This window comes from Streptomyces sp. NRRL B-3229, assembly GCF_000719505.1.
Taxonomy (GTDB): domain Bacteria; phylum Actinomycetota; class Actinomycetes; order Streptomycetales; family Streptomycetaceae; genus Streptomyces; species Streptomyces griseorubiginosus.
In genome coordinates, this window is sequence record NZ_JOGP01000033.1 from 1 (window position 1) to 57,060 (window position 57,060).

The following is a 57,060-nucleotide window of genomic DNA, read 5'->3' on the forward strand; positions in this document are numbered from 1 at the left end:
CGACCTGGCCATCCTCGACGCCCTCGACATCGCGGCCGGCCCGATCGCCACCGTGAAGATCCCCTTCCGGCTCCGGTACGGCTTCCACGGCACCTGGGTCCCAGCCGAGGAGCTCCAGCGGTGACGTCCCGCCAGCCGGAATCCCGGCTCACCAAGTGGGGCCATGCCTGCGTCCGCTTCGAACGGGCCGGGGTCACCCTCGTCATCGACCCGGGTGAGTACACCGCGCCCCAGGTCCTCGACGGGGCGGACGCAGTGCTCGTCACCCACGAACACGCCGACCACTTCGACGAGGGCCGCCTCCGGGCGGCCGCCGAGACCAACCCGGCCCTGCGGATCTGGACCAACCGGTCCGTGGCCGTCAAGCTCGACGGACTCGGCAACCGGGTCACCGTGGTCGGCGACGGCGACACCTTCGACGTGGGCGGCTTCGAGGTCGAGGCACATGGCGAACTGCACCAACTCGTCCACCCGGACCTGCCGCGCGTACCCAACGTCGGCTTCCTTCTCGCCGGTACGGTCTTCCACCCCGGTGACGCCTTCACCGTCCCGCCGACTCCGGTGGACACGCTGCTGGTTCCCGTCCAGGGCCCCTGGTCGCAGACCGGTGAGGTCATCGACTACATACGGGAGATCAAGCCCCGGCTGGCCGTGGCTGTCCACGACGGCGGCCTCAGCACGATGGGCCACGCCGTGGTGAACGGGATCATCGGCGCCATGGTGGGCAAGGACGCCACCACCAGCTACGTCCGGCTGGAGGCCGGAGTCCCGGCGGACCTCTCCCGGCTGCCGGTCTGACAACACCCCCCTTTCCCGGCTGTGCGGCCGGGCCGGCCTCGGGGCTCGCGGCGTGCGTTCCGGCGCGCCGCCAGCCCCGGGGCTGCCGTACCCGCAGCGCAGCCGCCTCACACCAGCGGAGTCCGCATGACCCTCACCCGTGAACTGCTCATCGCAGGCAAGGAAGTGCCCGCCCGCTCGGGCCGCACCACCGAGGACCTCACCTCGCACACCGGGAGGACGTACGCCACGGTGGCCGCCGCGGGCACGGAGGACGTGACCCTCGCCGTGGACGCCGCCGAGGCCGCGTTCGACGACTGGGCCGCCGTGAGCCCCTACGCCCGCCGCGCGATCCTCCTCAAAGCCGCCGACCTGCTCGAGGAGCGCCGCGAGGCGGTGGCCGACCTGATGGCCGGCGAGGTCGCCGGCACCCGGGGATGGGCGTACTTCAACGTTGCCGTGGCCGCCACCGTGCTCCGCGAGGTCGCCGCCGCGGTCACCGCCCCGCGCGGCGAGGTGCTCGCCGCCCAGGAGGCCGGAGCCCTGGGCCTCGCGGTGCGCGAACCGCTCGGCGTGGTCGCCGCGTTCTCCCCGTGGAACGCCCCGGTCATCCTCGGCGTACGCGCCGTCGCAGCCCCCCTCGCGGCCGGCAACACGGTGGTCCTCAAGCCCAGCGAGGACGCCCCGCTGGCCTGCGGCCTGTTCGTCGCCGACGTACTACGGGACGCCGGGCTGCCCGACGGCGTCCTCAACGTCATCACCAACGACCCCACCGACGCCCCCCGGATCGCCGAAGCGCTCATCGCCGACCCACGGGTACGGGCGGTCAACTTCACCGGGTCCACGAACGTGGGCCGCGTCATCGGCACCACCGCCGCGCGGTTCCTCAAGCCCGCCGTGCTGGAACTCGGCGGAAAGAACGCCGTGATCGTGCTCGACGACGCCGACATCGACTACGCGGTCGACGCCGCCGCGTTCGCCGCGTTCATGAACTCCGGGCAGATCTGCATGTCCGCCGACCGCATCCTCGTACACGCCTCCCTGGCCGAGGAGTTCACCGCCAAGTTCGCCGCGAAAGTGACCGCGCTGCCCGCCGGGGACCCGGCCGAGCCCGACACCGTGATCGGCCCGCTCGTCTCCCCGGCCGCCGCGGTCCGGGTCGCCGCCCTGGTCGAGGACGCCGTCGCCAAGGGCGCCACGGTCCTCACCGGCGGCGGCGCACCGGACGGCGCCCACCACCCGGCCACCGTCCTCACCCACCTGCCCGAGGACGCCGAGCTGTACCATGCCGAAGCCTTCGGCCCCGTCTGCGTGATCGACACCTTCGCGACCGACGACGAGGCCATCGCCAAAGCCAACGACACCGAGAACGGGCTGACGTGCGGGATCATCACCGAGAACGGCACGCACGGGCTGCGGGTCGCCGGCCGGATCCGCACCGGGATCGCGCACGTGAACGACCAGTCCGTCGCCGACGAACCCCAGGCGCCCTTCGGCGGCGTCAAGTCCTCCGGATACGGACGCTTCGGCGGTCGCTGGGGCATCGAGGCCTTCACCGACACCCGCTGGATCACCCTCGCCACCCAGCACGCGCACTACCCCTTCTGAGCCGACCCCTTCAGCCGCTCCGACAGCCACTCAAAGGAGAGTCATGCCTGTCGTCACACCCGCGCCGGACGCGTCGCAAGCAGCCGACACACCCTCGCTCAGCCCCAAGGGGGCACCCGCCGGGTGGCCCCAGATCCTCTTGATCATGCTGGGCAGCGCCCTGCCGGTCCTCGGCACCGTCGTACTGACCCCGGTCGTCCACAGCATCGAGGAGGCGTTCGCCTCCGACCCGGCCGCGAACCTCGCCCCGCTCGTGCTCGCCGCCCCGGCGCTGTTCATCGGACTGCTGGCCCCGTTCGCCGGCCAGATCGTCGACCGGCTCGGACGCAAGCGCCTGCTGCTGGCCGCGATGCTGGCCTACACCCTGTTCGGCACCGCACCGCTCTATCTGAACGACCTGCGCCTGATCCTGCTGTCCCGCGCCCTGATGGGCATCGTCGAGGCAGCCGTCATGACGGTCTGCATCACCCTGATCAGTGATTACTTCACCGGCCCGAAGAGAGTGAAGGTCATCGGCCTCCAGACCGGATCCTCCGCGGTCGCGGCCATCGTGTTCGTCGCGGTGGGCGGCGCGCTGGGGGCGGCCGGGTGGCGGGCCCCCTTCGTCGTCTACGGCATCGCCCTGCTCCTCCTCGTTCCCATGGCGATCCTCCTGTGGGAGCCCGGGCGCGAGCACACGGCGGCCACCGGCAGCCTTCCGCGGGTTCCGTGGCGGGAGCTGCGGGTTCCGCTGGCGATCACCGTGTTCGGCGCCGTCATGTTCTACGTCCTCCAGGTCGGACTCTCCTACCTCGTCTCCCGGGAACAGGCCACGGTCATCGGGACGCTCGGCTCGGTTGCCACCGCGGCGACGTCGCTCAGCTTCAGCAGGCTGGTCGGACGAGGGATACGCTTCCTGCTCCCGCTGGCGTTCGGCCTCGGCGGCGCCGGTCTGCTGATCACCGTGGCAGGCGGCGGCCCGGCCGCCGTCGGTGCGGGATACGTCGTCACCAGCCTGGGCGGCGGGCTGATGCTCCCCACCTTGCTCACCTGGTCCGTCAACTCCCTCTCGTTCGCACAGCGCGGACGCGGGACCGGCTTGTGGACCGGCTGCTTCTTCCTCAGCCAGTTCATCTGCGGTGTGCTGGTCTCGGCCGCCAACGCGAGCCCGGGCGGACTCGACAGCCTCCTGTGGATCATCGCCGTGGTCTGCCTCGTGCTGACGGCGGGTACGTTTGTCGGAACCCGCCGCTTCAGCCGCACCGCGACGGCCGAGACCGCGCCGGTGTCAGGGGCCGCCGTGTCCTAAAGGGTGTTGCACAAGGCTCGAAGCCATGCGCCGGTTGACGGTGCGGGGTGCCGCCCGTCCGCTGTGGCGGGATCACGACTGGTTCCGCGGCGCGCTCGCGGCTCTGGGCGCGCGGGTCGCGGGTCCTTCGGGTTGCTCTTCCGGAACGCCGTGTTCAGCGCCTGAAGCAGGCGTCAGTCACCACCACTCGGCCGCAGGGCCGAACGCCGCGTCCTCGAACCGGACGTCCGGGGCTGCGACTCCCGCCGGTGCCGACATGGCCGGCGGTCAGCGGTATCCGAGTTGCTGGAGCCGCTCATCGAGACCCATCAGCTCCACCAGGCTCTTGCCCTTCAGCAGTTCCGTACGGAACTGCTCCTCCTTCTCCTCACGGGCCTCGGACAGTTCGACGACTCGCGCCGCGTCCTGGGCGGGGACCACCACCACACCGTCAGCGTCACCGACGACGACGTCTCCCGGCCGGATCACGATGCCACCGCACGTGACCGCGGTGTTCACCGAGCCGGGCTGGAACTTTCCGGTGCCCTTGATCGATATGCCTCGGCAGAACACCGGAAAGCCCATGCCCACGATGGCCCGGCTGTCGCGCACGCATCCGTCGATGACAAGTCCCGCGATCCCGGCCTGCTGCGCGTACAGCGTGAGGACGTCGCCCCACGGTCCGGCTTCGAGGAACGCCTTGGCATCCACGACCAGAACGTCCCCGGGCCGGGCGAGGGTGACGGCGTGCTGGATGGCGAGGTTGTCCGCCGGCCGGCAGTCGACCGTCAGCGCGGGACCCGCAACGACCATGGAGGCGTCCAGGGGCTTGATGGCGCTGTCCAGGGCACCGGTTCCGCCCTGGGCCTCGTGCACGGTGGCTGAACCGAACTGCATGAACTTGTCGGCCTGTTCGGGGGTGAGACGGGTCGTCATCACGCGATCCTTTCGGGGGTGGGGGACGAGTCGCGGGTGAGGGGCGTCGGAGCGGCGGAAACGGGTGCGGAGGCCCGGCTGCGAGCGGTGCGGGAGCCGCGTCGCTCCACGTACTCGGCCAGCTTCGACAGCAGCCAGTTGATGATGATGTAGATGGCGCCGGTCACCAGGAACATGGGGATCGGGTTGCGCAGTTGCTGGGCGACGAGGTTCGAAGCCCTCAGCAACTCCTGGTACTGGCCCAGGATCAGCGCGGCCAACGAGGTGTCCTTGAGGATGACCACGAGTTGGCTGATCAGCGCCGGGAGCATGGTCCGGAACGCCTGCGGCAGAAGAATGAGCCGCAGCGTCTGGCCCCGGGTCAGGCCGATGGCCGCGGCTGCCTCGCGCTGGCCCCTGGGCAGGGACTCGACGCCGGCCCGGAGGATCTCGGCGATGATCACCGAGTTGTACGCGGTGAGCCCGACGACGAGGTACCAGAGGAACCGGCCGCCGGGTGCGTCGGCGAAGGTCAGGCCGAGTTCGGGCAGGACGCGGGAGGCGAAGTAGATGCTGATGACGACGGGAACACCGCGGACGACCTCCATCGCCCCGACGAGCGGGATGCGGGTGAGCCGTCCGAGGGACAGCCGCAGGACGCCGATCGCCGTACCGACGATCAAGGAGAAGGCGATGGCGAGTGCGGCGGCGACCAGGGTCCGCTGCAGTCCGGTGCCCATGACGTCCCACACGGCGGCGAAGTTCTCGTCACCGGGATCGATCAGCGGGTGCCATTTCTCCGCGTCGAACTGTCCGGCGTCGGCCAGGCGCACCACGACGACGACGAGCAGCGCCGACAGTACGGCCCAGGCGACGATGCTGCCGCGACGGATGAGACGGCGGGTCCGGGGGCCCGGCTCGTCGTACAGGACGCTCGGGGCGGTCTTCATCGGACGATCGCCACCTTTCGCTCGACGGCATGGAGGAAGAGCCCGGAAGGCAGCGTGATGGCCAGGTATCCGACGGTGACGCCGAGAAGCACCGGCAGATTCGGATAGCCCTGGGCGCTGGTCAGCGTGGCGCTGACGCTGAAGAGGTCGCGGCCCACGCCGAAGGCGCCGACGACCGCGGAGTTCTTGAACATCGAGATGAGCACGGCGCCCAAAGGCGGGACGACACTGCGCAGGGCCTGCGGAAGGATGACCAGGGTGAGGCCCTGACGGAAGGTCAGTCCGAGCGAGCGGGCGGCCTCGGCCTGCCCGGCCGGGACGGCGTTGATACCGGAGCGCACGGCCTCGCAGACGAAAGCGGCGCTGTAGAGCACGAGTCCGCTGACGGCCAGGACGTAGTAGGAGGAGTTGACGCCCAGCTCGGGCAGTCCGAAGGCCATGAAGAACAGCACGATGGTGAGCGGTGTGTTCCGCAGGACCGTCACGTAGTTGCCGGCGAACGTGCGCAGAGGGGGGACGGGCGACACGCGCATGGCCGCCAGTACGAGGCCCAGCGTCAGGGAGCCCGCCAGTCCCCACAGGGCTATGCCGAGGGAGCGCAGGAACCCGGAGCCGAAAAGCCCCAGGTTATCGGTGATGGCGTCCATGCGCGCCGCCTCCTTGGTGGTCGGTCGGAGTGGTGGGCGTACTCAGCTGCAGGTGTCTGCCTTGGCCAGGGTGGGCACCGGAATGCTCTTGTCGAGCTTTCCGGCGGTGTCCTTCCACGCCTTCGTGTACGCGCCCGACTTGGCGGCCTCGGCCAGGGTGTCGTCGATGAACCGGCAGAAGGCGACGTCGCCCTTGGCGATGCCGATGCCGTAGGGCTCCTTGCTGAACTTGGGGCCGACCACCTTGAAGTCGCCGTTCGAGTTGCTCGCCAGGCCCATGAGGACCACGTCGTCGGTGGTGACCGCGTCCACCTGGCCGGTCCGCAGGGCGTCGGCGCACTTGGTGTAGTTGTCGAAGAGCACCAGGCGGTCGCTGCCGGACAGGTACTGCTTGATGTTCTCGGACGGCGTGGAACCGGTGGCGCTGCACACCTTGGCCTTGGTCTTGGCCAGCGACTCGGGTCCGGTGATGGTGGTGTTCCCGGACTTGACCATCAGGCGCTGGCCGGCCTGGTAGTAGGGGCCGGCGAAGGAGATCCGCTTCTTGCGTTCGTCGTTGATGGTGTACGTCGCCGCGACGACGTCGACCTCGCCTCTCTCCAGGATCTCCTCCCTGACGTTCGACGGGGCCTCGGTGTACTTGATGTGGCCGGGGTCGATGCCCAGCTTCGCGGCGATGATCTTGACGATCTCGACGTCGAAGCCCTGCGGCTTGTCCGAGAGGCCGGTCATGCCGAAACCGGGCTGGTCGAACTTGACCCCGGCCTGCAGGGTGCCCGTCTTGGCGATCTTCGCCATGGTGGTCCCGGGGGCGAACGTGGGGGCCTTGGCGACCTCGACCGCCGCGGTGTCGCTGTCGTTGCCACCGCCGCAGGCGGTGAGGGCGAGCGAGAGGACGGCGAGGGCGGCGAGAGCAGGGGTGCGTCGCATGTGCATGGTCTTTCCTTGCTGTGAAGTGGAGGACTGACGGCCGGGATGGGGCAGCGTGCGGCAGGAGGTCAGTGGCTGAGGATCTTGGAGAGGAAGTCCCTCGCCCGGTCCGTGCGGGGGGCGGCGAAGAACTCCTCCGGTGTGCCGGACTCGACGATCTCCCCGTCGGCCATGAAGACGACCCGGTCGGCGGCCCGGCGGGCGAAGCCCATCTCGTGCGTGACGACGATCATGGTCATGCCGTCCCGGGCGAGCTGCTGCATCACCTCCAGCACCTCGTTGACCATCTCCGGATCGAGGGCGGAGGTGGGCTCGTCGAAGAGCATCACCTTCGGGTCCATGGCCAAGGCGCGGGCGATGGCGACCCGTTGTTGCTGCCCGCCGGACAGTTGAGCGGGGTACTTGTCGGCCTGGCCGGCCACTCCGACCCGGTCCAGCAGGACCCGGGCGCGTGCCTCGGCCTCTGCTTTGCCGCGCCTGCGGACCTTGACCGGTCCGAGCATCACGTTCTCCAGCACGGTCTTGTGCGCGAAGAGGTTGAAGGACTGGAAAACCATGCCGACATCGGCACGCAGTCGGGCAAGGTCCCTGCCCTCCTCGGGGAGGGGTCGGGCGTCAAGGACAACCGTGCCGGAGTCGAGGCTCTCCAGCCGGTTGATGGTGCGACACAGCGTCGATTTGCCAGACCCTGACGGACCGATGACCACGACCACCTCGCCCGCCCGCACGGTCAGGTCTATGTCCCTGAGCACATGCAGATCACCGAAGTGCTTGTTGACCCCGTTCATCACGACGAGTTCGGTCGTGGGGCTCATGAGACACCTCCAGACGGACAGCAACTGTGAGTGCTGTCTCAGTTCGCCACTAAGCGTTGGTCGCCGAGGATGGCTTGTCAAGCCCCAGGGAAGGGGAATGCCTCGATGTAGCACGAGGTAACAGGACTGAAACGCGCGGGATGGAGTGACGTGTGGGCCTTGACCAGTTCAGAGGCTTACGCAATAGTCCCGTCATCTAACTAAGACTGAGATCTCTATTTCTCTGTCCCAAGCCTCAAGGAGGCGGCATGGTTGCCTTCCGCCCGTCGCAAGCGATCGCCCGAGTCCAGAGCTCCTCCCTCAGACCGGCCGGTGCCGTTCCCCCTCAAGGCACCGTGTCCCTGGCCATGGGGGAGCCCGACTTCCCCACCCCTGAGCCGATAGTCGAGGCCGCGCAACGCGCACTGCGGGAAGGCTGGACCCACTACGGCGACCTGAACGGCGATCCCGAACTGCGTGAAGCCATCGCGGCCGAGGCCGCGCGCATCTCCGGGCGAGCCCACACCGCGGACTCCGTGCTGGTCAGTCACGGCGGCGCGGCCGCGATCACGGCCGCGATCCTTGCCACCGTGGACCCGGGCGACCGTGTCGTCCTGCCCGAACCCACGTACTCGCTCTATCCCGACGCGGTCCGGCTGGCCGGGGGTGTCCCCGTGCCCGTGGCGACGACGGCACGGCACCACCTCGACCTGGAGGCGCTGGCCGCCGCGGCGCGGGGTGCCCGCATGGTGGTGCTGTGCAATCCGGGCAACCCCACGGGAGCGGTCATCCCGCCCGCCGAACTGGCCCTGCTCGGCGAACTCCTCCACGGCACTGACACCTTGGTCCTGGCGGACGAGGCGTACGCGGACATCGTCTACAGCGGTGTGCGGTTCGTCTCGGCACTTGCCGTCGAGTCCCTCAGCGAGCGTCTGATCTACGTCCAGACCCTGTCCAAGACATACGCCATGACCGGTTGGCGCATCGGGTACGTGGTGGCCCCGGAGGTGATGGCGGGAGCGATCCGCCACGTGCACCGCACCATGAACTCCTCCGTCAACGCGGCAGTCCAGCGTGCGGCGCTGACCGCGCTTCGGATCGGCCCCGAACTGGCGGCCCCGATGCTTCGCGCGTACCAGGAGCGGCGCGACTTCGTGACGAAGCGCATCAACGACATGCCAACGCTCCGCGCCAACGAGCCCGAGGGAGCCTTCTACGCCCTGGCCCGGTACGACGCGGATCTCTCCTCGCAGGAGATGGCTGCCAAGCTGCTCGCCGGCGGTGTCGCGGTTCGGGCCGGCAGTGAGTACGGCGCCAGCGGACAAGGGCACATCCGCCTGAGTTTCGCCGCCGGCCTTGATGTCCTCGCCGAAGGGCTCGACCGGATTGAAGCGGTGCTTGAGGCGGTCGGCGAGTAGGGCTCTTCGCTGTTGCCCGGCACCGGCGGCGAGGAGGCGTACTGGTCGCCGGCTGCCCGGAAGAGCCGACGCTGAACCCATTGACTGAACTGAGACATCATTCTAGGTTGTGACTCCGAAACCGTACTGAGACTTTAGTCTCACTTTGCGATTGGGGTCCATGAGATGGGCAGAACCCGCCTTCATGCTCACGTCGCCATCGTGGGTACGGAGAGCCTCGACCCGGCGGCCGTGCAGGCCTCCCCTCAGCGGGGAGGTCGGGTTGTGGCTCTCGAAAGAGAGAATCAAATCTCAGTACATCGGGCTGGACGCGCTGCTCGGGACGGGGAAGGCGCCCGGTCGCGACCGATCCGTTCCGGCTGTCCGCACTGCATGAACTCCAGCGCTGTGGCCAGGACGCGTTCAAGGGCCGCAAGGTTCCGGCGGGTTGGGGCGCCGGCCCATCCGGCGAAGCGGTGACCATCGCGGCCGAAGCGTGCAGCCTGCTGGTCCACGGCTCGGCGACTCTCAAACTGCTGACCGAAGTCGCGATCCGGGGCGAGCCGGAGGAACGGGCTCGCGCGGAGAGCGCCGCTTCGGGCATTCCCGCGCCGGATCTCCTGGGCCGGCACATCGCGGCCACCACCGAGCGGGCGGCGATCCCGATGCAACCACAGCCTGTCACTGTCGACAGGGCAAAGAAATGAGACCCCCCTCATGAGCGCGATTACCGCACTGGCAGCGTCCATCGCGGCCATCATCGTCTGGAACGTTCTGTTGCGCCGCAACGTAGGGGAAGCGATGATCGTCGGCTTCCTGGTCACCGCCGCGTTCGCGGGCGGCGACGCACCCGAGGTCGCGTGGGACGGCCTCGTCACCGCGCTGAAGGAACCCATCACCTTCGCGGCCCTGGCCTTTGTCTTCGTCAGCACCGTCCTCTCCGAAGCCGGGCTCATGCAACGCCTGGTCGACATCCTGAGCTCACTGCTGGGCCGCTTCCGCGGCGGATCCGCCTATGCGGCCACCGCGTCCGCGGGGCTGTTCAGCACGGTCGCGCACGCGGGCCCGGCGATCGCGGCCACCATCGGCTCCATCACGATCCCGTGGATGCGGCGCTCGAACACCGACGGGGAGACGGCCGCACTCATCACCGCGGGCAATGCGGGGATGGGCACGACCTTCCCGTTCGGAGCCGCCTTCTTCGTGCTGCTCGCCTCACCAACGGTCAGCCCGGTGCTGGACTCCTCCGACGTCGTCCCCACCATGTTCGTGGCAGGCACGTGGATGGTCGTCATGCGGCTTGCCATCACCCTGGTGATCGTCCGCCGCCGCGGTATCACCGCGATGTCTCCGGACGACATCCAGCCGTTGCGGCGGACGCTCGGCCGCGGATGGACATCGATGCTGATCTTCGTGGGTATCGCGGTCCCCGTCCTGGCCACCATGGGTCCAACCGGCCACTTCGTCGAGCACCGGATCGGGGAAGCAGGCGCCGAGGCGATCGACCTGCTCATCTGGATGCCCGTCCTCGTCCTGCTCGCCGGAATCCTGGTCGGGCGGAAGACCTTGCCCCGTGGATCTCGTGCATGGTGGCGGTTGCTCGACACGATCGGCCCGAAGCTCAGCGTCGTCGGCGTCACCATGGTCTGCGCCTTTGCCGCCTCCAACGTGCTCAACGACCTGGGGCTCGCCGACCAGCTCGGTCGCCAGCTCCACCGGCTCGACGGAGCGCCTGCCTTGCTGGTCGCCGTACTGGTCGGCCTGGTCGTCGTCACCGTCGCCGGCCCGTTGAACTCCACCGCGACCACCGCCGCCGTGGGTCCTGTCGGATTCCTCGCGCTGACCACCGCCGGAGTGCCGCCGGTCGCGGCGTTCGCCGCCCTTCTCGTCTTCGCATCCTCGGAGGGGGCCTCCCCGCCGGGCGCGGCCCCCATCTACGTCGCGAGCGGTATCGCCGAGATCAACCCCGTACGGATCTTCGGGCCCATCATCGCGTACTACCTCGTCCCCTCACTGCTGTTCGGGGTGCTCATCGCCACGGGCGTCCTGTGGGTGCCCTGAACCACCGGTCCGCCGCGCCAACGGCAGCCCTGCCCGACAACCGAGAAGCGGAGTCCTCATGAACAGACTGCTGTCCGTTGCCTTTCGAGTCACCTTGCTCATGTTCCTGCTCGGCGGAACGATCTTCACGTTCGCGCAGATCGCCGGAATCCTCATCGCTGACGGTTCCCTTGTCACGCAGACGGCCGGCAAGGTGGGGGAGCCCACATGCGTAGTGGCAGGCGTGGCCGGCCTTCTGGCCTTCGCGCGCATGTACGTCGCGCCCGACGGGAAGTCGAGCGAGTACGTGTCAGCCCAGCGGAAGGAGCCGACCGCTCAGAGGTCGGCTGCCCAGCCGCGCAGAGCGCCGTAGTAAGTGGCGATGAGGCGGTCCAGGGCATCGTCGACGGCGAAGCCCTGGCCTACGAGGTCGAGGACTTCACGGGGGTCGAAGACGATGTTGTACAGGAACAGGGCGTAGTCGAACTGTTCGTCAGGGACGTCCAGTTTGCGCATGATGCTGCGGATGGGTCGCTCCCAGGCGTCGCGGACCGTGCTGATCACCTTGTCGCCGGCCCGCAGGCGTTCCAGGAAGCCCTCCCGGGCGCGCAGTTGGATCATCGCCGTCCCGTACACGGACAGCAACCGTCCCCATTCGTGGACGACGTCCTTGAACAGGGAGCTGCCTGTCTTGGGGCAATCGTGGCTGTAGTCGCGCAGTTCGACGATGACGTCGTGGAGGTAGGTGTTGAGCAGCTCGTCCAGGGAGGGGAAGTACCGGTAGGCGGTGGCGGTCGAGAGCCCGGCGCGCTTGGCGATCACGGGTACGGACACGTTCTCCGGATCGGTGCGGAGCATTTCCCCGGTCGCTTCCAGCAGCCGCTTGCGGTTGCGCTGCGCGTCACTGCGCAACCGCGTGCCGTTCGGACTGTTCGTGTGTCGCGTGCCGCTCAGCGCCCGACTCCTCATCAACTAGTACGTCGAATCCGTCGATTCGTCTGTCGACTCCCGCCGGAATCCCCGGGGCAGCCGCCCTGTCCGCCGAGCGTACCCGGCTGGGCCGCAGGGCGGTCAGCGCGTGAGTCGGAAGTAGTCCTCGATGCGGTCCAGCCCCGTTTCCAGCATGGTCGGGGGCGACGCGACGGAGATCCGCAGGTGGCCCTCACCGGCCGGACCGAACTCGCGTCCCGGACGGACCACGACCCCGTGGTCGGCCAGCGAGGCGACGAGTTCCAGGGACGGGGTCTGCCGGTCGTATCGGGCCAGGACGAAGAACCCTCCCTCGGGCACGGCAGCACTCAGTTCGGGCATGGCGTTGATCCGGGCGACGATGTAGTCGCGGCGCTCCTGGTAGGACTCGCGCATGGGCTTGACGAAGGCGTCGCCGCCCTCCAGCGCGACGATGGCCGCGCGCTGGGCGGCAGCGTTCACCGCCCCCAGGAAGGTCCGGTGCAGAGTCCGAATGCCGTTGATCATGGAAGCGGGAGCGATGAGGTAGCCCACGCGCCAGCCGGTCATCGCGTAGGTCTTCGACAGCGACTGGCAGTAGACGAGCCGGTCCCGCCAGGTGTCGACGGCCAGGGCCGAGGTGAAGACGCGGTCGTCGAAGATGAAGTGGTCGCAGACCTCGTCGGCGATGACGACGGTGCCGTGCCGTTGCGTGAGGTCCGCCAGCGCCTCCAGTTCGGTGCGATGGAACACCGTACCGACCGGATTGGCGGGATTGACGAGGATCAGGGCCTTGGCGCCCGGCAGTGCCTCGGCGATCCGCTCCAGATCGAGATGGCCGGTCGCGTCGAAGGGGACGTAGACCGGCTCACCGCCGGCCATCAGGACGGCGGAAGAGAACAGCGAGTAGCTCGGATCGAGCAGTACGACCCGATCGCCCGGTGAGACGGTGGAGGCCACCGCGGCGGACACCGCGGACGTGGCGCCGTTCGTCACGAGAACCTGTTGCGAACGGTAAGGAGTATCGGCAGACTCGCTGGCCAGCCGTGCCGCCAGGGCGCGCAGTTCGGGATCGCCGTTGAGATCGCCGTAGTGGGTCCACCCTGCCGCGAGCGCTTCGGCGGCGGCACGCACGATCGGCTCCGGTGTCGCGAAGTCGGGCTCGCCCACCCCCAGCAACGCCGGCTCGCCGGTGGGCGGCCCACCGGCTGGGCGCAGACTGCCTGTCAGCAGGCGGGTCACGGCGTCGGAAGGGGACGGGAGGGGCATGACAGAGTCTCCTAAGCGGCGGCAGGGCAACCACGGTGTCACTTCTGAGACTGATCTCTTACTTTAAATAAGTCAACTTGCCTCCGCTATTGACTAAAAGTGGAGATGGGGAGAATGTGGCATCCACAGATATGGGATCGGCATCTCAATTAGTCGAACCTTCGCTCTCGTTCCCGCCCCCGGTCCCCGCGGCCGCCCCCTGGAGCACGGCATGTCCCTCGCGAATCCCTCCCTCGCCTCGCCCCAGCAGTCGGTCTCCGACCTGGAGAGAAGGACCATACGCAAGATCACCTGGCGGCTGATGCCGATCCTGGTCGCCGCGTACTTCACCGCCTACCTCGACCGGACCAACCTCGGCGTCATGAAGGGCAGGCTCTCCGCCGGCCTCGGCCTGACGGACGTCGCCTTCGGTCTGGCCGGCGGCATCTTCTTCCTCGGCTACGTCCTCTGCGAGGTTCCCAGCAATCGGCTCGCTCACCGGCTCGGCCCGCGCCTCTGGATCCCGCGCATCATGATCAGCTGGGGAGTGGTCGCGATGGCGACCTCCCTCGTGCACTCGCCCACCCAGTTGTACGCGGCCCGTGTTCTCCTGGGCATCGCCGAGGCCGGCATGGCCCCCGCAGTCTTTCTGTGCATCGCCCAGTGGTATCCGGCACGCCATCGCGGACGGGCGTTGAGCGCCTTCTACCTCGGCATTCCCTTGGCCATGGTCGTCGGCAACCCGCTCACCGGCTGGCTCCTGGACGCCACCCACCGGCTCGGCGGCATCGACGGCTGGCGCTGGGTGTTCCTGATCGAGGGCGGAGCCGCACTCGTCCTCGCTCCGCCGGCCATACTGCGGCTCACCGGGAGCCCCGCCCAAGCCACCTGGCTCAGTCCACAGGAACGCGACTGGCTGACCACCACCCTGGCCGAGGAGGAGCGGGCCAAGGCTCCCGACGCGCCGCACTCGTTCCGGCACGCCCTCACCGACCGCCGCGTTCTCGTGCTGTCCCTGGCCTTCCTCCTGATCTGCTACGGCAGCAACGCGCTGACCTTCTGGCTGCCGTCTGTCATCGAGAACGCGACACCAGGCATGAGCTCCACCAAGGTCGGCCTCGTCTCCGCGTTGCCCTTCGCCTGCGCGCTGGTCTCGATCTACGTGATCGGTCGGGCCGCTGCCCGCAGTGGGGCCCGGACCTGGAACGTCTTCGGCCCCCTGACCTTGGCCGCGGTCAGCTTCGCCCTCGTCGCCGTCTTCATTGGCAGGCCGGCCCTCACCCTCGTCCTACTGTGCGTGGCCATCTCCGCGAGTCTGTCCACCCAGGCCCAGTTCTGGACGATCCCCACCGGATACCTGATCGGGGCGGCCGCGGCAGGCGGTATCGCGCTGATCAACGCCACCGGCAACATCGCCGGATTCGCTGGCCCCTACTCCTTCGGCTGGCTCAAGAGTGCCGATGCCAGCGGAGCGCTGCCGTTCGTCGTGATGACGGGATGCCTACTGATCACGATTGCCTTGATCGCTCACGTCCGGCGGCAGATCGCCGGACCTGCGGCGGTGTCCGGCAAGACGTCTGCACCCGCTGAACCCGCAAGTGGGCGGCTCGTCAGGTGATGTCCGTTTCCTGTTGAGGCATGGGCAAGGGCGCTGGTGAAGGTTCGGTCGGCCATTTCTCGTCGGCAGCGGTTCGTGGCAGAGGTTCGTGGCAGAGGGCCTCGCAGACGTCGTTGGCCCAGGGGTTCGAGGTGACGCTGTCCGCGGTGCGGGGCTTCAGGATTCGGGGTTGGCCAAGCGGCTGAGCAGGGTCACGGCGTCATCGTGTGCCACCGGCTTGAAGAAGCGTGCGTCGACGGCCTCGACGGCGGCGATCGCGCGCGGTGCGAGTTCGGCGCCGGTGCTGGTGACACGCAGCCGTTTGGCACGTGTGTCTGCGGGGTCGACCTCGCGTTCGATCAAGCCCTTGGCCTCCAGGGCGCGCAGGACCTGCGAGGTCATCTTGACGTCCGTCCCGGCCTGGCGGGCCACGGCCAGCTGGTTGGGGTGCTCGCCGTGTGTGTTCAGCCACCAGGTGCAGGCAAGCAGGACGAACTGGACATGGGTGAGGCCCAGGGGGCCGAGAGCAGTGGCGATGTCGCGCTGCCAGCGCAACGTGGCATGCCAGAGCAGGAAACCGGGGCTGTCGCCGGGGCTGAGGGCCATCAGCCTTGTGCCGGCTCGGCGCGCTCGGACAGCTCGGCAAGTGCGGCCATGGTCTGCGGCCAGTCCGCGGTGATGGCCGGACCGATCTGAGGGCCGAGTTCGTCGGCACCGGAGCCGGTGATCTCCATGTGGTACGTCACGCGAGTGCGGCCCTGCGCGCCCTGGTCGAGCCGGTGCTCGGTACGCAGGACCAGTCCGTCGAACCGGGCCTCGTCCACGAACCGTTCGTTGACGCTGGCCTCGGCGACGAGCAGGTGCACCGGGTCCTGACCGGCCGGGGTCATCACGATCTCGGCGCCCGCCTCGAACGGGCCATTGATCTGAATGCTTTCGATGTCGGCGTTCCAGTCCCTCCAGCTCTCGACGTCGGCCCACCGAGCCCAGATCTCTTCGGCCGTCGCGCTGGTCTCGATGCTGTGCTCGTACGTCCACATGGTGGCCCCCTGGCCGTAGGTGAGTTAGCTTCCCGCGGACTATCTATGTGCAGACTATCTATGCATAGACTATCTATGCATAGACTACCTGTCTACTTCCGGTGTCCGCCCTCAGGGGTCCTGGCTTCACCCGTCGTCCGGCCAGGTCGATCCAGCCGTTCGGATCCACGGTGTGTTCGTCGCGGCGGGCGCCCGGCAGGATCGCCGCTCGCGCGTCGCCGTTCACGAGGACGTGTTCCTGCGTGGTGAGCCCGTTGTCCGCCGGATACAGGGAGCGGGCTTTCGCGGGGCGAGGGCCCTGGTGCCGCGTCGTCACTGGACGCTGCACGGTGCACGGGTGCGGGCCGGCCGTACGCGGGGCCCCGGCCCACCGGCCGCCCAGGGGCTGTTGCCCTCGCGGACACCGGCGATGCGCCTGCGAGGCATCTCCACGTCCGTACCGCGGGCTCCTCGTCGTCCTCGCATCCGAGGCGTGCGCGACTGCGCGTGTGACGTAGATCACTTAAAAGGGAAAACCGGCAGTCCGGGCCCCGCGTCTAGGGGGTGTGAGATCAGTCAGGAAGGCACCGGGCGAGCTGGACGAGGAGTGTCTCGTCCAGCTGGTGGCCGCGGGTGACCGCGCGGCGTTCGAGGAGCTGTACCGGCGCACAGCGCCGTGGATGGCGGTGCGACTGCGGCGGCGCTGTGCCGACGAGCAGATCGTCGCCGAGGTCATGCAGGAGACGTATCTGGCGGTGTGGCGCGCGGCGGGCGCGTTCGCGGGGGCCTCGGTGGGCGGGACGGCCGTCGGATGGCTGTGGACGATCGCGGCTCGCCGCCTCGTCGACGCCTTCCGGCGCAGGGCCCACCATGCCGAGCCGCCGCCGGCCGCCGCCCTCGCCGAGGCGGCGCCCGCCGCTGAGGAGGAGGCGCTCGCGGTGACCGTGGGCGGGGACGTCGGTGACGCCCTGCGGCGCCTGGCACCGGAACTCAGGCAGGTGTTGCAGGCCATGGTGCTCGACGGGCTGTCCGTCCGGGAGACCGCGGTACTGCTGGGGTTGCCCGAGGGCACGGTCAAGACCCGTGCCCGTCGGGCGCGGATCGCGATGCGGAAGGCGCTGGCATGAGCGTGGAGCACGCGTCGATGCGGATCATCGACGGTTACGCGCGCGGCGGCACGGACATCGCCGCCGACGAGGTGTGGGCCCTGGAGGCCCATCTGGAGGAGTGCCGGGTCTGCCGGGAGCGGCTGTCCGCCGCGGTGGAGGCCGAGGCGCCGGACGTGGCGGCGCTGGTCGGCACCGTGTGGTCCGGCCTCGAACCCCAGCTGGCCGTGACCGCCACGATGCCGCGCAGACGGCGCTGGTCGGCGCGGTTGTCGAGGTGGATGACGCCCACGATGGTGCCGTGGCTGGCCATGGTCGTGGCGGCGGCGCTGCTCGCACTGCTGCTCGACCTGGCCAACACCGGCTCCGGCACCGGCCCCGGCGAGGTGTCCCTGGTGCTGCTGTTCGCGCCGGTCCTGCCGGTGCTCGGCGTCGCGGCGTCGTGGTCGCGCGGTCTGGACCCGGCGTACGAGCTGACGGCGTCGGTGCCCAGGGCCGGGCTCTATCTGGTGCTGCGGCGCACCGCGTCCGTGCTCGGCGTGGTCGTCCCCGCGCTGTTCGTGTGCGGGTGGGTGACGGGGGTGATGGTGGCCCAGTGGCTGCTGCCCTGTCTGGCCCTCACCTCGATGACCCTGGCGCTCGGCGGTGTCGTCGGTGTGACGCGCGCCGCCCTCGGGCTGGCGACCGTGTGGGCCGCCGCCGTCGTGGCGCCGACCCTGGCCGCCAGCCGTTTGACCTTCGCCCTGCAAACGGGCGCTCTGCCCGTGTGGGGGCTGATCCTCACGCTCGGTATCGGTGTCGTGATCGCCCGAAGGGGCGCGTACTCCGTGCTGGGAGCTCATCGATGACCCTAGGAAAGGAACACCACATGACGTCCGCATTGAGTGCGGCCGACATCGCACCGACGGCCTACGCCTGGGAGATCCAGGCCACCGGGCTGAAGGTCAGGGTCGGCAGGAACCGGATGGCGGTCGACGGACTCGACCTGTCGCTGGGTATCGGTGTACACGGCCTCCTCGGCCCCAACGGAGCGGGCAAGACCACCCTCATCCGCACGCTGGCCACCGTACTGAACCCCACCGAGGGCACCCTGGAACTGCTCGGCGAGTCCGCGGGCCGCCTGGGCGAGCATCGTGCGCTGCGCCGCCGACTCGGCTACCTGCCGCAGGAGTTCGGCTACTACAAGCACTTCACCGTGCGCGAGTTCGTCGAGTACATGGCATGGCTCAAGGAGGTGCCCAAGAGGGACATCCCCGCCGCGGTGCAGCGCGCCGTGGAGCGGGTGGGTCTCGCGGACCGCGCCGACGAGAAGATGAAGGCACTGTCGGGCGGCATGGTGCGAAGGGCCGGCATCGCTCAGGCCATCGTCAACGATCCGTCGATCCTGCTGCTGGACGAACCGACGGTCGGCCTCGACCCCGCGCAGCGGCTGCGCATCCGCGAGCTGCTGCAGGAACTGGGCCAGGACACCTGCGTGATCGTCTCGACCCATCTGGTGGAGGACGTCGCCGCCGCCTGTACCGACGTGGTTCTCATGGCCAACGGTCGGCTGGTCTTCCAGGGCACTCCCGGCCAGCTGGCCGCCGCGGGCAGCACGGAGCACGAGGGCGACAGTCCGCTGGAACGCGGCTACTCGGCCCTGCTGCAGAGCCCCGAGCAGGGAAGGGGCGCCTGGTGAACCTCCGTGTCCTGAGCATCGAACTGAGGCGCTCCGTCGCCCTGTGGGCCGGCGCCTTGATCCTGACGACGGCGCTGGCGTTCCTGTACCCCGTCGACGCCCCGTGGTGGAAGGGCACCACGGCGTGGACGGCCCAGTGGACGTCCATGGCCCTGTGGTCCCGCAGCCTGCTGTTCTACCTGTGGCCGCTCGCCGTGGGGCTCGGGGCGCTGCAGGGCATGCGCGACCACCGCTCCAAGATGTCCGAGCTGCTGACGAGCACACCGAGACCCGCCCGGCACCGCGCGGCCACCATGGCGGGCACGATGGGGTTCACGGTGGCCTTGGCCTTTGCGCTCCTGATGCTCGTGGGCGCGGTCCGGGTGCTCCCCAACGTCGCGTACACGCACTTCGGATGGCTGCCGATCTCGCTGGTGGGGGCGCTCTTCCTCGTCGCGGGGACCGTACTGGGCATGGGAGCCGGGCGGGCTCTGCCATCCGCGCTCACCCCGCCCGCTGTGGCCATGGGCGCCTTCGTGTTCACGGCCCTCATGTACATGTCGCTGGGGCGGACGGAGACGACCACCCAGGCGGGTTTCGCGAGTTCGGAGCCGAACCGGCTCTCGTTGCTGTCACCGATGGTGGAGGAGGTGCGCGACGTCTTCGTCACGCTCTCCACCTCCGTGCACGTCGGGCAGACGATCTGGCTGCTCGGTATGGTCACGACCGGCTTCGCACTGCTGGTCGCCGCGACCCCGCGCGCCCGGCTGATCGCCCTGGCGCCCCTCCTGGCGGGCGCGGCGGCGGCCCTGCTCGTCTTCCCCTCCGATCCGCGCCTGATGTATGTCGTCGACGAGAACGCCGCGGTGCCGGTGTGCGACGGGCCGGTGTGCGTGACGAACACGGAACAGGGACGACTCGCCGCGCTGGCGGGTCCCGGTAAGAAGGCGCTGCGCCTGCTGAACGGTGCCCTGGGTGACCAGGCTCCGGTCTCGGTCCGGGAGAACACCGCCGTACTGCCGAACGGCTCCATGCCGCGGTGGTCCCGCGAGACCGTGCTCTTCGACTTCGACGACGACGTCATCGCCACCGCGCAGGGCGAGGAGCTGACCCGGGCCGTGATCGCCAAGGCCATGGTGCCGGGGTGCACCCCGGTCGGCTGGGACGGCTCGGGGCAGTGGGGAGACGCATTCGCGCAGACCATCGCGGTGGGCTGGGTGCTCGGGGACCTCAAACCGCTTCCCGGCACCGCTCCGGCCAGTCTGGTCCGCTCGCCCAGGGGCGAGACCCCCCAGGTGTTCTGGAAGAAATTCAAGGCGCTCCCGCGGGCCGAGCAGCTCTCGCGGATGCAGGCGCTGCGCGCCGCCGCGATCTCCTGCAAGGACGATTGGGCCGATGCGCTGGAAGGCGGTGCGTCCCGGTGAGGTGGCTGATGCTGTATGCGCGCTCGCGTCAGATACCCGCGTCGCTCGCCGCGGTGGTGACCAGCGCTGTGGCGGTGTGGGCACTCGTCGGGGACAAGGGCGAGGGGCCAGGTGATCCGCGGCTGCCCGTGCTCATCCTCATCATGGGGGCTATGGCAGCCTCGGTCGGGCTCAGCGGGCAGGACCTCGCGCTGGACCGGACGGCCTCGATCCGCTGGCTTCCCCGGAGAGCGGCACACGTGCTGCTCGCCGGCGCGGTCGTCGGTGCGGTGCTGATCGCAGTGCAGACAACGGGCGACGACAGGGCCGCCACCATGTTCGTCCTTCGGGACAGCGCGGGCCTGATGGGACTGGTCGCCCTGGGCGCGGCGCTCCTGGGCAGCCGGTACGCGTGGACGCTGCCGTTCGCCTGGCTCTCGTTCGCGTTCCTCACCCCGTCCGCCACGAGTGCGCCGATGCGGGTGGCGACCTGGATGCTGCCGCCCGGCACGGCGGCGGGCACCTGGACGGCCCTGGTCCTCACGGTCGCCGGCACCGCGGCCTACGCCTTCGCGGGACCGAGGCGGTAGCCGTTCCGGCCACCGGATCACATACGGCCGTGATCGTGTGCGGATCCGCCCTCCGTGAGCGCCGCGGAGCTCACGGGGCGACGGACGGCCACGACGGTCCCCCGGCCGAGCGAGCCGAGGTGGGCTGCGTGGGCAGTCGCGCTGCCTACCTGCTCACCTCGCCGTCACGAGGGAGGCGAGGGGGAGCGGGCGTGTCGGCGTCGAGGGCCGCCGTGCGCAGGGCGGCTGCCACGCGGATGCTCTGGTCGGTGGGCGGGTGGGGGAGGCGGGCGAGGAGCAGGCGCCGTTGTTCCTGGGGGCCGCCCCGGACGGGCAGGACGCGGACGCCCGGTGGCGCGGCGGAGGCGAGTACGGCGGGCACGGTCGTCAACCCGCAGCCGGCGGCGACCAGGTGGAGCTTGGCGAGCCAGTCGCGGGCGGTGTGGGCGATCTCGGGCCGCTCGTCCAGGCCCGGCCACACGCCCATCAGCTTGTCCTCTCCCGAGGAGGAACCGGCGATCCATCGCTGCCCGCGCAGGTCGGCCACGTCGATGTAGTCGCCGCGGGCCAGGGGATGGGTGGTGGGCACCGCCAGGCAGAGGACGCGTTCGGTGAGCGTCTGCAGCGCCAGCGGGGGCGACTCGGCGTCCGGCGGCCGGAACGGCGGGGCCGAGGCGAGCAGCGCGAGGTCGATGCTGCCTGCACGCAGGGCACGCACCAGCGCAGGGGTGCTGCCCTCCCGGCCTACGACGTGCAGGTCCGGGTCCGTGCGGCGGAGGGCGGCCAGGGCGCGGGGCACCAGCACGGCGCCGGCGCTGGGGAACCAGCCCAGGCGGACCGTGCCCGCCTGTCCGGGCAGCCCGGACAGCTCCCGCGCGGTCGCGTCGATCTCGTCGAGCACGGTCGTCGCGCGGCGCATGACGACCCGGCCCGCCTGGGTGAGCCGTACGCCGTCGCGTCGGCGCTCCAGCAGCTCGGCGCCCGCGGCCCGCTCGATCGAGGCGATCTGCCGGGAGACCGCGGACTGGGTATAGCCCAGCGACACGGCGGCCGCGGTGAAGGTTCCCTGTTCGGCGACGGCGAGGAAGACGCGCAGCGCGGTGAGTGACACATCCGAGAAGTCCATGATGTTTTCGCATGCTACCCGTGCCGAACATTTGTTGGACTCATGCAGGTGGGGTTCCTAGCGTGGCATGCATGAACGCATCCCGAATCGCCCTCGTCACGGGCGCCAACCAAGGACTCGGCCGCGCCCTCGTCGAAGGGCTGGCTGCCCGTATGACTCCGGACGACCTGGTCCTGCTCACCGGCCGCAGTGAACGGCGCGTGACCGACGCAACCGACGAGGTCAACCGGCTCCCCGGTACCCGCGCCCGCGTCGAGGGCCGGGTGCTGGACGTCACCGACACCGACGCCATCACGCGCCTCGCCGAGGACCTCCGCGCCGGGCACGGCGGAGTCGACGTCGTCATCTCCAACGCGGTCGCGCGCGTACTGCCCGAAGAGTCGCAGGCCGAGCGGGCGGACGAGTTCATCGACGTCTCCAACACCGCCACGCACGCGATCCTGCGCTCCTTCGGTCCTGTCCTTCGCCCGGGCGGGCGACTGCTCGTCGTGGCCAGCAGCCTGGGCACGCTCGGCCATCTCGACCCGCGGCTGCACCACCTGTTCGACGCCGCGAGCCTCGACCAGGTCGAGTACGCCGTCGAGTCATGGCGCCGCGCCATCCACAACAGGACCGCGCAGGAGGCGGGTTGGCCGGTCTGGCTGAACGTGCCCTCGAAGGCGGCCCAGGTCGCCGCCGTCCGTGCCCTCGCCGCGGAGCGCCGCGCACGCGACCTCGCCACCGGGACGCTGATCGCGTCGGTGTGCCCCGGCATGGTCGACACCGCCACTTCGCGCCCCTGGTTCAGCGACTACAGCCAGGCGCAGTCACCGTCCCAGGCCGCCGCGGACCTGCTCGACCTGGTCTTCGCCGAGGGCGCCGATCCCGCCCTGTACGGCGAGCTGGTCCGCTTCGGCAAGGCCCTGGACTGGCACGGCGGCACACCTCCGGTGGAACAGGACCGGATCCTCAGGCCCTGAACAGCAAGGAGTGCACCCATGAGTGCCACCACGACCCCGTTCGGTTTCACCAGCACCGCCGCCGAGGTCGTGTCCGGAGTCGATCTCGCCGGTCGCCGCGCGGTGGTCACCGGTGCTTCCTCCGGACTCGGGGCGGAGACGGCCCGCGCCCTGGCGGCCACCGGTGCGGCCGTCACGCTCGCCGTACTGGACGTGGCGGCGGGCGAACGTGTCGCCAAGGACATCACCGCCTCCGCCGTCGAACAGGGCGCCGCCGCATCGGCGCTCCTCGTCACCTCGCCGCTGCTCGGAGGCGTCGGCGGCCGCAACTTCGTCGACTGCAACGAGACCGGGCTCGTCGACCGCCGCTCCGGCACCCGGCACGGCGTCGCCCGCTACGCCGTCGACCCGGACAACGGCCGACGCCTGTGGGACCTGTCGGAGCAGCTGATCGCCAGGCAGGCTGAACCGTTCCACCAGCGGTGTTCTTTCAGACCAGAGGAACAGTGCGCTTCCACCAGGTCGCAGCGCGGGGTGAGGGAGCGGGCCGGTCGCGGTGGTGGCAGCGGAGTTGCATGGCCGGAGGACCTTGTGCCGTACGGCACCGTGGGCAGCGCTTCTCCCTCCGGAAACCCGGTCGCCGCCGGTCAGGGGCGTACGACGGCGTCCAGCGGGCAGCCGAACTCATCGACGCCCAGTTTGTCCGAGGTGTGGAACAGGCCCGGGAGGTTCGTCTGGCCGAGGGCCTCTGGCCGGTCAGAACTCTCGACCAGCTTCGCCGGTTCCTCGCACGTTCGCCCGCCTCAGCCTCGCCTGCCCGCTGCCGCTCTCACCGCCGCAGAGGCCGGCTCATGCCTGCCAGGCCCCCTCGTCGTCCCTCGGCCGGCGCAGGAGAGGCAGGAGCAGGATCGCCGCCGCGCCCGAGGCAAGGCCGACAGCGCCGAAGGCGGTGTGGAGGCTCCCGGTCCTGGACTCCAGGGAGTTCATGACGATCGGGCAGAGGAACTGCCCGAGGAAGAACGACCCGGCCCACAGCCCGGAGCCACCGCCGCGGTTGCGGCGATCGAGCCCGGACATCGCCCAGGTCAGCATCGTGGGCAGCAGCAGACCGGTGCCCAGGGAGTTGAGGAAGGTCCCGAGCAGCAGGAAGCCGAAGTCGTGGGCCAGGTCAATGGCCAGACTCCCGGCCCCGCACAGCAGGAAGATCATGGGCAGCCTGCGCTCCGGCCGTCCGATCATCGAGGCGAAGATGGCGCATCCGGTGACGGAGGCGGCGCTGGCGATCGCGCTGACGAGGCCGATGAGGCCGGTGGACTGCACGCCGAGGTCGTTCACCAGGTAGGCCGTCTGTGAGGGGACGGCGTTGAAGACGAGGCCAACGAACACCGTCAGTAGACAGATGGCCGACAGCCCGCCCGTCGAGGACGTCCGCTGCCCGGCGGCAGCCTCCTCTGCGGCGGCTGTGCCCGGTCTGAGCGCGGGCAGCAAGAAGACCATCGCGGGAGCGACGAGCAGCCCGACCGCGTAGAGCTGGAACGGGGAACGCCAGCCCGAGTCGCCCAGCGCACCGCCGAGGATGAGGAAGGTGGTGGCGGAGACGCTGGCGCTCACCGTCTGCAGGGCCAGGTACCGGTGGCGGTCCTGCCCCGTGTAGTAGTCGCCGATCAGGGTGGTGCAGTAGGTGATGATGACGGCCGCGGCGACGCCGAGAAGAGCGCGGCTGGCCACGATGGCGCGCAGCGACTCCAGCCACAGCGGCGCGGTGCCGAACACCGCGTACAGGACGGTCGCGACGACCGGCAGGGTCCTGCGTCCCACCCGGTCGATCGCGATACCTGCGAGCGGCGCCGCCAAGGCGATCGCGAGCGCGGGAACCGCCACGATCAGCGGGACCAAGACGGCCGCCCCGGGCTCCGCGCCGAACTTGTCCTGCAGTTCCGGCAGTTCCGGGGCGAGCAGCACCGTGCCGAGAATCGGCAAGCAGCTGCCGGCCATCAGGACCGCCATGCGCAGGCCGCCCCTCGCTGTGGGCGTGGGCTCGGAGTGCCGGATGGCGAAACCGTCGGCGGACAGAGGCGGTTGAGTGAATCCGGGCACGTTCGGCCTCCGTACGGGCATGGACTGGGCACACGGCGAGCAGCCGCCGTGGCCGTGCCATCTCGCGGAGCACCGGTGCACCTCAAGGGACGCCCGCAATTGAGGGGGCGTCAGGGCAGGCATCACTCTGGGGGCAGATGGCGCCTGTGCACACCCCTTGCACGATCGATCTTACGAATCGCAGGTATCCGGATCGTGGATGGGTTTGCACGCGCGAGGACCTCCGTGACCAGAGTCTGCCGACTCTGCCGGACGAGAGGCCACCGGGGGTGTGGGCGGCGACGTAGCAGAGCTGGTGACTGGCTCCGAGGGCAGGGGGGCCAGCTGCCCGCGTTCGCGCGTGGAACGCTCGAAACCGAGCGAGCTGCACAACTAGGTTTCCCGCGCGCCGGGTTCCTGCTCACCCGGCGCGCGGTGGTGACGGGCGACGGGCGGGCCGCAGCGGATCTGCGACGCCGGGGACGACGACGCCGAGGCCGAACCGGGCCAACCGCTCAGCGCAGCGACCGCCGGCCATCGGGATTGACGCCGCCGCGCCCGCCGTCACTGCGGGCTCGTCCTCGCGGGCTGGGGCGGCAGGTCTTCCGGGAGCAGCATGCGCAGGTCGTCCAGGCCGGGCGCGGCCAGCTTGCCGATGCGGCCCGCCTGGCGGGTCATCATGGTCTCCAGCAGGCGGCGGGCCGTACGCGCGTTACCGAAGGAGCGGTCGCGGGGCAGGGCGTCGATGTAGGTGCCGAGCGCGGCAAGGGCCTCCGGGGAGCAGTCGCAGCCATAGCCCGCGGCGGCGCGGGTGAGGATGTCGAGCAGTTCGTCGGTGGTGTAGTTCTCGAACTCCACGGTCCGCGAGAACCGCGAGGCCAGGCCCGGGTTGGAGGCCAGGAAGCGGTCCATCTCCCGCGTGTAGCCGGCGGCGATGACGACGACCTCGTCGCGGTGGTCCTCCATGAGCTTCAGCAGGGTGTCGACCGCCTCGCGGCCAAAGTCGGAGGTGACGCCCTCGGGAGTGAGCGTGTACGCCTCGTCGACGAACAGCACGCCTCCCAAGGCCCGTTCGAAGGCTTCCTTGGTGAGCTGCGCGGTGTGGCCGACGTAGCGGCCGACCAGGTCGGCGCGTGCGACCTCCACGAGCTGGCCCTTGGGCAGGACGCCGAGGGAGCGCAGCAGATCCGCGTAGAGGCGGGCGACCGTGGTCTTGCCGGTGCCGGGCGGGCCCGAGAAGACCAGATGGTGACTGATCTTCGGGACGGGCAGTCCGGCGGCCCGGCGTTGCTCGGTGGCGGTCAGGAGGTTGACCAGGGAGGTCACCTCGTTCTTGACAGCCGTCAGACCGACCATCGTGTGCAGTTCCGCGGAGCCCGGTCCGGTCTCGGCGGCGTCGGCGTCCGATGCCACGTCCTCGGGGAGCAGCAGGCTCAGGTCGCTCTCCGCCGGGTTGGTCATGGCGCCGAGCCGGTGGGCCTGCCGGTCCACCATCTCCTCGAAGACCTTGCGGGCGGCACGTCCGTTGCCGAAGGTGGCGTCGCGCGGCATCCGTTCGTAATGCCGCCCCAGGGCCTCCAGGGTCGCCGGGGTGAGCTCGTAGCGGTGCGCCGCGCACATGTTCTCGGTGATGGTCACCAGCTCGTCCACCGAGTAGTTCTCGAACGCGATGGTCCGGGTGAACCGCGAGGCCAGACCGGCGTTGGAGGAGAGGAAGGCGTCCATGTCGGAGGTGTATCCGGCGGCGATGACGACCACGTCGTCGCGATGGTCCTCCATCAGCTTGAGCAGAGTGTCCACGGCCTCGCGGCCGAAGTCGGCGCCTGATCCCCTGCTGTCGGAGAGCAGGGTGTAGGCCTCGTCGATGAACAGCACCCCGCCGAGGGCGTCGTTGAAGGCCTCCGTGGTCTTGATCGCTGTGCCGCCGATGACCTGGGCGACGAGATCGGCGCGGGAGACCTCCACCAGATGTCCGGAACGCAGCACGCCCAGATCCGCCAGGATGCCGCCGTAGAGGCGGGCGACCGTGGTCTTGCCGGTGCCGGGCGGACCGGAGAAGACCAGGTGCCGGCTCATCGACGGGACGGGCATGCCGAGCTGCACGCGTCGCTGGGCGAGCTGGCTGAGGTTCACGAGGGTGTGCACCTGGTGTTTGACATCGGCCAGTCCGACGAGCGACTCCAGCTGCTCCAGGGGCCCTTGGGCTGCCTTGGCCTGCTCGGCACCGCCCGTTCCGGCCGACGCGACGTTCGCGGGCAGGGTGTCGCCCCAGGCGTCCTGAGCGCCGTTGCCGGTGCTGTTCAGGTCGTGCACGCCGAGTCGGTCGCTGACCCGGGTCTGCCGCAGGCCCGCGCCGCGGTTGTCCCGCACGGTGCAGTCGGTGGCGGTCACCGGCTCGGAGCTGTCGACGCGGACGCCGTCGCCGACGTTGACGCTGACCTGGCAGCCGGTCAGGGAGGCCCGGCCGCCGTTGGACACGAGGGCGCCGTGTGCGGCGCAGTCCGTGACATGGGTGCGCAGCGCGGAGAGTTCGCCGCCGTTGTCCACCACGAGACCGGAGGCCCTGCCGGACTCGACCCGGCAGTCCCGCAGCGCCCCGATGCCCGCCGGGCCGACGGACACCCCGGCCTCGGCCGCGTCGCGCACGACCGTGTCACGGACCTCGGGCCGGCCGCCCGAGGCGATCCGCAGGCCCGCGCCCCCGGCCCGGTCGACCTCGCAGTGCTCGAGCCGCCCGCGCCCGTCCTCGACGACCTCCACGCCGTGTCCGCCCGGCGAGGTGATCCGGGCGCGGCGCAGCAGCGGATTGGCCGCCGTGCGGATCCGGATGCCGGCGCCCGCCGGATCCGCTATCAGCAGTGAGTCGAACTCCGCCGCCGACTCGTCCTCCAGCAGCACCGCGCAGTCCTTGTCGGCGCAGTCCCGCACCGTGGTTCCGGTCAGGGACGGCGAGCTGGAGCCGACGACCCGGATGGCGGGCGCGGTGGCGCTGTCGAACGCGCAGTCCCGGAACGTGCCCCGGGACCGTTCGGTGACGGCGAGTCCGCTGCCCTTGGTGCGTGCGGTACGGCAGTTCAGCAATTCCGGGTCCGCCGCGGAGCCGAGGAGGATGCCGGGGCCCGAGGTGTCGCTGACCGAGACCTCCTCCAGGACCGGTCGGGAGCCGCTGGTGACGTAGATGCCGATGGCGGTGTCGTGGACGTCGCTGCGCACCACACGGGTGGCGCAGCGGCCTTCGAGGGCGATCGCGGGCTTGTCGGTCGAGGAGATGTCGCAGCGGTCCACCAGGCCCTGCGCCGTGCCGTTGGCGAGGATGCCGTTGCGCGGGCGTCACGGATACGGCAGTCGCGCACCGTCGTGTCGGCCTCCTCGCTGATGACGACGCCCGAGGTGCCGAGGTTCTCGATGAGGCAGTCGGCGACGATGCCGCCGCGCTCGCCGGAGGCGCCGTGGCCTTCGGGCTGCCTCAGGCCCTGTGGGCCACACCCGCCCAGGCCTACACCGTCCCGTCCAAGATGGACTGGTGGTACCAGGCTCGGTTAAGCATGTTCATCCACTTCGGCTCCTACTCCTATGTCGGCCACGGTGAATGGGCCTTCTCCACGGAGAACTGGTCCAAGTCCGCCTACCAGACCCAGGTGTCGCAACGGTTCAACCCCACGGCCTTCAACGCGGCGGCCATCGCCCAGCTGGCGGCAGACGCCGGTATGAAGTACCTGGTGATCACTGCCAAGCATCACGAGGGCTTCGCCATGTGGGACTCGGCCGTCCCCAGCTTCACCGACACCACCGGCACCAAGCTGTACAACGTGCACGACTACGCCGGCGTCCAGGGAGATCTCCTGGCGGCACTCAAGACCGAGTGCGAGGCGAGAGGCGTCAAGTTCGGGCTCTACTACTCGATCCTGGACTGGAACCATCCCTCCCAGACCATTCGCAGCGGTGGTGTCACCACCATGGCTTCCAGGCCGCCCGCACGAGTTACATCGCCGACATGAAGGCCCAGTTGCAGGAACTGCTGGACCGCTACGACCCGGCGTTCCTGTGGTTCGACGGCGACTGGTTCGGTGAGCCCTCCAGCCCCACGCTCCAGGACTGGTGGCTCAAGTCGGACGGCGTGGACCTCTACAACTGGCTGATCGCCCGCAAGCCGCAACTCGTCGTCAACGAACGGGTCAAGCGGGACCTGGGGCTCGGCGACTACGCGGTCGCGGAGTTCGGTGTCCCGGCCGCGCCGTTGGAGCGTCAGTGGGAGCGGTGCGACACCATGAACGGCGCCTGGGGCTACAACGCGGGCCAGGAGAACTCCTACCGACCCGTGAAGGATTTCGTCCGGGAACTCGTCACCTGCGTCTCGCGGGACGGCAACTTCCTGCTGAACATCGGTCCCAAGGGCGACGGCTCGGTCACCGCCGGATCCGTGACCGTACTTCAGGCCTGGCCACCTGGATGGCGACGTACGGCGACAGCGTGCACGGAGCCACGGCGAGCCCCTTCGGCACCGACCCCACCTGGGGCACGGCCACCAAGAAGGACGGCAAGCTGTACGCCCATGTCTTCGCCTGGCCTTCGGGCGGTGTGCTGCAGATCCCGGCGCTCACGAACACGATCAGCCGCGTCTACCTGATGAACAACCCGTCGGTCTCCCTCAGTTACACCGTCAGCGGTGGCCAGATCAACGTCACCGTGCCGTCCGGTGCGCCGGACGCCAATGACTCCGTGGTGTGCGTGGAGGTCAGCGGCGTCCCGACGTCCGCAGGCGCGGGCCGGGTGACGGCGTTCAAGGACGTGAACTACTCCGCGGCGAGCGCGGTGCTGACGCTGGGCAGCTACACCTCCTCCCAGCTGACGGCTGCGGGGGTGGGACCGTCGTCCATCTCCTCGCTGCGGGTGCCCCAGGGCTACCGGGTGACGGGCTATTCCGGCGACAACTTCGCCGGCACGAGCTGGAGTTTCACCGCCGACAACCCCGACCTGCGCACAACCGGCAACAACGACGCCATCGTCTCGCTCAAGGTGACTTTCAATCCGGCCACCTACTTCCGGCTCGTCAACGTCACGGACGGTCTTGCCCTGGACAGTGGCGGCAACGTCGCCAGCGGCTCGAACCTCAAGCAGTGGACTCCGGTGGACAGCACCAATCTCCAGTGGCAGGTCGTCGACCTCGGCACCGGTTACTACCGGCTGGTCAACCGGACCAATGGCATGGTCGCCGACGGCTGGGGGGCGACCGACAACGGTGCCCCCGCCCGGCAGGCGGCCTGGAACAGCGGCCCCAACCAGCAGTGGCAGATCACCGACCGCGGCAACGGCCAGTACTCGATCGCCAACCGCAGTACGGGACTTGTCCTCGACGGCGGCGGCCAGGTGACCTCCGGATCCGTGACGAAGCAATGGACATGGACCACCAGCACCAACCTGCTGTGGGCGCTTCAGCCCGTCTCCTGATCACCCGCGTCGGCGCCTTCCCACCTTGCCGGAGGCGCAGTCGTGGCGGGCATTCACGGTGGTGCGACGCCGCACCACCGCGAATGCCCGCGACCGGAGTACGGTCGTCCGTCCGCGACTTGTTCCTTTTCTGTGAGGGGTCGGACGGGGCCTGGCGCCGCACTCCGGGGCGATGCGGTAGCGGGCGAGCACGTGGCAGTGGTCGCGGTGATGATGCAGGCTGTGTTACGGCTGGCGTTTTTGCGGCACGCGCAAGCCGCGCCGGGGTGAGGAGCGCACGGGGAAGGGTTGTTCTTGCACCGGCTGAGGCGCATGCTCACGAAGGTGGAGGCGGCCCAACCGGTGCGGATCCCCATCGCGATCAGCTTGGCTTCGAGCCACTCCCGCGGGCACCGCTCCCATCCAACATCGACACGGGAACCTGCACGCGAGCACCGACCGCGGGTTGACCTGCGAGGCCCGGGCCACGGAACTGCCCTCGGGCGACGGTGGGTTCAAGCTCGCCGCCGCGCCGCGCCGCATCGCTCCGGTGACCCGTGGCTGAGCGCCAAGGCGAGCGGACTTCGCTACTCCGGCGACGGCGGCAGGAATTTCACGACCGTCACCAGCTGCCAGGCCTCGTACACCCTCGGCTTCGGCAAGGCCGCCGAGGGCGCCCGCGGGCCGGCGGTCTACCACGTCTCCACCGTCTCGGGCGTCACCGGCGTCTACCGCTCCGACGACGGCGCGAACTCCTGGTCGCGCATCAACGACGACCAGCACCAGTGGGACTGGATCGGTGGGGCCGTCACCGGGGATCCCCGGGTCTACGGGCAGGTGTACCTGGCCACCGACGGCGGTATCCAGTTCGGGCAACCGGCCTGACACAGCGACACCGGGCCTCTCCCCGCCCTGCCTTCGGAGAGGCCCGGCGCGGTCTGCGGGGCGGTGCCGGGCGAACCGGACTCCGTCGACTGCGCTGCGCAAGGCCGTACGACGATGCCGTCGACGGGCAGTTGCTCTTCGTGGACATCGGTGCGCCTGATCGATGCCGGTCCGTATCCGACCGTGCGAGCGGCTGCGCGGTCGGGGCGGGCCTCCTCCCGCATCGGGACAACGACGCCTGCCTTGCCGGGCGTTCAGGTGATCTCGTCCACGAGGCCCCACGCGTGTGCTTCCTCGGCCTTGAGCTCCTCGCCGGACAGGGCCAGATAGGCGGTGCGCTCGCGGCCGATGCGCACCGGGAGGCTCGCCGTGCCGCCCGCGCCCGGGATCAGGCCCATCCCGACCTCGGGCAGCCGGATCACGGTGTCCGGCGCGGCAGCCACCCGGCCGGCGAACGCCGCGAGTTCGATGCCCGCGCCGACGCAGGCACCGTGCAGATGGGCCGTCACCTTGGGGGCGCAGCGTTGCAGCAGTGCGGCCGGGCTGCGGTGGACGCGCACCAGATGGGCCTGTGCGGGGTCACGGGATGTGCCGAACTCGGCGAGGTCGCCTCCGCTGCAGAAGTCGGGCCCGTCGCCGCGCAGGTGGAACTCGGCGAGCGAAGGATCCGCGACGGCGACGTGCAGGGCCTCGCACAGGGCGTCCCGCGTCGCGGCGTCGAAGGCGTTGCGTACCCAGGGCCGGTCCAGTGTGGCGGTCAGCCGCGCACCGTCCCGCGTCAGCCGCACCGGCTCGGCGGCCGGACGCGGGGCCGGGCGGCGGGCCGAGGCCAGCCAGGCGCGGAAGCCGGCGCCGCTCTGGAGGGTGGAGTAGGCGAGGGACTCGACGACCAGCCGCTCGGGTCCGGTGAGCCGGGCGCCCATGCGCAGCACCTGCACCAGGGCGACAGAGGCGGCGGGCTGGGCTGTGACGACGTCCTCCAGCCGGCGGGCCGCAGCGTACGGGTCGGCGCGTCCCAGCCAGGGCCGGGGCGGGTCGGCGGCTCCGGTGAGCAGGACGTCGAACCCCCTCGGCGGCTCGCGCAGTTCGGCGCTCACGCCCACCAGCACGCGGTCGCCCCCCTCTTCCTCACCGCGTGGTGCCGTGCGGTCCAGGTCGACCAGGAGGAAGGGCGGCTGCATGACCAACGGAGTGTAATGTGAGGCCGCTTGCGCGGAGAAGGGCGTTCACGTGGTGAAGAATGCGGCGCTTGATCAGTGGCTGGAACCACTGCGGCCGTTTCTCGCCCCGCTCGCCGATGCCGCGCGGGACTTCACCCGACTCACCGGCGTACCGGTCGACCTGCCCACCGTCCTTTTCCACCGGGCACGTCTGGCCGGCCTCCCGCTCCCCGGCCGTACGTCGGCCGGAGGCTCCTGTCATCTGCTGCCCGGCACCGACGGCTGGGTCGCCGTCAACCTGGCCCGTCCGGACGACACGGCCGCCGTGCCGGCCCTCGTCGCCCTGCTGGGCGCGCCGCAAGCCCCACTGCCGACGGCGGTACGGCAGTCGACGGCGCTCGCGGTGGCGCACCACGCGCAGCTGCTCGGCATCGCGGCCGCGGCACTCGGACCTGCCCGTGCCGGCCGGCGGCCCGTCCGCGTCCGTCGCCTGGGACAGCCGCGGGTCCGCACGGCGGCGCCACGGGTCGTCGACCTGTCGGCGTTGTGGGCGGGCCCCCTGTGCGCGCGCCTGCTGGGGCTGGCGGGAGCCGGAATCGTGAAGGTGGAAAGTACGGCCAGGCCGGACGGTGCCCGATTCGGGTCGCCGGAGTTCTACCAGTGGCTTCACGACGGACACGAGAGCGTGGTCCTGGACTTCGACGCCGGCGCCCTCGCCGAGGTCGTCGCGGAGGCGGACGTGGTCATCGAGGCGTCCCGTCCGCGCGCCCTGCGGCGCCTCGGCGTCCACGCGGAACGGTTCCTCGCCGCGCGGCCGGGCCGGGTGTGGATCAGTATCACCGGATACGGCCGTGACGACGACCGTGTCGCCTTCGGTGACGACGCGGCGGTGGCCGGCGGTCTCGTCGGACGGGACGCGGACGGGGAGCCCGTCTTTCTCGGTGACGCGCTCGCGGACCCCGTCACCGGCGTCTTCGCCGCCCGGGCCGCGGCCCGCTCCCTCGCCCGCGGCGGCGGCGAGTTGCTGTGCGTGTCCATGGCCGCCTGCGCGGCCGCGCTCGCGGAGGCGGGACGGCCGCGGCCGTGTTGATCCGGGACGTCGAGGTCGACGGACACGGGCGCGTGGACGTGCGGACCGAGGACGGCCGCATCACGGAGATCGGCCGGCGGCTTGCGGGGAAGGCCGACGTGGACGGGCGCGGCGGTGCGTTGTTGCCGGGGCTGCACGACCATCACGTCCATCTCACGGCGCTGGCCGCCGAGGACGCCTCGGTGCGGGTCGGGCCCGCCGACGTGCGCGGCCGGGAGGGCTTCGCGGCGGCGCTGTTGGGCGGGGCGCCGGGCGGGTGGGCGCGGGCGGTGGGCTATCACGAGAGCGTGGCCGGAGAACTGGACCGCTGGGTGCTGGACGCGATCGCGCCCGACCGGCCGGTGCGGGTGCAGCACCGGACCGGGGCGCTGTGGGTGTGGAACAGCGCGGCGCTGCGGGACGCCGGTCTGGGCGCGGACGGTGACGGACGGTTCTGGCGGCAGGACGAGCGGCTGCGGGCGTACACACCGCCCGTCCCACTGGATGTGGAGGGTGTGGGACGGCGGGCGGCGTCCCGGGGTGTCACCGGTTTCACCAACGCCGATCCCCGGCCCGCGGCCGGTCTTGCCCGGCTGCTGTCGGCGCTGCCGCAGCGCCTGGTGGTCATGGGCGCGGATCCACCGGTGAAGGTGCTGCTCGACGACATGACCCTGCCGACGCCCGACGACCTCGCGGCAGCCGTCCGCCGGGCGCGGCCCCGGCCGGTCGCCGTGCACTGCGTGACCCGTGTGCAGTTGCTGGTGACGCTGCTGGCCCTGGACATGGCGGGCTGCCTCGCGGGCGACCGTATCGAGCACGGGTCGGTGATCCCGGCCACGACGATTCCCTGGATCCGGCGGCTGGGGCTCACCGTAGTGACCCAGCCGCACTTCCCGGTGGAGCGGGCCGCCGCCTACTCCACGGACACCGACGCCGACGACCGGCCGCACCTGTACCGCTGCCGGACCCTGGCCGAGGCGGGTATCCCCATCGCCGCCGGGACCGACGCGCCGTACGGAACCGCGGATCCCTGGGCCGTGATGCGGGCTGCGGTCGGCCGGGACGACGGCGAGGCGATCGGACGCCGGGCGGCGCTGGACCTGTTCCTCGGTGAGCCCGGACGTCCCGCGCGGCCGCGCCGGGTGGCGGTCGGTACCGTCGCCGACCTGTGCCTGCTCCATGTGCCTCTGCGGGAGGCCCTCGACGCACTGTCCTCGGAGGCGGTCCGGGCCGCCTTCGTGGGTGGCTCACCGGTCGTACCGCCCGACCGGTGAGCCCCGTTCGGCCTGGCGGCAGTCGTGTCCAGGAGAGCCGCAGCCCAGGTCGTCGCCATCCTCGCCGCCCCGGCGACATGACCGCGGGCGCGGACCGTGACGCGTGCACCGCCTGGATCCAGGCCCTGCGCGCGGGCTGACATGCCACCGGCCGGACCGGCCGGCCCGGCCGGCCCGGTGGAGGCGCGCAGCGCGCCCGACCTCATCGAACGCCGACGGGAGCGGAGTCCTGGTGGCCGGGACAGCCCGGAGCCCCGCGCGCGGAACCGCTGGACCATGTTGGGCATTTCCCTGCGGGCTCAATGGGGCCCTACGGGTCGAAGGGAGTCACTCATGGCAACTGTGCCCGCGAGCGTCTCGGAGTCGACCGAAGTCGACACCGGGCGTCTGGAGGATGCGTCCCGCAGCCGCGTCCTACTGATCGTACTGGCGATCGTCGCGGCGACGGAGATCGTCCCGTTCCACTACTCGTTCATCAGCATGTCCGTGCGCCTCATCGGACCGGACTTCCCCTCGGCAGGCTCCCAGTTGGCCTGGCTGAACACGCTGTACGCGCTGGTCGGCGGGGTCGCCGTACCCATTGCCGGCAAGTTGTCCGACATGATCGGCAAGAAGCGGGTCATCTTCGGCTGCCTGCTGATCTCGCTGGTCGGCTCGGTACTCGACGCGATGACCCACTCCTGGGGAGTGCTGCTGGTGGGCCGCGCCCTGCAGGGCCTGGCGTTCCCCGTGCTCGCGATCTCGTACGGGCTGGTCCGGGACCTGGTGCCCCGGCGCATGGTCGCCGTCGCCATCGCCGTCGCGGGCGGCGGCACCGGGGTGGGCGCGGTGCTCGGCCCGATAGCGGGCGGCGCGCTGACCGACCACTACAGCTGGCGGTCCCTGTTCTGGTTCTGCGCGATCTACTCCGCCGTGACCACCCTCCTGCTCCTGGTCGTCGTACCGGAGACCAGACTGCGGGCGAAGTCCCGGATCGACTTCGTGGGGACGGCCCTGCTGGGCGCGGGTATCGCCCTGGTGCTGATCTACCTCAGCCGCGGCAGTGACTGGGGCTGGGGCGGTGCCGGCAGCCTGGCGTGGCTGATCGGCGGCCTGGCGCTGCTCGCGCTCTTCTACGCGTGGGAGACCCGGACCGCGGACCCGATCATGAGTCCCAAGCTGCTGCGCTCGTCCCGGCTGGCGACGCTGCTCGTGTGGGCGTTCCTGATCAACATCTGTACGCAGGGCCTCAGTTACCTGCTGGGCTACCTCGCCGAAGGTCCGGGTGGTGCCCAGGGCGACGCCATCAAGCAGCAGGTGGCCACGGGCGCGGCCCAGCAGGCGGCGCAGCAGTCCGGCACCCCGGTGGCCGGCCTCCAGCAGTTCTTCACGGTGCAGGGTGATCTTCCGGGGATGAACCTGACGCTGTATCAGTTCACCGTGCGGGTACTTCTCGTCATGTCGGTGGTGTACGTGGTGGTCGCGCCGATCACCGGATGGCTCTCCACCCGCTTCGGGCTGCGGCTGCCCGCCGCCGCGTGCGCCTTCTCCTTCGGCCTCGGCAGTCTGCTGCTGTACTTCTTCCACGACAGTGTGTGGCAACTCGCCCTGTGCGCAGTGCCGTTGGGTATCGGCGCGGGCATCTTCCTGGGCACGGTGCCCAACATGCTGATCGAGGCGGTACCGCAGGAACAGCAAGGAGCGAGCGCGGGGATGTACGGGGTGTTCAGCAGCTTCGGCAGCGCCACGGCGACGGCCGTCGTCGCCGCGGTCATGGCCGCCCACCCGCTGGTGCTGCGTGTCACCGTCCCCGGACACGAGTCGAGCGCCGAGCTGCGCACGGGCGGCCTGGCACAACTGTCCACGGAGACCGCCTACTCGTACCTGTTCCTCATCTTCGCCGGTGTCGGTCTGGTGGGCCTGTCTGTGGTCCTGCTGATGCGGCACTACCGGCACCCGACCACGGGCGGTCTGCGCAGCTGAGCCGCCGACGCGAAACGGCCCGGCACCGGCTTCGGCCGGTGCCGGGCCGCGTGGGCGTCAGCACGGGGACAAGGAGCTCAGCGGCTCAAACCGGCTCGGACGTCCTGGCGCAGGATCTTGCCCGTGGCGGTGCGGGGGATCTCGTCCCAAACGGCGATGCGGTCGGGTGTCCTGGAACCGCGCAGGTACCGCCGTATCTCGGCACGCAGCCCCTCGCTGTCGAGTGTCGCCCCCCGGACGGGGACCACGACGGCCTCGACGCGCTGCCCCCACTCCTCGTCGGGCACGCCCACCACGACGGCATCCGCGACTCCCGGCTGGCGCAGCAGGACGTCCTCGATCTCGGCGGGCGCGATGTTCTCCGCGCCGCGGATGATGGTGTCGTCCTCGCGGCCCATGACGAAGAGGAAACCGTCCCGGTCGAGCCGGCCGAGGTCGCGGGTGTCGAACCAGCCGTCGCCCGTCTCGGAGGCGACCCCGGCATAGGTCCCGGACACCTGCGCGCCACGCACCCAGACCCGGCCGGGCACGCCCGCCGGCAGGGGCTCGCCGTCGCCGCCCCGGATCTCGATGTCGACGCCTGGGATCGGGCGCCCGACGGAGTGCAGCCGGGCCCGGACCCCGGGGTCCTCGGAGGCGGCGGCCGCACGATGGTCCTCGGGTCCGAGGACGGACACGGTGGAGCTGGTCTCCGTCAGCCCGTACGCGTTGACGAACCCGACACCCGGCCATACCCGCAGGGCCTGTTCGATCACCCGAGGGGGCATCGCCGCGCCGCCGTAGGCCAGCGTGCGCAGGCCGGGCACGGCGTTGTCGGGCTCCTCCATCAGCCGGGCCAGCATCGTCGGCACCACCATGGCGTTCGTGATGCGCTCGGCACGGACCAGCTCCAGCCAGCGCCCCGGCGAGAACGTGTCGAGCACGACCAGCCGCCGCCCCGCGTAGACGTTGGTCAGGACGTTCGACACGGCGGCGATGTGGTACGGCGGCACGCACATCAGCGCCGCGTCGCCCTGCTCCGCGCTGCCGAACTCGACGCTGCCGATGACGTACGACACGAGGTTGTCGTGCCGCAGCAGGACGCCCTTGGGAGCCGAGGTCGTACCGCTGGTGTAGATCACCACGGCCGGATCGGCGGCCACGGGGTCCTGCTCCCGCGCCGGACCTGCCTGCCCGGACGTCACCTCGCACCACGACCGCGGTGTGTACGTGCGGATCGCGTCGGGTGGGATCAGCGCGGCATGGCGGTCGTCGGCGATGATCCAGGCACCGGGGTGGTGCTTCAGCAGAGCGCGCAACTGCGCGGTGCCGAGGCGGTAGTTGAGGGGGACGAAGGGCACGCCCGCCGCGGCGGCGGCGAACAGGGCGACGGGGAAGGCCGGTCCGTTCGCCGCCAGGTGTACGACGGAGCGGGCACCGGACGCGGCTATGAGAGCGGCGCCCGTGCGGGACGCGTCGCGCAGTTCCCGCGCGGTGAGACCGTCGTCGAGGGTGCCCACCAGGGTGCGGTCGGGGAACCCGTCGGCAGCCATGCCGAGAAGCATAGTGAGGTCCATCGGTGCAGGCCCGGCTCAGTCCGACGCCGGTAGCGGCTTGGCGCTCTTCACGGCAAGGGGTACACCGCCCACCGCGAGAGTGCCCCGGCCGGGCTTGGTGCACAGCAGCTCGACGCTGCCGTCCTCGTCGGCATATCGCTTGCCGAGCTGCGTACCGGCCGAGTGGCCCGGGTCGAGGGGCGTCCGGGGCACCTGCTCGACCTGCGTGGAATCGACCATCGGCGCGCCCCCGCACGTCACTTCCCGGTCGCCGGCTGTCCAGCGGACGACCACCACCGTGGTGCTGTCCACCGTGCTTGTGAGCATCATCCCGATCCGCGGTGTCATCGAGACCTGTCCTTTCCTGCGTCTGTCGGTCGTACGTCGTTCCGGTCTGATCTCGATGCTGGCTAGCGGGCGGGCGCCCGCCCTATGACCCCGTCGGCCTCCAGAGCGGCGATCTCCCGCTCGGTCAGCCCGAGTTCGGCGAGCAGTTCGTGGTTGTGCTCACCCAGCAGGGGTGCCGGGCGGGTGTGCCGGCGGTCGGGGCCGCGGGAGAGGCGTACCGGCAGGGTGCTGTAGCGGGCCCGGCCACCCACGGGGTGCTCCAGCTCCTCGAAGAAGCCGCGGAACCCCAGCTGCTCCAACTCGCCCTGGCGGTGCGGCTGGATCACCTTGCCGACCGGGACACCGGCGGGCCACAGGGTGTCGACGATGTCGTCGGCGCCGCGTTCGGCGCACCAGGAGGCGAGGCGCTCGTCGATGTCGTCGTGGTGCGCGCGCCGCCCGTCGGCGGTGGCCAGGTCGGGGCTCATCGCCCAGGCGGGCCGGCCGAGCGCGCCGCGCAGCGCGTCCCACTGCTCATCGGTGGCCACCGCGATCGCGACCCAGGAGTCCGTCCCGCCGAACTCGTCGCGCTCCGCCGTCCGGTAGAGGTTCTGCGGAGCGGCGGTGGGGCCCCGGTTCCCGGCCCGTTCGAGGAGCGTGCCGTAGGCCGAGTACTCGATGACCTGTTCGGCGGCCACGTTGAGCGCGGCGTCCACCATGGCCGCCTCCACCAGCACTCCCTCGCCGGTGCGGCGCCGGTGTTCCAGCGCCAGCAGCAGGCCGTTCAGCGCGTGGACACCGGCGTTCGGGTCACCGATCGAGTAGGGCTCCACCGGGTTCTGGTCCGGGTGACCGGTCAGCCAGGTCAGTCCGGAGGCGTCCTCGATGACGAAGGCGAAGGCCGCGTTGTCCCGCCACGGTCCGTCGAGGCCGAACCCGGGCATGCGGACCACGACGGCGTCGGGGCGGATCGCCCGTATCGCCTCGTAGCCGAGGCCGAGCTGGTCCAGGACCCGTGGGGTGTAGTTCTCGACGATCACGTCGCAGGTCGCCATCAGGTCGCGCAGCACCTCGCGCCCGCGTTCGGTCCGGATGTCGAGCGTCAGGCTCTTCTTGTTGGTGTTCAGGCCCGCGAAGATCGGCGACCTCTCCCACCACTGGTCCACGTCCGGCGGGACTCCGGCGATGAGGCGGGTTCCGTCAGGGCGCGCGGTGGACTCCAGATGGATCACCTCGGCCCCGAGCATGGCGAGGACATGGGTGCACGAGGGGCCCGCCCAGAAGGCCGTCATGTCCAGGACCCTCAGCCCGCTGAACGACAGGCCGTCCTGCTGCCCCCCGCTCACCCGCCGCGCGGTACGGCGGCTCTCGGTGTGCTCGCCGAGGCGCGGGGCGGGCCCGGGAGGCCGCAGCCGGGCGGGCTCAAGACGGTAGGGGAGAGCGGGCTGGAGGAAGCCGTCGCGCGGGTTGCGCAGGAAGGCACGGCGGGCCTCGAAGTGGTCCATGGTCGACGCGTTGGCGCCGCTGACCACCGGGGAGTTGGGGATGCGGAACGCCGTGGCCAGCTCGCGGATCTCGGCCACCGTACGTCCCGCGATCCACTCCTGGATCACCGGGGCGACCTCGGTGGCCCTCCCGATGATCGAGAACGGGTTCTTCTCGTCGATCCACTCCGGGTGGCCGACCATCGCGCACAGATCGAAGAACTGCTGGGCCGTCGCGCAACCGAGCGCTATGAGACCGTCCTTGGCGGCCGCCACGCCCGGCATGTTCAGCCTGCGGCTCTGTTGCCATGGCCGGTCGAGCATCTCCCAGAACGTCACCGGGTGGTACGTCAGGGACATGATGTGCGCTTCGAGCATGGACAGGTCGACCAGCTCACCGCCCCCGCGCAGCAGCGAGGCCATGGTCGCGGCGGCCGCGTACGCCCCCGACACCCAGTCTCCGGCCCGGCCCCCGACGAAGACAGGCGGCCGGTCCGGGGCGCCGCGCCCCAGGCCGATGATCCCGCCGGACCAGGCCTGCAGCGTGAACTCGGTGGCCGCGCGGTCCCGCCACGGCCCGTCGAGCCCGAACGGTGTGATCGACGTGACGACGAGGCGGGGATGGTCGCGGTGCAGGGCCCGCGGGGACAGCTCGGGCCGCTCAGCGACCGGCGGGCCCGCCGACCACACCACCGCGTCCGCCTCTTCCAACAGACCGCGCACCAGGTCCGGATCGGCGACGACGCTCTGTTTGGAGCAGGACAGGAAGCCGAACAGGGCTCCGTCGTGCTCGGGCGGGATCACCGCGCCCGACGCCGACCAGCGGCGCAGCGGATCGCCTTCCGGCGTCTCGACCTTGACGACCTCCGCACCGCCGTCGGCGAGCAGCTTCGTGGCGTACGCGCCGGCGATTCCGGTGGACAGGTCCACCACGAGGCGGCCGCCGAGGGGTGGTTCGACGGGGGACGGGCTCATGAGTTCCGACCTCCCTGCCGGCGGCCGGACTTGCTCAGCCGGAAGTCCGGAGGGAACCGGTCGTCATTGCCCCTGACCGCGTTGGCGATCCCCCCGTCGACCGTCTCCTCGTCGAGCATCAGGTCGTCGCCGTCGGGGCGGGCTATGCCGCCGATCGACTCGAAGAGGCCGGTGAGCAGTGAGCCCATGTACTCGCCCTGGTGCTGCTTGAGGATCTGGAAGAACACCTTCTGCATGAACACCGTGTCGGTGGGCCGGGTGCGCGCGCAGGCCAGCGCGTACTTCTCCACCTCGGACTCCAGCTCGTCCCGGGGGACGACGCTGTTGAGGAAGTTGCACGCGTACATCTCCTGGGCCGTGAACGGCCTGCCGGTGAAGACCATCTCCTGGAACTTCCTCAGGCCCATCGTCTGCGCCCAGGTCCACATCCGGGGCGCCCAGCCGATGTAGCGGAAGGAGGGATGGCCGAAGAGGGCGTCGTCGGAGGAGACCACCAGGTCGGCGTCGGCCGCCTGGTAGAAGTGCCAGCCGTAGCAGTAGCCCTTGACCTCCAGGATGCTGATCTTCTTGAAGTCCTGCAGGCTCCGGCAGCCGCCCTGGGGGTGCGCGTACCACTGGGCAGGGCTCCCGCCGTAACGGTAGGAGCCTTTGGGGGGATACCGGACCCCTTCGTCCTCGTCGATCCCCTGCTCCGCGAGGAGCGGTCCCGCAGTCGGCGCGGCGTGCATCTCCATCGTCTCCGCGATGTCCGCGCCCGAGCCGAGGTCGTCACCGACGCCCCGGATCACCAGGACCTTCACCTCGTCGTCGACGTCGGCGCGGTGCAGCAGGTCCGCGAAGCGCAGGCGGGCCGCCGCGGTCAGCGCGTTCAGGGCGTCGGGTCTGTTCAGGGTGAGGGTGGCGATCCTCGTCCTCGGGTCCTTCTCGTAGCGGATGATCTCCTCCGCCGGTGGACGCGTGGTGTCGGTCATCTCCTGGGGTTCCTTTCCCCGGCTGTGGGACGGTGAGCCGGAGCCGAGGGGCGACGGCCCCGGCTCACCGGACTAGGGCTTCCAGACGGGGCTGGAGGTGAGCCGTTCGGCTCCGTCGGAGGTGATGAGCACGGCCTCGCGGGTCAGCACGGCCCCTGTCCCCTCCTGCCAGACGAAGCCCGTCACGGCCAGTGCCATCCCGGGTTCGAGCCGCTCCTCGGCGGCTGTGACCGGCAGTCCGGCGGCGACCACGGGTGCGTCGAAGCCCAGGCCCAGTCCGCGGGCCACGGGCATCGGGGGCAGGGGTTCACCGGCCGTGTCGTACGCGGCGAGCAGCTCACTGGCCGGGGCGCCAGGCCGGCAGGCGTCGAGCAGCAGTGCCCCCAGCTCCTCTCCTCGCCGGTACAGGGCGCGGGTGGCGAGGCCCCCGCCGTCCGCCGGCCAGGTCCGGCCCACCTCGCCGATGTATCCGCGGGCGACCACTCCCGAGGTGAAGGCCACGAGGTCGCCCGGGCCGATGCGGCCGTCGCCGCCCACCTTCCGCCACGGGTGGTCCCGGGAGGTCACCCAGGCCACCTCCTGGGTCGCCGGAGTGCTCACGCCTCCGGCTGCCGCGGCCTCCAGCAGCACGCCGGACAGGTGCCGTTCGCTGGTTCCCGGCCGCAGCTCGGTCACCGCCGCGGCCAGGGCGTCCTCGGCGACCCTGACCGACTCCCGCAGGGCCGCCACCTCCTCGGCTGTCTTGACCCGGCGGGCGGCCCGCATGGCGGGTTCGCCGTCGACCAGTTCGGCCGTGGGGAAGGCCATCGGCAGCAGGCCGGCGAAGAGCGGCGAGATGGTGTCCGTGCCGACCCGACGGGCCGTGGCCGTGCCCTCGATGCCCTGCAGCGCGGTCACCCAGTTCATCGGGTTCCACGTCAGGCCGTAGAGGTGCTCGCGGGGAATGTCGTCGGGCACCCCCTCGTCCCAGGTCATCAGGGCGTGGACGGCGCCGGTGGCGCGGACCACCACGGCGGCGGGGGAGAAGGGACGGGTTCCCGCGGTCCACAGTCCCGGAGTCCCGGTGACGTAGCGGACGTTGGCCTCGCGTCCGAGGACGAGGACATCGAGGTCGTGGGCTTCCATGTGTGCCAGCGCGCGCTCCCGCCGCCCGATGCGGAGAGTACGGTCGTCCGGCAGGACCTCAGTCGCCATAAGGGGTGTAGGGGTAGTCGGTCAGGGCTGTCCAGCCCTCTTCCTCGATCACGAGGACCTCCTCGCTTCGGTAGCCGCCGGTGCCGTCCTCCCAGACCACCGGTTCAAGGACGAGCACCATGCCGGCTTCGAGCACCAGCTGCTCGTCGAACTCCTCGCCCAGGTCGGTGCCGACGAACGGCATCTCGGCAGGGTCCACGCCCATGCCGTGGCCCAGGTAGAAGTGGGGGAGCCAGGGCTTGGTGCCGCCGTTGGCCTCGATGGCGGCCCGGGTCAGGTCGGAGGCGGTGGCGCCCGCCCGCAGTACGTCCTTCACCGCGGAGTGGATCTCCCACCACTTCCTGAACTGCGCCCGCTGGCGCGGGGCCGGATCCTGGCCGACGATCCACGTCCGGCCGAAGTCCGAGCAGTACCCGGCGTAGCTGATGCTCACGTCGGTCCATAGCACGTCCCCCCTGGCCAGCTCCCGCTCGGTCGTCAGGAGCGGGAGGGCCAGGTCGCCGTGGGTGGTCCACACCCCGGCTTCCCGGGAGTCCGGCATCACCTGCCAGATGGGGTCGAGGACGTTGGCCTCGGCGCCGTGCTCATAGGCATGGCGTACGAAGCCGGCCGACAGCTCGATCTGGCGCATCCCCGGTGCGAGGGACCCCTCGATGCCGGCCATGGCCTGCTCGGTGATCCGCAGCGCGGCACGGATGCAGGCCAGCTCGTCCGGGGTCTTGATCAGCTTGGCCTGGGCCAGGACCATCGAGGCGTCACCGGGAATCCCGCCGGGGAAGAGCGCCTTCTGCCCCCTGCGCATCGCCCCGGTCAGCTCGTCGGCCGCCACCCGCGCCGCCTCCGGCACGAGGTCGGCGAGCACGGAGGCGAAGTTCCGCACCCCCTCGTCGTACTCCAGGTAGACCGGCGGGTGGACGTGGTCGGAGGGCAGGAGCGACTCCGCGGAGCTGCCCTCGCGGAAGGGCATGAACAGATGGGGCCACGGGTCGTCCACCGTCACCACGGCGACGGGACGGTCCACGTGCGCCAGGCCGGAGTCGCCGAGGGGCCAGCTCACTCCGGTCGCGTAGGTCACCGCGGTGTTGCCCAGCAGGACCAGGGCGTCGACGCCCTGGTCCGTCATGGCGGAACGCAGCCGCGCGCCGCGTTCGCGGCCCATACGGGCCAGGTCGGGTTCGGCCGGGAGGTCGATGACGGTCATTCCCGCCTCCGTAACGAAGTAGTAAACCTACAGGCCGAGGAATTCCTTGACGTTGCCGCTGACGATGCGAGCGGCCTTCTCGGGCCCGACGGCGTCCACGACCATGGAGATCGACTTCTCCGAGTAGCCGAACGTGCTCTCGTTGTGCGGGTAGTCGGCGGCCCACATCACCCGGTCCACTCCGATGTCCTCAAGCAGCTTCAGCCCGAGCGGGTCGACCATGAAGGACGCGTACATGTGGTTGTTCCAGTAGTGCCGGACGTCGTGCTCCAGTGGCCGGTCCAGCATGTGCCGGTAGGAGGCGAGGATGTGCTCGGCGTCCTGGATGGCTGAGGGAACCCAGTTCGCTCCGCCCTCGAACCAGCCGATGCGCAGGCCCGGGTGGCGGTCGAGGATGCCGCTGAAGATGTACTTCGCCCACACCTCCCGGAACGGCGAGACGTTGACCACCATGCCGACGGCGATGGCGTTGGTCTCGCAGGGCGCCTTCAGCGTGCTCTCGCCGATGTGGTGCGACACCGGGAGCCCCACCTCCTCGATCACCTCCCAGACGGGCCGCATGGCGGTGCTCGAGTAGTCGATGGGGTTGCCCTCCAAGTCGTTCCCGGGCGACAGCGGCATGAGGAAGGTCCGGATCCCGAGGCTCTTGAGCTCCTCCAGGGTCTTGCGCGCGCCCTTGGCGTCCCACCAGTTGATGAGCCCGACGCCGTAGAAGCGCCCGCCCGAGCGTTCCTGGAGCTCTGCGATGTACTCGTTGTAGAGCCGGAAGGTGAGCTCCCGGGCCTCCGGGTCGGGGTAGAAGAACATCGCCAACAGGGCGTTGGGAAAGGCGAGTTCCTTCTCGATCCCGTCCGAGGCGAGTTCCTCGATGCGCCCATCGAGGTTGTTCGAGCCCGACCCCGTCAGGGGGTCGTACTGCATGAGGACGCTGCTGAACTCCTTCGGCAGGAAAGACCGTCCGCCCACGCCGAGCTCGTAGGCGCCGTCCTCGTACCACACCCGCGGCGCGTGGTTCTTCAGCCGCTCGGGGAACTTGTCGTAGAAGATGTCCTCCGCCAGCGAGATGTGGTTGTCGGCGGAGAAGATCTCGGTGCCCGCAGGGAGGTTCAGGGAACTCCCCTTGTGGCCACGCCGGTTCTTCGGCGCGCCCAGTCCCTCGGGCGGGTACAGGGTGTTGGCTTGGCTGGACATCTTTGTCCTCCGGTTGCTTCGTTACAGGTCTTTGCGCAATTCCTGGACCGCGGGCTCCCATACCTCGCCGTCGATGTCGTAGGCGGCGTAGAAGGACACCCGGTCCACCAGGTCTCCGTAGCGCCGGCGGATCTCGCCGGCCAGCCGGTCCGGTTCCGCGACCACCGCGAAGGCGTTCAGCACGTCGTCGTCGACCAGCGCGCCCATGGCCTGCCATCTGTCCTCGCGGGAGGACTTCGACAACGCGTTGAGCTCGTCGCCGAGTTCACCCCAGCCGTGCAGCTCCAGAACGCTCCGGTAGGCCGGAGTGCTGCCGTAGAAGGCGATCTGACGCCGTGTCCGCTGCACGGCGTGTGCCATCTCCTCCTCGGTGCGCCCGGTCGCGGTGAGCAGCAGCAGGCTGACGGAGAAGTCGGCGCGGCTTCTTCCGTGCTTTGCCAGCCCGCGCTCGACCGCCGGCAGGGTGACCTTGCGCAGGTACTGCTCGGTGGTGAAGGCATGCGGCAGCATGCCGTCGGCCACCTCTCCCGCCACGGCGGTCATGGCCTCGCCGACGGCGGCCACGAGCACCCTCGGCGGCCCGGACGGGACCGGCGGCGGGGAGAAGAACGGGGTCATCAGCGTGTGGGAGTAGAAGTCCCCGCGGAAGTCCAGTCTCGTCCCGTCGTTCCACGCGGCCCAGATCGCCCGCAGCGCCGCCACGTACTCCCGCATCCGGGCGGCCGGCCTGCTCCACGGCATCGAGAAGCGCCGCTCGACGTGCGGTTTGACCTGGCTGCCCAGGCCGAGGGTGAACCGCCCGCCGGAGTAGGTCTGCAAGTCGTGTGCCGTGTAGGCGAGTTGCATGGGGGAGCGGGCGAAGGCCACCGCGATGGCCGTGCCCACCTCCAGTCGCGAGGTGTGCTCGGCCGCCAGGAGCAGCGGCAGGAACGGGTCGTGAGCGGCCTCGGAGGCCCACAGCCCGTCGTAGCCCGCGCCTTCGTGCCGCCGGGCCTCGGCGATGACCTCGGTGGCGCCCCACTTGCCGAGTGTGCCGTCCACCTTCATGGATGCTCCCGAGGTTCGTGCGCTGACGAGTTCGCTCGCTGACGAGTTCGTGCGCGTCGAGTTCGTGCGCGTTCTCACGAGGCCGATGCGGGCCGCAGCGGCTTCTGGCCCGCCGTGGTTCCGCCGTCGACCGTGAGCACGGTCCCGGTGACGTGCAGCGACCGGTCCCCGGCGAGGTAGGTGACGGCCTCCGCGACGTCCCGGGCGGTGCCGAGCCGTCCCAGCGGCTGGGTGGCCGCCATGTGAGCGCGGATCTTCTTGTTGATCTCCTCGGCTTCCGGTCCCGCGGTCGCGGTCGCGGAGGCGAGCAGTCGCGTCGGTATGCCGCCCGGCGCGATGCAGTTGACCCGGATGTCGTGTGCGGCGAGATCGAGGGCCGCGCACTTGGTGAAGTGAATGACCGCCGCCTTCGAGGCGCGGTACGCCAGCACGCTGGGTCCGGCCTGCACACCGCCGATGGAGCTGAGGTTGACGATGGAGCCGCCGCCGTTGGCCACCATGTGCCGGGCGGCGGCCTGGGTGCCGGTCATCACGCCGAGCAGATTGACGGAGAGGACGCGCTGGAAATCGGCGAAGTCCTCGTCCAGCAGGCTCGTGTGCATGACGCCTGCGATACCGGCGTTGTTCACCATGAGGTGCAGTCCGCCGAACTCCTCCACCGCGAAGGCGACGAGTTCCTGGACCTGCTCCGCGACCGCGACGTCCGTCTGCCGGAAGCGGACCTCCGGGCCGCAGCCCTCGGCCAGGGACTCACCGGTGTCCCGGTCGAGATCGGCGACGACGACGCGGGCCCCGTCCTCCAGGAGCCGCTCGACGGTCGCCCGGCCCAGGCCCGCCGCGCCGCCGGTGACCACGGCGACCCTGCCCGACAGTTCTTCGGCCATCGTCGTCCCCTTACCAGGTGACCGGGAGTGAGTGGACGCCGTAGGCGAGCCGTTCGTGCTTGAACTCGATGCCCTCGCGCGGCGTCGCCAGGGCCAGCGTGGGGATCCGGCGGAAGAGGGTGCCGTAGACGACCTGGAGCTCCACGCGGGCGAGTTGCTGTCCCACGCACTGGTGGATGCCGAAGCCGAACGCGTTGTGATGACGGGCGTTCTCCCGCCGCAGGTCCAGCCGGTCGGGCTCGGGGAAGACGGCCGCGTCCCGGTTGGCGCTGAAGAGCTCGATGATGATGCCTTCGCCGGCGCGGATCACCTCACCGCCGATCTCGATGTCCTCCTTGGCGATGCGCCGCTGGCCGCCGTGGATGATGCCCAGGTAGCGCAGCAGCTCCTCCACCGCGCCCGCGACGACCTTCGGATCGTCGGAATCACGCAGGAGCGCCAGCTGCTCGGGGTTGTCCAGCAGGGCCGGGACGGCGAGCGCGATCATGTTGGCGCTGGTCTCGTGGCCCGCGATCAGCAGCCCCAGGCCCATCATGGCCGCCTCGGACGCCGAGAGGTCCTCGGCGGTGACGCGGGCCGCGATGTCGGACAGGGCGTCGTCCGCGGGTTCGGCGGCCTTCTTCTCGACCAGCCCCACCAGGTATTCGTTGAGCGCCATGAAGGTCCGCGCGTTCTCCTCGGCGGACACCTCGTGGGCGATTCCCCGGGCGGCGTACTCCTGGATGAACTCGTGGTCCTCGTAGGGCACTCCGAGGAGTTCGCTGATCATCAGCGTGGGCAGCGGGAGCGCCAGCGCCTCGACGAGGTCGGCCGGTTTCGGCCCTGCGAGCATCGCGTCGATGAGATGGTCGGTGATCTTCTGGATGGCGGGGCGCAGCGCCTCCACCCGCTTGAACGTGAACGGACCGGTCATGATCCGGCGGAAGCGGGTGTGCTCCGGAGCATCGGAGTTGAAGACGGAACGCGGCCGGTACGGCACCGCGGCCGCCGCGCCCTCGTGCCAGTGCGGGAAACCGGGCAGTCGCTCGTCGGCGCTGACCCGGGGATCACCGAGCAGAGCCCGCTGTTCGGCGTGGCCGGTGACGATCCAGGGTGTGGTGCCGTCCCAGATCCGCACTCTGGCCAGCGGCTTGTCGGCGGTGAGCGCCCGCAGGGCCGGGGGAGGATCGAACGGGCAGCCTTCCGCTCGGGGCATCGGCCACCGGGGGGCCTGGGCCTGCGGGTCGGTCGCGGTGTCTGTCAGTGCGTCGGACATCGTCATCCTCAAGGTGTCGGCCGGGTGGTCATTCCGCGACATGGATCGCCAGCGCGGGGCAGGCGGCTGCCGCATGCCGAACGGCGTCGGCCAGTTCGGGGGACGGGCCGTCGGTCAGCAGCACGACGACGCCGTCCTCGTCACGCTGGTCGAACACGTCCGGCGCGGCGGCCGCACACTGGCCGGCCGCAACGCACTTGTCCTGCTCGACGGTTACTTTCACGGGGTGCTCCTCATCGCCGCAGAGCACGGCGGCGCGTCGGGACCGGCGGTCGGCGGTGAGTCGGGGGGCGACCGCGGCGAGGCGGGTACGGCGGCAGAGTGACACTCCGTCAAGGAGCGTGCGGAAAGGACGGACCGACCACTGACCGGTGACGTGGCGGTCCCTCACCCCTGACGCCGGGGATGATCTACCGGATGCGTGCGCGATCCGACGGAACCCCTTGGCCGGGGCTCCGTCGTCCGCGCCTCTGAGTGAACTCCTGCCCGGATGCCACGTCAATCAGTTGATTGAAAAATTCTTGGGTGGGCGTAATGGAGGTTGGGGCAGGGAAAGTTGGCTGAGCGTCAGGAAGCATCCGTGACAGGCGCGGTCCACAGCCCGACGATCGCGTCGACCAGGCCGGTGGCGGCATCGTTCCAGCTGGACCTCGGAGTGGTGGCGCCGAGGGCGAGGTCGCGCTCGCGCTCCGCGCACATGTGCAGGATCACGTTCCGGGTCATGGCGGTGCGTTCCGCGCGCACCGCGGCCGGCAGGTCGGGCAGGCAGCGGTGGAGGCCGTCGAGGACCTGCCGCAGCGCGGGCGAGGTGAGGGTCTCGTCCACCACGATCTCGTTGAGCACGGGATCGACCAGGACCTGGGCGCAGAAGCGGGCGTACCAGGTGGGGCTGCCCAGCTCCGCCAGGTACTCCGGCCACGGCCGCACCAGGCACCCCACCCAGTCCCGCAGTTCGGCGGAACCGTCGGCCTCGGCCAGCAGCCGCACGGTCAGGTGCTCGACCCGCTCCGCGTGATGGCGGGCGATCGCCCGCACCAAGTCCGCCTTGGTGCCGAAGTGATAGCCGACCACGGCGGTGTTGCCCTGCCCCGCGGCCTCGCTGATCTGACGGTTGGACACCGCGTAGACGCCGCGCTCGGCGAACAGCCGTTCCGCCGTGTTCCGGATGAGTTCCCGAGTCGCTCGGACCTGCTCGGCCCGGACACTTCTGTCCGCCATGTCCGCCACGGTACCGGTAACGCGCGTTCATGTACTCCTCGGCGGTGATGTTCCCGGCCGCCCTGGCACGGAATTCAATCAGGTGATTGAATCCTGGTCGCCTCCCGGAGCAGCGCGGACACACCTGGCCCCTCTCAAGAAGGTAGGACGACCATGCGTGCAGAACGCGACCGAGCGGCGGTGAACCGGATCGTGGTCGTGGGTGCCTCGGTCGCCGGTCTCACCGCCGCCGAGACCCTGCGCCGAGAGGGATACAAGGGCACCCTCACCCTCGTCGGCGACGAACCGCACCTGCCCTACGACCGCCCGCCCCTGTCCAAGCAACTCCTCACCGGCCAGTGGGACGCCGACCGTCTCACGCTGCGCTCCGAGACCGACATCGACGTCCTGCGCCTCGACCTCCGCCTCCGGACCGCCGCCACCGGCCTGGACCTGGCCGGCCGGCTGGTGCGCCTGGCGGACGGAACGCGGGTGCCGTACGACGGTCTGGTCATCGCCACCGGAGTACGCCCCCGGCGCCTCCCGGGCGACGGCGCCCACGTCCTGCGCACCCTCGACGACGCCCTCGCCCTGCGCGACGGACTGGAGCCGGGCCGCCGTCTGGTCGTGGTCGGGGCCGGATTCCTCGGCGCGGAGGCCGCCTCCGTCGCCCGGTCCCGCGGCTGCGACGTGGTCCTCCTCGAACCGGCGCCGGTCCCCCTGGCCCACGCGGTGGGGGAGCAGGTCGGCGAGGTGCTCGCCCAGTCCCACCGGGACCACGGGGTGACGCTGCGCTGCGGGGTCACCGTCACCCAAGTGAGCTCGAACACGGTGACGTTGGCAGACGGTGAGGTGGTGGAGGGCGACGCGGTGCTGGTCGCGGTCGGCTCCGTGCCGAGCGTCGACTGGCTGGCGGACAGCGGCCTGGACGTGGGCGACGGCGTGGTCTGCGACGAGTACTGCCGGGCCGCACCCGGCGTGTACGCGGCCGGCGACGTCGCACGCTGGCACAACCCGCTGTTCGGCCTGTCGATGAGGATCGAGCACCGCACGAACGCCGCCGAGCAGGCCATGGCGGCCGCACGCAACCTGCTCCGCCCGGACGGTTCGAAGCCGTTCGCACCGGTGCCCTACTTCTGGTCCGACCAGTACGACGTCAGAGTCCAGGCGTACGGCTGGCTGCGCGGGCACGAGGAGGTGGCCGTCGTCGACGGGGACCTGGCGCAGCACCGGTTCCTGGCCGCCTACCGCGGTGGCGACCGGCTCGTCGGCGCCGTCGCGGTCGGTATGCCGCCGAAGGCGATCCACCGGTGGCAGCAGGCCATCGCCGCTCGAGCGCCGTGGCGGGAGACGGTGACGACCGCCGGCCAGGGCTCGTAGGCGGCGCGCGTCCGAACCGGCCCCGGCCGCAGGGCCGTTCCACTCAGCGGGAGAGCCGTCGCGGCGCCTGATCCGGCGTACCTACGGTTGACCGCGTCTGTCGGCACCCGGCACCGGGCTGCCGCACCTCGGCCCCGAAGGAGGCAGGTCGTTGACCGATTGGGACCACTCGACCGACTTCCTGGTGGTGGGCAGCGGCGCCGGTGTCGTGGGAGCGGTGCGCGCACGCGCGCTCGGCAAGCAGGTTGTCGTCGTGGAGAAGTCCGACCGGTTCGGCGGGTCGACCTGCATGTCGGGTGGGGTGCTGTGGCTTCCGTGCAACCCGCTGATGCGACGTGAGGGCGTGCCCGATTCGGTCGATGCCGCGCTCAGCTACTTCGAGACCGTCGTCGGGGACGCCGGGCCGGCGTCGTCGCACGCCCGCAGGCTGGCCTACATCAACGCCGGTGTCGAGATGGTCGACTTTCTGGAGTCCGAGGGCCTTGAGTTCCGGCGTTGCGAGGGCTACAGCGACTACTACTCCGGCGTCCGGGGATGCGAGGGCGGGTCGGCGCGCGGCAGATCGATCGAGGCCGAGGCCTTCGACAAGAGGTCGCTCGGGCCGTGGCAGGACCGCATCCGTCCCGGCGCCGCCGACGGCCTCACCGTCTACACCGGTGAGGCCGCGCCGATGATGCTGATGAGGACACGGATCGGGCTGTCCGTCCTGGCCCGGGTGGGGCTGCGTACCGCGCTCGGCCGGATGCGCGGCCGGCGGCTGGTGACGAACGGGGCCGCCCTGACGGCCCGGCTGTTCCAGGTGCTGCTGCGGCGAGGCGTCGCCGTATGGCTGGAGTCCGCGCTGACCGACCTGGTCGTCGAGGACGGCCGGGTCGTCGGCGCCGTCATCAAGAAGGGCGGCCGGGACGTGCGTGTCCGGACGCGGGACGGTGTCCTGCTCGCGGCCGGCGGCTTCGCGCGCAACGAGGAGATGCGGGAACGGCACTCCGGAGGCAGACCCACCAGCACCCGGTGGACCTCGGCCAACCCGGGCGACACGGGGGAGACCATCCGGATCGCCGTGAAGCACGGAGCCGCGACGGACCTGCTCGACGAGGCGTGGTGGATGCCCTCGTGGATCATGCCCGACGGAACCCCCAACATGTGCCTTTCCGAACGCAGCAAACCGGGGGCGATCATCGTCGACGCGGCGGGCCGGAGATACTTCAACGAGGCGGTCGCCTATCAGGAGGCCGGCCAGCGCATGTATGCGCACGAACGTGAGTTCGGCGGCGCCATTCCCTCCTGGCTCGTCATCGACTCCCGGCACCGCAGCCACTATCCGTTCGGAATGTCCCCGCCCGGCCGCACGCCGAAGGCGTGGATTGCCGCCGGCGCGATGAAGCGCGGCGACAGCCTGGAAGATCTGGCCCGCCAATGCGGAATCGACGCCGGTGGCCTGGTGAAAACAGTGGAAAGATTCAATCGATTTGCCGGAGCGGGCGTCGACGAGGACTTTCACCGTGGAGAGGGCGACCACGAGAAGTACTACGGTGACATCACCCACGGACCGAACCCCTGCCTGGGCCTTGTCTCCAAGCCGCCCTTCTACGCCGTCGCCCTCTACCCGGGAGACATCGGCACGAGCGGGGGAATTCTGTGTGACGAATTCTCCCGGGTGCTCGACACCGAGGGCGAACCGATCGCCGGTCTGTACGCCACGGGCAACTGCACCGCCTCCGTGATGGGTCGGAAATATCCCGGTGCGGGAGCCAGCATCGCCGCCTCGGCGGTATTCGGGTACGTGGCGGCGAATCACGCGTCATCCTGATCCTCCACCGTATTTTCACCGCGAGTTTCCAAGTCACGTTGACCGGCGGACGGCCGTGGGTCTAGCTTTCCATCAGTTCCCATGCGCAATTCTCGCGGCCGTCTTGAAAACCGCGCCGGGCATGCCCTCGTGAGCGAATTCGTCGTCGGAAGGCCGAACCCCCCACCATGAGCTTTCACCGTTCATTCGGAGAATCATGACATCTGCTGTGCGCACCGAAGACGTGATCATTGGAATCACCCCGTTCCATGAACCGGACGCCAGGCTCGCCGCCGCCGTCAGCCGCGCCGGCGGACTCGGCGTACTCGACCTGGGAGCGGGCGACCGGACATCCCGGGAGGCCCTGGCGCGGCTGCGGCAATGGGCACCCGGCCGGTTCGGTGTGCGCGTCGCGGCGCACTGCCGGACGGACCCCGGAGAACTCGCACCAGGCGGCGGCCCGCACACCGTCGTCCTCGGTGTCGACGCCGCGTGGCGGATCGAAGACGTCGCCGCCGCACACCGCGTCCTCGTCGAGGTCACCGACCTGGAGCAGGCCCTCGCGGCCGTCCATGCCGGTGCGCACGGCCTGATCGCCCGGGGCAGCGAGAGCGGCGGCCGGGTGGGGGAGCTCAGCACCTTCGTCCTGCTCCAGCACCTGCTCGCCGCGCCGGGCGTCGACCTCCCGGTCTGGGCGTGCGGCGGCATCGGCCCCCGCACCGCTGCCGCGGCGGTGGCCGGCGGAGCGGCCGGGGTCGTCCTGGACAGCCAGTTGGCCCTGCTCGCCGAGTCGGGCATCCCCGAGGCCGTGGCCACGGCGCTGCGTTCCATGGACGGTTCCGAAACCGCCGTCGTGGCCGGCCACCGGATACTGCACCGCCGCGGCCCGAACACCCCCGAGGCGGCCCCGGACGACCCGGCCCGGATGTCGGCCGTGCTCGGCGCGCGGGATGCCCGCACCCAGCTGCTGCCCGTCGGCGAGGACGGCTTCCTCGCCGCCCGCTTCGCCGAACGCTGGAGGGACGCGGGCGCCGTCGTGCGCGCGCTGACCGCCGCCGTACGGGAGAGCGAAGACGGGAGCTCCCTGCTCCCCGGCTCTGCGATGAGCCGAGCGCTCGGCACCGAACTGCCCGTCGCCCAGGGCCCGATGACCCGGGTGAGTGACCAGGCCGGGTTCGCCGCCGCCGTCGCCGCCGAGGGGGCCCTGCCGTTCCTGGCGCTGGCCCTGGCGAACGGGGACCAGGCGCGGGCCCTGATGACCGAGACCCAGGCCGCTGTTCCGGGCCGGCCGTGGGGCGTGGGGGTGCTCGGGTTCGCGCCGGAGGACGTCAGGAAGGCCCAGCTCGACGCCGTACGGGAGGCGAAGCCGACGCATGCGATCATCGCGGGCGGGCGGCCAGCGCAGGCCGAGGCACTGGAGCGGGAGGGAATCCGGACCTTCCTGCACGTCCCCTCGCCGGGACTGCTGCGGCAGTTCCTCGAAGCGGGAGCGCGCCGGTTCGTCTTCGAGGGCTCGGAGTGCGGCGGCCACGTCGGCCCTCGCGGCAGCTTTCCCCTCTGGGAAGCCCAACTCGCCGTACTGGAGGACTTCCTGGACCACGCCGACGACGACACGGCGACGACCGTCGAGGTGTTCTTCGCGGGCGGCATCCACGACGAACGGTCGGCCGCGATGGTCGCGGCCCTCGCCGCACCCCTGACCGCACGCGGCGCCCGCGTCGGCGTCCTCATGGGTACCGCCTACCTGTTCACCGAGGAGGCGGTGACCTGCGGTGCGGTACGGCCCCTCTTCCAGGAGCAGGTCTTACGGGCCCGGCGGACCACCCTGCTGCGGACCGCGCCCGGGCACGCCACCCGCTGTGTGCCCAGCCCGTTCAGCGACGGCTACGAGAAGTTCGAGGGCGCGCTGCGCGCCCGGGGCGCGTCCGACCGCCGGGTCTGGGAGGAACTGGAGCGGCTCAACGTCGGTCGGCTGCGCATCGCCAGCAAGGGCGTGGAGCGGGACACCACAGGCGAGTTGGCACCTGTAGACGACGAACGCCAGCTCACCGAGGGCATGTTCATGGCCGGAGAGGTGGCCGTGCTCCGCTCGTCGACCACCACCGTCGGCGCGCTGCACCGCTCGGTGACCCGAGGGGCCGCGGACTTCCTCACCGGCCGGACCGCGGCGCTGAGGAACGAGCCGGTCACCGCGACGGCCGAGGAACCGCCCGCCCCGCTGGACATCGCCGTCGTCGGCATGGCCTGCATGTTCCCCGGCGCCCCCGACCTCGCCGCCTTCTGGGCGAACGTCCTCGCCGGTCACGACGCGGTCGGCGAGGTCCCGTCCGAGCGCTGGGACACCGGCGTGCATTACGCGCCGGAAGGTGGTGCCACGCCGTCGAAGTGGGGCGGCTTCCTGCCGCGGATCCCCTTCGACCCGCTGCGCCACGGCATCCCGCCGGCCTCGCTGGGCAGCATCGAGCCCGTCCAGCTACTGGCTCTGGAGGCCGCCGCACGGGCACTGGACGACGCCGGATACGGAGAGCGGGGGCGAGAGTTCGACCGCACGCGCACCTCCGTCGTCTTCGGCGCCGAGGCGGGCAGCGACCTCTCCAACGCGACCACCCTGCGGGCCGTACTGCCGTCGTACTACGGCGAGATCCCCGAAGGGATCCGGGACCAGCTGCCCCGGCTCACCGAGGACACCTTCCCGGGCCTGCTGGCCAACGTCATCTCGGGCCGCATCGCCAACCGCCTCGACCTCGGCGGCGCCAACTACACGGTGGACGCCGCGTGTGCCTCGTCGCTGGCCGCGGTGGACGTCGCGTGCAAGGAACTGGTCGGCGGCACCAGCGACGTGGTGCTCTGCGGCGGAGCCGATCTGCACAACGGCATCAACGACTACCTGCTCTTCGCCTCCGTGCACGCCCTCTCGCCGACCGGCCGGTCCCGCGCCTTCGACAGCTCGGCGGACGGCATCGCGCTTGGCGAGGGCGTCGCCTGCGTGGTCCTGAAGCGCCTCGCGGACGCCGAACGCGACGGCGACCGGATCTACGGCGTGATCAAGGGCCTCGGCAGCTCCAGCGACGGCCGCTCGCTCGGCCTGACCGCACCCCGCCCCGAGGGGCAGCGGGCCGCGCTGCGCCGGGCGTACCGCAACGCGGGCGTCTCACCGGCCGAGGTCGGGCTGGTCGAGGCGCACGGCACGGGGACCGTGGTCGGGGACAAGGCCGAACTGACCGTCCTCACCGAGGTGTTCACCGAGGCGGGCGCCCGGGCCGGCGGCTGTGCCCTCGGCTCGGTGAAGTCCCAGATCGGGCACACCAAGTGCGCCGCCGGTCTCGCGGGCCTGATCAAGACCGTCCTGGCCCTCCACACCGGGGTCAGGCCCCCCACCCTGCACCTGAAGCGGCCCAACCCTGCCTGGCAGGAGGACAGCAGCCCCTTCGCCTTCCACACCGAGGCACGGCCCTGGGCGGCTCCGGCGGCGGAACGGATCGCCGGGGTGAGCGCGTTCGGCTTCGGCGGGACCAACTTCCATGTGGTGATGGGCGCGTACGGCGACGCCGTACCGCCGGCCCAGGGGCTCGACGCCTGGCCCGCCGAGCTCTTCACCTTCCGCGGGAAGGACTGGGCGGCGGCCCGGCGCGCGATCGAGGAGGTCCTGCGGGCCGCCGAGACCGGCGACGCCGTGCCATGGCGCCTGCGCGACCTCGCCCTGAGCGCCTCCCGGCGTTTCGACACGGGCCAGGGACCCGCGCGGGTGGCGGTGGTGGCGACGGACGTCGACGGGCTGATCGGACAGCTGCGCCGGGCCCTGGCCGGGGAGCACGACCCGGCGCACGGGATCCATCGCACG

At 70.7% G+C, this 57,060-nt stretch carries 47 protein-coding genes and 4 pseudogenes (1 of these 51 only partly in view); 26 read left to right on the forward strand and 25 right to left on the reverse strand.

What is annotated here, in order from left to right; genetic code table 11:
• Window positions 1–10 precede the first annotated feature (10 nt).
• From IF54_RS42445 to IF54_RS0135450, 4 genes are all read left to right on the forward strand, one after another.
• Window positions 11–124 carry a carotenoid oxygenase family protein gene (locus tag IF54_RS42445; protein WP_267884995.1) on the forward strand — a complete coding sequence of 38 codons (114 nt, stop codon included), beginning with the start codon at window positions 11–13 and terminating at the stop codon, window positions 122–124.
• Window positions 121–798 (forward strand): MBL fold metallo-hydrolase, encoded by a 678-nt coding sequence (locus IF54_RS0135440; RefSeq protein ID WP_037821051.1) that lies wholly within the window; start codon window positions 121–123, stop codon window positions 796–798. Before IF54_RS42445 ends, IF54_RS0135440 begins: the two co-directional genes overlap by 4 nt.
• A 126-nt stretch (window positions 799–924) precedes the next feature.
• Complete coding sequence (locus IF54_RS0135445) at window positions 925–2,385, forward strand: aldehyde dehydrogenase family protein (protein ID WP_030326423.1); 1,461 nt, start codon at window positions 925–927, stop codon at window positions 2,383–2,385.
• A 43-nt stretch (window positions 2,386–2,428) separates the two neighbouring features.
• Window positions 2,429–3,673: an MFS transporter gene (locus IF54_RS0135450; RefSeq protein ID WP_051735662.1), complete on the forward strand. Its 1,245-nt coding sequence runs from the start codon at window positions 2,429–2,431 to the stop codon at window positions 3,671–3,673.
• A gap of 267 nt (window positions 3,674–3,940) precedes the next feature.
• Here IF54_RS0135450 and IF54_RS0135455 read toward each other — a convergent pair whose 3' ends face one another.
• The 5 genes from IF54_RS0135455 to IF54_RS0135475 all read right to left on the reverse strand — a co-directional run bounded on the left by IF54_RS0135455 (window position 3,941) and on the right by IF54_RS0135475 (window position 7,909).
• Window positions 3,941–4,588: a 4-carboxy-4-hydroxy-2-oxoadipate aldolase/oxaloacetate decarboxylase gene (locus tag IF54_RS0135455; protein ID WP_030326428.1), complete on the reverse strand. Its 648-nt coding sequence runs from the start codon at window positions 4,586–4,588 to the stop codon at window positions 3,941–3,943.
• Window positions 4,588–5,517 (reverse strand): amino acid ABC transporter permease, encoded by a 930-nt coding sequence (locus tag IF54_RS0135460; RefSeq protein WP_030326430.1) that lies wholly within the window; start codon window positions 5,515–5,517, stop codon window positions 4,588–4,590. Before IF54_RS0135460 ends, IF54_RS0135455 begins: the two co-directional genes overlap by 1 nt.
• On the reverse strand, window positions 5,514–6,164 hold the full coding sequence (locus IF54_RS0135465; RefSeq protein ID WP_030326432.1) for an amino acid ABC transporter permease: 651 nt from the start codon (window positions 6,162–6,164) through the stop codon (window positions 5,514–5,516). The genes IF54_RS0135460 and IF54_RS0135465 overlap by 4 nt, the downstream gene beginning before the upstream one ends.
• 42 nt (window positions 6,165–6,206) lie before the next feature.
• Entirely contained in the window at window positions 6,207–7,094 is an 888-nt protein-coding gene (locus IF54_RS0135470; RefSeq protein WP_199821284.1) for a glutamate ABC transporter substrate-binding protein, read from the reverse strand.
• A 68-nt stretch (window positions 7,095–7,162) separates the two neighbouring features.
• A complete protein-coding gene (locus IF54_RS0135475) occupies window positions 7,163–7,909 on the reverse strand; it encodes an amino acid ABC transporter ATP-binding protein (RefSeq protein WP_030326436.1) in 747 nt (248 codons plus the stop codon).
• A gap of 347 nt (window positions 7,910–8,256) precedes the next feature.
• On the opposite strand from IF54_RS0135475, the gene IF54_RS0135480 reads away from it, so the two are divergent.
• The 4 genes from IF54_RS0135480 to IF54_RS0135495 all read left to right on the forward strand — a co-directional run bounded on the left by IF54_RS0135480 (window position 8,257) and on the right by IF54_RS0135495 (window position 11,698).
• On the forward strand, window positions 8,257–9,306 hold the full coding sequence (locus IF54_RS0135480) for a pyridoxal phosphate-dependent aminotransferase (protein WP_234439138.1): 1,050 nt from the start codon (window positions 8,257–8,259) through the stop codon (window positions 9,304–9,306).
• A 455-nt stretch (window positions 9,307–9,761) separates the two neighbouring features.
• Complete coding sequence (locus IF54_RS0135485; protein WP_030326440.1) at window positions 9,762–9,992, forward strand: hypothetical protein; 231 nt, start codon at window positions 9,762–9,764, stop codon at window positions 9,990–9,992.
• A 10-nt stretch (window positions 9,993–10,002) separates the two neighbouring features.
• Entirely contained in the window at window positions 10,003–11,346 is a 1,344-nt protein-coding gene (locus tag IF54_RS0135490; protein WP_030326441.1) for a TRAP transporter large permease subunit, read from the forward strand.
• A gap of 58 nt (window positions 11,347–11,404) precedes the next feature.
• Entirely contained in the window at window positions 11,405–11,698 is a 294-nt protein-coding gene (locus IF54_RS0135495) for a hypothetical protein (protein ID WP_051735663.1), read from the forward strand.
• On the opposite strand, the gene IF54_RS0135500 is transcribed toward IF54_RS0135495, so the two are convergent.
• Entirely contained in the window at window positions 11,662–12,237 is a 576-nt protein-coding gene (locus tag IF54_RS0135500) for a TetR/AcrR family transcriptional regulator (RefSeq protein ID WP_199821285.1), read from the reverse strand. The two genes, IF54_RS0135495 and IF54_RS0135500, sit on opposite strands and share 37 nt — an antisense overlap.
• 159 nt (window positions 12,238–12,396) lie before the next feature.
• The gene (locus IF54_RS0135505; protein ID WP_037821053.1) at window positions 12,397–13,542 is read right to left on the reverse strand and encodes a pyridoxal phosphate-dependent aminotransferase; all 1,146 of its coding nucleotides are present in this window, start codon (window positions 13,540–13,542) and stop codon (window positions 12,397–12,399) included.
• A 211-nt stretch (window positions 13,543–13,753) separates the two neighbouring features.
• Between IF54_RS0135505 and IF54_RS0135510 the strand changes: the two genes are divergently transcribed.
• Complete coding sequence (locus IF54_RS0135510) at window positions 13,754–15,139, forward strand: MFS transporter (RefSeq protein WP_051735665.1); 1,386 nt, start codon at window positions 13,754–13,756, stop codon at window positions 15,137–15,139.
• Window positions 15,140–15,295: 156 nt separating this feature from the next.
• Here IF54_RS0135510 and IF54_RS0135515 read toward each other — a convergent pair whose 3' ends face one another.
• Both IF54_RS0135515 and IF54_RS0135520 read right to left on the reverse strand, forming a co-directional pair.
• Window positions 15,296–15,724 (reverse strand): MarR family winged helix-turn-helix transcriptional regulator, encoded by a 429-nt coding sequence (locus tag IF54_RS0135515; RefSeq protein WP_030326448.1) that lies wholly within the window; start codon window positions 15,722–15,724, stop codon window positions 15,296–15,298.
• Entirely contained in the window at window positions 15,724–16,158 is a 435-nt protein-coding gene (locus tag IF54_RS0135520) for an SRPBCC family protein (protein ID WP_030326449.1), read from the reverse strand. Before IF54_RS0135520 ends, IF54_RS0135515 begins: the two co-directional genes overlap by 1 nt.
• Before the next feature lie 545 nt (window positions 16,159–16,703).
• Here IF54_RS0135520 and IF54_RS0135525 point away from each other — a divergent pair.
• From IF54_RS0135525 to IF54_RS0135545, 5 genes are read left to right on the forward strand one after another with little or no spacing between them, the layout of a single operon-like run.
• A complete protein-coding gene (locus IF54_RS0135525; protein WP_030326450.1) occupies window positions 16,704–17,264 on the forward strand; it encodes an RNA polymerase sigma factor in 561 nt (186 codons plus the stop codon).
• Window positions 17,261–18,091, forward strand: coding sequence for a hypothetical protein (locus IF54_RS0135530; RefSeq protein WP_030326452.1), 831 nt, complete (start codon window positions 17,261–17,263; stop codon window positions 18,089–18,091). The genes IF54_RS0135525 and IF54_RS0135530 overlap by 4 nt, the downstream gene beginning before the upstream one ends.
• Window positions 18,088–18,921: an ABC transporter ATP-binding protein gene (locus IF54_RS0135535; protein ID WP_030326454.1), complete on the forward strand. Its 834-nt coding sequence runs from the start codon at window positions 18,088–18,090 to the stop codon at window positions 18,919–18,921. The genes IF54_RS0135530 and IF54_RS0135535 overlap by 4 nt, the downstream gene beginning before the upstream one ends.
• Window positions 18,918–20,324, forward strand: a complete 1,407-nt coding sequence (locus IF54_RS0135540; RefSeq protein WP_030326456.1) for a hypothetical protein — start codon at window positions 18,918–18,920, stop codon at window positions 20,322–20,324. Before IF54_RS0135535 ends, IF54_RS0135540 begins: the two co-directional genes overlap by 4 nt.
• Complete coding sequence (locus IF54_RS0135545) at window positions 20,321–20,893, forward strand: hypothetical protein (protein WP_030326458.1); 573 nt, start codon at window positions 20,321–20,323, stop codon at window positions 20,891–20,893. The genes IF54_RS0135540 and IF54_RS0135545 overlap by 4 nt, the downstream gene beginning before the upstream one ends.
• Window positions 20,894–21,038: 145 nt before the next feature.
• On the opposite strand, the gene IF54_RS0135550 is transcribed toward IF54_RS0135545, so the two are convergent.
• Complete coding sequence (locus tag IF54_RS0135550) at window positions 21,039–21,998, reverse strand: LysR family transcriptional regulator (RefSeq protein ID WP_030326460.1); 960 nt, start codon at window positions 21,996–21,998, stop codon at window positions 21,039–21,041.
• Between the two features lie 71 nt (window positions 21,999–22,069).
• Here IF54_RS0135550 and IF54_RS0135555 point away from each other — a divergent pair, with 71 nt between their 5' ends.
• Window positions 22,070–22,957, forward strand: a complete 888-nt coding sequence (locus IF54_RS0135555) for an SDR family NAD(P)-dependent oxidoreductase (RefSeq protein ID WP_030326461.1) — start codon at window positions 22,070–22,072, stop codon at window positions 22,955–22,957.
• Between the two features lie 18 nt (window positions 22,958–22,975).
• Window positions 22,976–23,395 (forward strand): annotated as a pseudogene (locus tag IF54_RS43725) (SDR family NAD(P)-dependent oxidoreductase); the annotation flags it as partial.
• Between the two features lie 390 nt (window positions 23,396–23,785).
• Here the strand turns inward: IF54_RS43725 and IF54_RS0135560 are convergent.
• Both IF54_RS0135560 and IF54_RS40005 read right to left on the reverse strand, forming a co-directional pair.
• Entirely contained in the window at window positions 23,786–25,033 is a 1,248-nt protein-coding gene (locus IF54_RS0135560) for an MFS transporter (RefSeq protein ID WP_234439139.1), read from the reverse strand.
• Between the two features lie 543 nt (window positions 25,034–25,576).
• Window positions 25,577–28,473 (reverse strand): annotated as a pseudogene (locus IF54_RS40005) (right-handed parallel beta-helix repeat-containing protein); the annotation flags it as partial.
• An 84-nt stretch (window positions 28,474–28,557) separates the two neighbouring features.
• On the opposite strand from IF54_RS40005, the gene IF54_RS44255 reads away from it, so the two are divergent.
• The 4 genes and pseudogenes from IF54_RS44255 to IF54_RS0135575 form a co-directional block, all read left to right on the forward strand.
• The gene (locus tag IF54_RS44255; RefSeq protein WP_420790919.1) at window positions 28,558–29,010 is read left to right on the forward strand and encodes an alpha-L-fucosidase; all 453 of its coding nucleotides are present in this window, start codon (window positions 28,558–28,560) and stop codon (window positions 29,008–29,010) included.
• Window positions 28,923–29,387 (forward strand): annotated as a pseudogene (locus IF54_RS44260) (alpha-L-fucosidase); the annotation flags it as partial. The gene IF54_RS44255 and the pseudogene IF54_RS44260, both read left to right, overlap by 88 nt.
• Window positions 29,388–29,482: 95 nt before the next feature.
• A complete protein-coding gene (locus tag IF54_RS44265; RefSeq protein ID WP_420790921.1) occupies window positions 29,483–30,460 on the forward strand; it encodes an RICIN domain-containing protein in 978 nt (325 codons plus the stop codon).
• A 415-nt stretch (window positions 30,461–30,875) separates the two neighbouring features.
• Window positions 30,876–31,324, forward strand: a pseudogene (locus IF54_RS0135575) (1,4-beta-glucanase); the annotation flags it as partial.
• Between the two features lie 254 nt (window positions 31,325–31,578).
• Here IF54_RS0135575 and IF54_RS0135580 read toward each other — a convergent pair.
• Window positions 31,579–32,505 (reverse strand): enoyl-CoA hydratase/isomerase family protein, encoded by a 927-nt coding sequence (locus tag IF54_RS0135580; protein WP_030326467.1) that lies wholly within the window; start codon window positions 32,503–32,505, stop codon window positions 31,579–31,581.
• Window positions 32,506–32,554: 49 nt separating this feature from the next.
• On the opposite strand from IF54_RS0135580, the gene IF54_RS0135585 reads away from it, so the two are divergent.
• The 3 genes from IF54_RS0135585 (at window position 32,555) to IF54_RS0135595 (ending at window position 36,789) form a co-directional block, all read left to right on the forward strand.
• Window positions 32,555–33,574 carry a CoA transferase gene (locus IF54_RS0135585; protein WP_030326469.1) on the forward strand — a complete coding sequence of 340 codons (1,020 nt, stop codon included), beginning with the start codon at window positions 32,555–32,557 and terminating at the stop codon, window positions 33,572–33,574.
• Window positions 33,568–34,827, forward strand: coding sequence for an amidohydrolase family protein (locus IF54_RS0135590; RefSeq protein WP_037821059.1), 1,260 nt, complete (start codon window positions 33,568–33,570; stop codon window positions 34,825–34,827). The genes IF54_RS0135585 and IF54_RS0135590 overlap by 7 nt, the downstream gene beginning before the upstream one ends.
• A gap of 333 nt (window positions 34,828–35,160) precedes the next feature.
• On the forward strand, window positions 35,161–36,789 hold the full coding sequence (locus tag IF54_RS0135595; protein ID WP_159002269.1) for an MFS transporter: 1,629 nt from the start codon (window positions 35,161–35,163) through the stop codon (window positions 36,787–36,789).
• 77 nt (window positions 36,790–36,866) lie between these two features.
• On the opposite strand, the gene IF54_RS0135600 is transcribed toward IF54_RS0135595, so the two are convergent.
• From IF54_RS0135600 to IF54_RS0135655, 12 genes are all read right to left on the reverse strand, one after another.
• On the reverse strand, window positions 36,867–38,321 hold the full coding sequence (locus tag IF54_RS0135600; protein ID WP_234439140.1) for a class I adenylate-forming enzyme family protein: 1,455 nt from the start codon (window positions 38,319–38,321) through the stop codon (window positions 36,867–36,869).
• A 39-nt stretch (window positions 38,322–38,360) separates the two neighbouring features.
• Window positions 38,361–38,672: a hypothetical protein gene (locus IF54_RS0135605; protein ID WP_030326479.1), complete on the reverse strand. Its 312-nt coding sequence runs from the start codon at window positions 38,670–38,672 to the stop codon at window positions 38,361–38,363.
• A 62-nt stretch (window positions 38,673–38,734) separates the two neighbouring features.
• Window positions 38,735–41,110, reverse strand: coding sequence for a CaiB/BaiF CoA-transferase family protein (locus IF54_RS0135610; RefSeq protein ID WP_030326481.1), 2,376 nt, complete (start codon window positions 41,108–41,110; stop codon window positions 38,735–38,737).
• The gene (locus tag IF54_RS0135615) at window positions 41,107–42,081 is read right to left on the reverse strand and encodes an enoyl-CoA hydratase/isomerase family protein (protein WP_030326485.1); all 975 of its coding nucleotides are present in this window, start codon (window positions 42,079–42,081) and stop codon (window positions 41,107–41,109) included. The genes IF54_RS0135610 and IF54_RS0135615 overlap by 4 nt, the downstream gene beginning before the upstream one ends.
• A 72-nt stretch (window positions 42,082–42,153) precedes the next feature.
• The gene (locus IF54_RS0135620; RefSeq protein WP_030326486.1) at window positions 42,154–43,275 is read right to left on the reverse strand and encodes a M24 family metallopeptidase; all 1,122 of its coding nucleotides are present in this window, start codon (window positions 43,273–43,275) and stop codon (window positions 42,154–42,156) included.
• Entirely contained in the window at window positions 43,265–44,476 is a 1,212-nt protein-coding gene (locus IF54_RS0135625; protein ID WP_030326488.1) for a M24 family metallopeptidase, read from the reverse strand. Before IF54_RS0135625 ends, IF54_RS0135620 begins: the two co-directional genes overlap by 11 nt.
• Before the next feature lie 27 nt (window positions 44,477–44,503).
• Window positions 44,504–45,667 (reverse strand): amidohydrolase family protein, encoded by a 1,164-nt coding sequence (locus IF54_RS0135630; RefSeq protein ID WP_030326490.1) that lies wholly within the window; start codon window positions 45,665–45,667, stop codon window positions 44,504–44,506.
• Between the two features lie 21 nt (window positions 45,668–45,688).
• Complete coding sequence (locus IF54_RS0135635) at window positions 45,689–46,714, reverse strand: TIGR03617 family F420-dependent LLM class oxidoreductase (protein WP_030326492.1); 1,026 nt, start codon at window positions 46,712–46,714, stop codon at window positions 45,689–45,691.
• Between the two features lie 74 nt (window positions 46,715–46,788).
• Window positions 46,789–47,598, reverse strand: coding sequence for an SDR family NAD(P)-dependent oxidoreductase (locus IF54_RS0135640; RefSeq protein ID WP_030326497.1), 810 nt, complete (start codon window positions 47,596–47,598; stop codon window positions 46,789–46,791).
• Window positions 47,599–47,608: 10 nt separating this feature from the next.
• On the reverse strand, window positions 47,609–48,853 hold the full coding sequence (locus IF54_RS0135645; protein ID WP_030326499.1) for a cytochrome P450: 1,245 nt from the start codon (window positions 48,851–48,853) through the stop codon (window positions 47,609–47,611).
• 28 nt (window positions 48,854–48,881) lie between these two features.
• Window positions 48,882–49,076 carry a ferredoxin gene (locus IF54_RS41710; RefSeq protein WP_078852226.1) on the reverse strand — a complete coding sequence of 65 codons (195 nt, stop codon included), beginning with the start codon at window positions 49,074–49,076 and terminating at the stop codon, window positions 48,882–48,884.
• A 344-nt stretch (window positions 49,077–49,420) separates the two neighbouring features.
• Window positions 49,421–50,071 (reverse strand): TetR/AcrR family transcriptional regulator, encoded by a 651-nt coding sequence (locus tag IF54_RS0135655; protein ID WP_030326506.1) that lies wholly within the window; start codon window positions 50,069–50,071, stop codon window positions 49,421–49,423.
• A 153-nt stretch (window positions 50,072–50,224) separates the two neighbouring features.
• Here IF54_RS0135655 and IF54_RS0135660 point away from each other — a divergent pair, with 153 nt between their 5' ends.
• The 3 genes from IF54_RS0135660 to IF54_RS0135670 form a co-directional block, all read left to right on the forward strand.
• A complete protein-coding gene (locus tag IF54_RS0135660; RefSeq protein WP_030326508.1) occupies window positions 50,225–51,430 on the forward strand; it encodes an NAD(P)/FAD-dependent oxidoreductase in 1,206 nt (401 codons plus the stop codon).
• A gap of 151 nt (window positions 51,431–51,581) precedes the next feature.
• Window positions 51,582–53,240: an FAD-dependent oxidoreductase gene (locus IF54_RS0135665; protein ID WP_030326510.1), complete on the forward strand. Its 1,659-nt coding sequence runs from the start codon at window positions 51,582–51,584 to the stop codon at window positions 53,238–53,240.
• Window positions 53,241–53,436: 196 nt separating this feature from the next.
• A protein-coding gene (locus IF54_RS0135670) for a type I polyketide synthase (RefSeq protein ID WP_030326515.1) crosses the window boundary here: on the forward strand, window positions 53,437–57,060 show its 5' portion. 3,420 nt of this gene lie beyond the right edge of the window; only the first 3,624 of its 7,044 coding nucleotides appear in the window; the start codon lies at window positions 53,437–53,439; its stop codon lies beyond the right edge, outside the window.

What these genes read in the sequence shown, in the direction of transcription:
- IF54_RS0135445 (WP_030326423.1), top strand. Translation starts at nt 925, where the DNA reads ATGACCCTCACCCGTGAACTGCTCATCGCAGGCAAGGAAGTGCCCGCC.
- IF54_RS0135450 (WP_051735662.1), top strand. Translation starts at nt 2,429, where the DNA reads ATGCCTGTCGTCACACCCGCGCCGGACGCGTCGCAAGCAGCCGACACA.
- IF54_RS0135455 (WP_030326428.1), bottom strand. Translation starts at nt 4,588, where the DNA reads ATGACGACCCGTCTCACCCCCGAACAGGCCGACAAGTTCATGCAGTTC.
- IF54_RS0135460 (WP_030326430.1), bottom strand. Translation starts at nt 5,517, where the DNA reads ATGAAGACCGCCCCGAGCGTCCTGTACGACGAGCCGGGCCCCCGGACC.
- IF54_RS0135465 (WP_030326432.1), bottom strand. Translation starts at nt 6,164, where the DNA reads ATGGACGCCATCACCGATAACCTGGGGCTTTTCGGCTCCGGGTTCCTG.
- IF54_RS0135470 (WP_199821284.1), bottom strand. Translation starts at nt 7,094, where the DNA reads ATGCGACGCACCCCTGCTCTCGCCGCCCTCGCCGTCCTCTCGCTCGCC.
- IF54_RS0135475 (WP_030326436.1), bottom strand. Translation starts at nt 7,909, where the DNA reads ATGAGCCCCACGACCGAACTCGTCGTGATGAACGGGGTCAACAAGCAC.
- IF54_RS0135480 (WP_234439138.1), top strand. Translation starts at nt 8,257, where the DNA reads ATGGGGGAGCCCGACTTCCCCACCCCTGAGCCGATAGTCGAGGCCGCG.
- IF54_RS0135490 (WP_030326441.1), top strand. Translation starts at nt 10,003, where the DNA reads ATGAGCGCGATTACCGCACTGGCAGCGTCCATCGCGGCCATCATCGTC.
- IF54_RS0135495 (WP_051735663.1), top strand. Translation starts at nt 11,405, where the DNA reads ATGAACAGACTGCTGTCCGTTGCCTTTCGAGTCACCTTGCTCATGTTC.
- IF54_RS0135505 (WP_037821053.1), bottom strand. Translation starts at nt 13,542, where the DNA reads ATGCCCCTCCCGTCCCCTTCCGACGCCGTGACCCGCCTGCTGACAGGC.
- IF54_RS0135510 (WP_051735665.1), top strand. Translation starts at nt 13,754, where the DNA reads ATGTCCCTCGCGAATCCCTCCCTCGCCTCGCCCCAGCAGTCGGTCTCC.
- IF54_RS0135515 (WP_030326448.1), bottom strand. Translation starts at nt 15,724, where the DNA reads ATGGCCCTCAGCCCCGGCGACAGCCCCGGTTTCCTGCTCTGGCATGCC.
- IF54_RS0135520 (WP_030326449.1), bottom strand. Translation starts at nt 16,158, where the DNA reads ATGTGGACGTACGAGCACAGCATCGAGACCAGCGCGACGGCCGAAGAG.
- IF54_RS0135530 (WP_030326452.1), top strand. Translation starts at nt 17,261, where the DNA reads ATGAGCGTGGAGCACGCGTCGATGCGGATCATCGACGGTTACGCGCGC.
- IF54_RS0135535 (WP_030326454.1), top strand. Translation starts at nt 18,088, where the DNA reads ATGACCCTAGGAAAGGAACACCACATGACGTCCGCATTGAGTGCGGCC.
- IF54_RS0135550 (WP_030326460.1), bottom strand. Translation starts at nt 21,998, where the DNA reads ATGGACTTCTCGGATGTGTCACTCACCGCGCTGCGCGTCTTCCTCGCC.
- IF54_RS0135555 (WP_030326461.1), top strand. Translation starts at nt 22,070, where the DNA reads ATGAACGCATCCCGAATCGCCCTCGTCACGGGCGCCAACCAAGGACTC.
- IF54_RS44255 (WP_420790919.1), top strand. Translation starts at nt 28,558, where the DNA reads ATGTTCATCCACTTCGGCTCCTACTCCTATGTCGGCCACGGTGAATGG.
- IF54_RS0135580 (WP_030326467.1), bottom strand. Translation starts at nt 32,505, where the DNA reads ATGCAGCCGCCCTTCCTCCTGGTCGACCTGGACCGCACGGCACCACGC.
- IF54_RS0135595 (WP_159002269.1), top strand. Translation starts at nt 35,161, where the DNA reads ATGGCAACTGTGCCCGCGAGCGTCTCGGAGTCGACCGAAGTCGACACC.
- IF54_RS0135600 (WP_234439140.1), bottom strand. Translation starts at nt 38,321, where the DNA reads ATGGCTGCCGACGGGTTCCCCGACCGCACCCTGGTGGGCACCCTCGAC.
- IF54_RS0135605 (WP_030326479.1), bottom strand. Translation starts at nt 38,672, where the DNA reads ATGACACCGCGGATCGGGATGATGCTCACAAGCACGGTGGACAGCACC.
- IF54_RS0135610 (WP_030326481.1), bottom strand. Translation starts at nt 41,110, where the DNA reads ATGAGCCCGTCCCCCGTCGAACCACCCCTCGGCGGCCGCCTCGTGGTG.
- IF54_RS0135615 (WP_030326485.1), bottom strand. Translation starts at nt 42,081, where the DNA reads ATGACCGACACCACGCGTCCACCGGCGGAGGAGATCATCCGCTACGAG.
- IF54_RS0135620 (WP_030326486.1), bottom strand. Translation starts at nt 43,275, where the DNA reads ATGGCGACTGAGGTCCTGCCGGACGACCGTACTCTCCGCATCGGGCGG.
- IF54_RS0135625 (WP_030326488.1), bottom strand. Translation starts at nt 44,476, where the DNA reads ATGACCGTCATCGACCTCCCGGCCGAACCCGACCTGGCCCGTATGGGC.
- IF54_RS0135630 (WP_030326490.1), bottom strand. Translation starts at nt 45,667, where the DNA reads ATGTCCAGCCAAGCCAACACCCTGTACCCGCCCGAGGGACTGGGCGCG.
- IF54_RS0135635 (WP_030326492.1), bottom strand. Translation starts at nt 46,714, where the DNA reads ATGAAGGTGGACGGCACACTCGGCAAGTGGGGCGCCACCGAGGTCATC.
- IF54_RS0135640 (WP_030326497.1), bottom strand. Translation starts at nt 47,598, where the DNA reads ATGGCCGAAGAACTGTCGGGCAGGGTCGCCGTGGTCACCGGCGGCGCG.
- IF54_RS0135645 (WP_030326499.1), bottom strand. Translation starts at nt 48,853, where the DNA reads ATGTCCGACGCACTGACAGACACCGCGACCGACCCGCAGGCCCAGGCC.
- IF54_RS0135655 (WP_030326506.1), bottom strand. Translation starts at nt 50,071, where the DNA reads ATGGCGGACAGAAGTGTCCGGGCCGAGCAGGTCCGAGCGACTCGGGAA.
- IF54_RS0135660 (WP_030326508.1), top strand. Translation starts at nt 50,225, where the DNA reads ATGCGTGCAGAACGCGACCGAGCGGCGGTGAACCGGATCGTGGTCGTG.